This is a genomic window from Parvibaculum sp. (assembly GCF_035325945.1).
Taxonomy (GTDB): Bacteria; Pseudomonadota; Alphaproteobacteria; order Parvibaculales; family Parvibaculaceae; genus Parvibaculum.
Window position 1 is genome coordinate 46,871 of sequence record NZ_DAOKYX010000007.1, and the last position, 57,671, is coordinate 104,541.

Consider the following 57,671-nt stretch of genomic DNA (forward strand, 5'->3'; position numbering starts at 1 on the left):
GGGTGAGGCTCATGGCCGAGCCCACGGAGAGTTGACCGCCCGCGACGACGGGGCGAGCCCCGGTGGCGCCGACGGCCAGGATGGCGACCTCCGGCAGGTTCAGGACCGCCGTGAAATGCTTGATGCCGAACATGCCGAGATTGGAAATCGAGAAGCTGCCGCCCTCGAATTCATTCGGCTTGAGCTTCTTTTCCCGCGCGCGCTCGGCCAGTTCCCGTGCCTCCGCCGAAATTTCGGCGAGGCCTTTCGTTTCCGCCGCGCGGATGATGGGCGTGATGAGCCCGTGTTCGAGCGCCACGGCAATTCCGATATCGGCGTGATGGTGCCGGAGCAGCGCGCTGCCCGCGAAACTCACATTGACATCGGGAACTTTCATCAGCGCGAGAGCGGCGGCGCGGACCACGAAGTCATTCACTGAAAGTTTTATGCCGCCTTCCGACTTCGCGTTCAAATCCTTCCTGATACGGAGCAGCTCGTCGAGCTGACAATCGACGGTGAGGTAGAAATGCGGAATTTCCTGCATCGCCTGAGTTAGACGGCGGGCAATCGTCCGCCGCATGCTGTCGAGCGGGATTTCGTCATAGCTCCCCGTCTCGTAGAATGCGCGAGGATCGATTGCCGGCGCCGGGACGCCGGGCGCTGCCGCGAGCGGTGCTGGACGCGGGGCTGCCATTCCGGGCTTCGCCCCTTCGACATCCGCCTTCACGATGCGCCCGCGCGGGCCGGAGCCTGTGATCGCTGCGAGATCGATACCCTTTTCCTTCGCGATGCGCCGGGCAAGAGGCGAGGCGAAAATGCGGCCCGCCTCGGCGCTCCTTGCAGCCTTCGCTTCTTGTGTCGATGTCGCGAGCGCTGGACTGGCCGGCGGGCTCTTGCTTTCCACCCCGGCAGCCTCCTTGGGACGCGAAGGAGAAGGCGCAACCGGTGGCGCCGCCGCTTCCTTCAGGGCATCCGCCGTCTCGCCCTCGCCGAGCAGCAGGGCGATGGGCTGGTTGACGGGTACGTTCTCCGTTCCTTCTGCCACGAGAAGCTTGCCGATGCGGCCTTCATCGACCGCCTCCACCTCCATCGTCGCCTTGTCCGTTTCAATCTCGGCAATGACGTCGCCGGAATGGACCTCATCGCCCTCCTTCACATGCCACTTCGTGAGCGTGCCCTCCTCCATGGTGGGCGAAAGCGCGGGCATCAGAATGGGTGTCGGCATCCTCCCCTCCTCTAGCGGTAGCAGACGGCTTTCACCGCCTCCACCACCTCGTCCGCGCTGGGCAGCGCCAGCTTTTCGAGATTGGCCGCATAGGGCATGGGCACATCCTTCTGCGTCACGCGCAGGATGGGCGCATCGAGCCAGTCGAAGGCTTCCGCCTGCACGCGCGCGGCGATTTCCGCGCCGATGCCGCAGACAGGCCATGTTTCCTCGACCGTCACCAGCCGGTTCGTCTTCTTCACCGAGAGCAGGATCGTTTCGATGTCGAGCGGGCGCAAGGTCCGCAGGTCGATGATTTCAGCGTCGATGCCGAGCGCGGCGAGCTTCTCGGCCGCCTCGATGCAATAGGTGAGGCCATGGCTGTGCGAAACGATGGTGACGTCGCTCCCCTCCTTCAGCACGCGCGCCTTGCCGATGGGAAGAACAAAATCGTCGAGCTTCGGCACCTCGAAGCTCTTGCCGTAGAGAATTTCGTTTTCGAGAAAGATGACGGGGTTCGGGTCGCGGATCGCCGCCTTGAGGAGCCCCTTCGCATCCGCCGCCGAATAGGGCGCGATGACGATGAGGCCGGGAATATGTGCGTACCAGGAGGAATAATCCTGACTGTGCTGCGCGGCGACGCGCGCCGCGGGCCCGTTCGGTCCGCGAAAGACCATGGGCGTCGCCATCTGTCCGCCGGACATGTAGCGCGTCTTAGCCGCCGAGTTGATGAGATGGTCGATCGCCTGCATGGCGAAGTTGAAGGTCATGAACTCGACGATCGGGCGCAGTCCCGCAAAGGCCGCCCCGACGCCAAGCCCCGCGAACCCATGCTCCGTGATCGGCGTATCGACGACGCGCCGCGCGCCGAACTCCTCGAGCAGGCCCTGCGTGACCTTGTAGGCGCCCTGATATTCGGCGACCTCCTCGCCCATGACGAAGACACTGTCGTCGCGGCGCATTTCCTCGGCCATTGCGTCGCGCAGCGCCTCGCGCACAGTCTGGGTGACGAATTCCGTACCAGCCGGAATTTCCGGTTCGCGCGCCGTTTCGATATGCGGCGCGGCTGCCGCCGCCTTCGGCTTATGACTCGCGGGGCGGGCTTCAGGCGCGGGCGCCGCGGCCTCTGCTTGCGGTGGCTGCGCGGATCCGCTGGCCCCTTCCTCGCCCGCCAATGTGGCGATGACGGCGTTGACCTTCACATTCTCGGTTCCGGCCGGGACGAGGATCTTTTCGATCCTGCCTTCATCGACCGCCTCGACTTCCATCGTCGCCTTGTCGGTTTCGATTTCCGCGATCACGTCGCCCGAGCGAACCTCATCGCCTTCCTTGACGAACCACTTGGTCAGCGTGCCCTCTTCCATCGTCGGCGAAAGCGCGGGCATGAGAATATTCGTCGTCATGGCTCAGGCCCCCACATTCGCGTCAGCCAGCACATCGGTCCAGAGTTCCGAAGGATCGGGCTCCGGGCTGTCCTGTGCGAATTGTGCGGCATCGTTGACGATCGCCCTGATCTCGCGGTCGATCTCCTTCAGCTCGTCCTCGCTCTTGCCGCTTTCAAGGAGCCTGTGGCGCACCTGCTCGATCGCGTCGTGCTCCTGGCGCATCTTGTTCACTTCTTCCTTGGCGCGATACTTCGCCGGGTCCGACATGGAATGCCCGCGATAGCGATAGGTCAGCATTTCGAGAATGTAGGGCCCCTTGCCCGCGCGGCACCATTCGATCGCCTTGATGGCGGCGGCGCGCACCGCGCGCACATCCATTCCGTCGACCTGCTCGCCCGGTATGTTGAAGCTCACGCCGCGCTTGGAGAGATTGGTCTGCGCCGAGCCGCGCGCAAGGCTCGTTCCCATCGCGTATTGATTGTTCTCGATCACATAGACGACCGGAAGCCGCCAGAGCTCGGCCATGTTGAAGCTCTCATAGACCTGGCCCTGATTTGCCGCGCCATCGCCGAAGAAGGTCAGGGATACATTGTCATTGCCGCGATACTTATTGGCGAAGGCAAGCCCCGTTCCGATGGGCACGGGCGCGCCGACGATGCCGTGGCCGCCATAGAAATCCTTCTCGATGCTGAACATGTGCATCGAGCCGCCCTTGCCCTTGGAATATCCGCCCGCGCGGCCGGTCAGTTCGGCCATGACGCCCTTCGCGTCCATTCCGCAGGCGAGCATGTGGCCGTGATCGCGATAGCCGGTGACGACCTGATCGCCCGGCTTCATCGCGCCGAGCACACCGACCACCACGGCCTCCTGACCGATATAGAGGTGGCAGAACCCCCCAATGAGACCCATGCCATACATCTGCCCCGCCTTCTCCTCAAAGCGGCGGATGAGCAGCATCTCCCGGTAGGCCTTCAGTTCCTCCTCTGGCGTCAGCGGCGGCGGGCCATCCGATTTCACGGGCTTTTTCGTCGCCGGCTTTCTGGCCGCCTTGCGCGCGGGCGTCGTCGCTGCGCCGCTCGCCTGCTTGACCTGTTTTGCCGCTTTGGGAGTTTTGGGTGCCATTGATCTTCCGCTTCTCATTGAAAAGGCAGAACCGCCCGCATCGTCACCCGGCGCAGGACCGCAGCCGCGCGGGTCGCAACTATCATGCACTCTAAACACTTGACGTAAATGTTTGATTTCAAAACAAAAAATATAAGTTAACCGATAATCGGTTAATTATCTCGTGATGCCAATGGCTTAGAGACAGGCTGAAAATCGACGGAGCAGCAGTTCCGGGAAAAGATCGATGCCGGGTCAAGCCCGGCATGACAAAAAGAGACGCGGCGCACGCGGCGGAGGAAATGTGCGCGTCAATTGGCGATCAGATGAAAGAAGAAGACGTCGGGAACGCCTCTATACGCCTCTCAGCGGCCCGGCTGCGGCGCGGCATTTCTCGGCGAGGTCGCGGCCGGACGCTCGCGGAAGATGACGATGTCGTTCGGATTGGCAAAGCCGAGGGTCGCGCGCGCGCGCTCGTCGAGAAGGTCGGGGTCGAGGCTTTCAGGGCGCAGCAGCGCCACCTGCCGGTCGAGCTGTTCCCGCGCCGCCCGCACCTCCGCAAGCTGCTGGTCGAGCGTGTCGACGCGGTTCTGGAGGCTCAGCCAGGCGATGAACCCATGCTGGCCGTAAACCGCGTGATAGGCGAAGTAGCTGATGACGATGAGACCGACGAGCGGCACGAGCGCATGGCGCAAGCGCAGCGGTTCCCTGGTACGAATCAAGCCCATATCCCTCATGAACAACAAGGAATCACAGAGGGATTCCCTTCGTCAACCATCCTCGCACGAGACGCGCGGCTTTGCGCGCGTCGCAGGCTCGCCCTCAAACAAAAAGGGGCTGCGCGGCCTCGGCCACGCAGCCCAGTTTAGCGATAAGATCGTGGAGGGAACTTATCGCACGCCCAATTGCCGGATCGAGTTCGGCGTGTAGCGGCTCGGGTCGAGCTCGTCGGCGAAGTAGTTGACCGCCGGCTCCTCGTTCTGCATGGCGAGAGCGAGGTAACGGCCAGCCTGGAGGTCGTAGACGACTTCCGCACCGGCGTTGCAGAGCGGCACGTTGTAGCGCTGGATCTGCTGCATTTCCTGGACGCGCCAGAGCTGGCCACGGCCGTCATAGAGTTCGGCCGCCGAAACCTGCCAGGCGTCTTCGTCATTGTGATAGACGCGGCGGGCATAGACGTGGCGCGTGCTCGGACGGAGCTTCGCCTCGAAGTTCCAGGTACGATGCAGCTCGTAGCGGATCAGATCCTGGTTGAGGTGACCGGGCTTCAGGAAGTCCTTGTACTTCGCAGCTTCCGCCTTGTAGGCGTTGGCGGCGATGAGCTTCGGCGACTTGTCGATGACGGCCCAGTCGTAACGGTCGAGCGCGCCGTTGTAGCCGTCGAACGCGTCAGAGGTCGAAAGACCGTCCGAGTTCGTGCCCGGGTTGTCGTAGGAGATGTTCGGCGCACGGCGCACGCGGCGGGTGCCGGGGCTGTACTGCCATGCCTGACGGCCGCCATTGAGCGTCGCGTTCAGGGCGTCGTAAACGAGGACGACGTTACCCGCTTCGCGGGCCGGCGCGATCGTGTTGGCGAGGTAGTAGAGCGAGATGTTGTTCAGTTCCTCGGCGCGCTTCTTTGCCGGGTCGGACCAGGGGAAGAGCGCTTCGTCCTGCACGATGGTCAGCGTGTAGTCGCCGCTGCGCGTGACAGGAGCGGCCGCGAACTGGCGCGTCACCTTGTAGGAGCGGTAGCGCAGCGTGTGGTTCCACATCATCTCGAAGGCGTTGTTCGCGATCGGGAAGGGGAAGCCCATGATCGCGCCTTCGACGCCCGAACCGCCGCCGACGAGCTCGCCGACCTTCGCGTTGTTCTTCGTCGCCGCATAGACGTTGTCCGGATAGGCGCAGCTACGGCGCGTCTCGTAGACGTTGAGCTTGTAGTCCGGATAGGTCTTCATGAGCGCCTTCTGACCCTCGGTCAGAATGGCGTCATACTGCGCGGCGTTCGCCGAGGTCACCGTGTACTTGATCGGGTCGCTGGCAAACGGGTCCGGCAGGTGGTCGCCGACCTTGTAAGTCACATTGCTCGGAACCGTCGTCAGACCGCCGGTCCAGGCGGGGATATCCCCCTCACCCGCCTTTTCGGCGCCGATCGGCGTCAGATCATTGCCAAGGCGATTGGCCTGGGCGTCCGGCACGGCCGCGCCGGCTCCAACGGGTAGCAGCATGGCGAGCGTACCGATCGCCAGAAATGAGATCCTCATCCCCTTCTCCCTAATTGCATGCCTGTTTGGGTTTTTCAGACATAGTTGTCTTAGACATAAGATGACCAGCATTAGTGTGCCGGTGTCAATCTCCAACATGACGCATGCGCCAATTTTTGAGGAATAGCGTGACGAAGCGCTTAAAGCCGCGCCTCAGATAGCGTCATGAAGTCGCTGAATATGGTCACGAATCGAAGGCGGCGTCGCCGCGCTCGATTCGTGTTCCACAAGTATTTGAATTTTATGAAAAACCCCCCGGGATCCGAGGGGCTTTCATCAGCGCATTCAGCGCTTCAGGACGCTCCTGCCGGCATATTCGGCGGTCGGCCCGAGCAGTTCCTCGATGCGGAGGAGCTGGTTGTATTTCGCCAGCCGGTCGGAACGCGCGAGCGAACCGGTCTTGATCTGGCCGCAATTCGTCGCCACCGCGAGATCGGCGATGGTCGCATCCTCAGTTTCGCCGGAACGATGCGACATGACAGCCGTGTAGCTCGCCTTGTGCGCCAGTTCGACGGCCTCGAGCGTCTCGGTGAGAGTGCCGATCTGGTTCACCTTTACGAGAATCGAGTTCGCCACGCCCTTGGCGATGCCTTCGGCCAGGCGGCGCCTGTTGGTCACGAAGAGATCGTCGCCCACGAGCTGAACCTTGTCGCCGATCGCTTCGGTGAGCGCCTTCCAGCCCTGCCAGTCGTCCTCCGCCATGCCGTCCTCGATCGAGATGATCGGATAGCGGCTGACGAGGTGGCGCCAATACTCAACCATGCCGCCGGCATCGAGCTTCTTGCCCTCGCCTTCGAGATTGTAGACGCCGCCCTTGTAGAACTCGGTCGAGGCGGCATCGAGCGCGAGGTAGATATCCTCGCCCGGCTTGTAGCCGGCCTTCTCGATCGCCTTCATGACGAAGCCGATAGCGTCTTCGGTCGAGGCGAGGTTCGGCGCGAAGCCGCCTTCGTCGCCCACATTGGTGTTGTGCCCGGCCGCCTTCAGCTCCGCCTTGAGCGTGTGGAAGACTTCGGCACCCATGCGCAGCGCGTCGCCGAAGGTTTCGGCGGCGACCGGCATGATCATGAATTCCTGAATGTCGATCGGATTGTCGGCATGCTGACCGCCATTGACGATGTTCATCATCGGCACCGGCAGTATGCGGGCCGCCGGCCCGCCGACATAGCGGAAGAGTGCCTGATCCTGGGAAAGGGCCTGCGCTTTCGCGACGGCCAGCGAAACGCCGAGAATGGCGTTGGCGCCGATTCGCGATTTGTTGGGCGTGCCGTCGAGTTCGCACATGGCCCGGTCGATGGCGATCTGCTCGGCAGCATCCATGCCGCCGATGGCGTCGAATATCTCGCCATTGATCGCGGCGACCGCCGTTCTGACGCCCTTGCCCTTGTAGCGGCTGCCGCCATCGCGCAGTTCCACAGCCTCATGCGCGCCTGTCGACGCGCCGGAGGGCACGGCCGCACGGCCGAGAGCGCCATCTTCGAGCAGAACATCGACCTCGACCGTCGGATTACCGCGGCTATCCAGAATTTCGCGGCCAATGATGTCGATGATTGCAGCCATGTCTTACAGACTCCGATGATTGGAAATCGCCAATGCCCCTCCCGGCGCGCCGGGCGCCGCGGAGGGGTTGCGCGTTTCTATCGGAGAGACGCGCCCCGCGAAAGGGGCCTTGTCGCTCCGCGCCTCAGCCAGGCACCAGTTCGGCGAAGGGCAATTCTTCCGGGGCCTGCCTCAGCAACCAGTCGCGATTGTTGAGGATGTAATTCCGCTCGGCCTCGATCATGGCGCGCCCCATGCCGACGCAGAACGCCTGCCCCGGCGTCGCCGGTCCCTGGCCGGCGGGACCAGCGGCCTCGATATCGTCGAGCGAGGCATAGACCTCATCGAGATCGGCGAGGCGCTCGTCGAGAAGGGTTTTGATCCTTCGTCTTGGCAGATAGGGCGCAAAGCTCAGCAGAAACATGAATTCCGAGCGGAGCCTGTGGCGCGCATTCACCGTCATGAGTGTGTTCAGACAGACGGAACGTCCCGCATCCGTGATCGCATAGACCTTCTTCGCCGGACGGTTTTCCTGCTCCACCCGCTCGTAGGTCACAAGACCTTCGGCCGCAAGCTCGTTGAGCGCGGGGTAGATGTTGCTGATCGTCACATCGACGATCTTCGAGACTTCCTGCTCCAGCACCTTCTTGATGTCGTACCCGGTCGCGGGCCCCGCCATCAAAACGCTGAGCAACAGTTCCTTTGTATTCAATCCGCTTCCCTCCCCGTCAGCAGACCGACTATCCCTCTTGCTAGGGATAGCGTGTTTTATATATAAGATTTTTGCTAGTAGGTTTATTCCACCTATTACACATAACTATAATCGACTGATCAAACCCTCCTCCTCAGTCAAAGGTCAGCATCCCTCACCACCTCGCGGCCGGCTCCCCCCTCGGACCCGGCCGCTCTACTTCGGCGCTGTCGGCTGATGTCGGCGCCGAACTCGAAGCAAGCGGGAGAAACAATCAAAATGAGAGTATCGGCGGGAACGCCCACTGTCACGACCCATCAGATGGGCCGGGGCACCATGAAATCTGCGTTTTTCGGCGCTGCCGCAGCGTTCGCCTTGATGGCGGGCGGAACGGCACAGGCCGAATAGTTCAAATTCGGCGACATCGACGTCTCGATCGACACGACGGTCTCGCTGGGCATGACCATGCGGACCAGCGCGCGCAGCTGCGAGCACGTGTCCCAAGTCAATGGCGGCTGCGCCTCGTCGAGCGGTCGTTGGACGGGTATCAACTCCGACAACGGCAATCTGAACTTCGATCGGGGCGACATCACCGACGCGATCGGCCGCGTCACCGCCGACGTTCACGCCAAGTGGGGCAATTACGGCGCCTTCGTGCGTCCGACCGCCTTCTACAACGCGGTCTATGCCCGGAACGACCTGCGCTTCCGCGACCTGCAGCGCGACGGCAAGGAGCAGCTCGAATACAACGTCAACGTGCTCGACGCCTTCGTTTACGGCAATTGGGACGTTGACGGCCATGCCACGACGCTTCGCGTCGGCAAGCAGGCTCTCAACTGGGGCGAGAGCATCTTCATCTCCGGTGGCGTGAACAACTTCCAGGCCTTCGATGTCACCGCGCTTCGCACGCCGGGTGCGGAACTGAAGGACGGCATGACGCCCATGCCGATGGTCTATGGCTCCTTCGCGGCGACCGATGCGCTGACGATCGAAGCCTTCTGGCAGTTCTCCTACAAGCGCACGGAACTCGATCCGGCCGGTTCGTTCTTCTCGACGGACGACATCGTCGGCCGCGGTTCGCTGCCCGCCTTCTCTGTCGGAATCAACGACAGGATCGGTCTGGCCGCCATCTCGCTTCCCCGCGAGGGCGACCGTGGCGCGAGCGACCGCAACCAGTTCGGCCTCGCCGCGCACTACTACGCGGACAATGTCGGAACGGGCACCGATTTTGGCCTCTACTTCACGCGCTATTCGAGCCGCCTGCCCTATCTGGGCTTCACCAATGGCGGTGAGACCTTCGCCGAGACCTGCGCCAATCCGCTCTATGGCCTCGACTGTTCCACAGCAGCCGGTGTTAACGCGGCCTTCGTCATCGGCTCGAACAACGCCTCCTATTTCTACGACTTCCCGACCATCAACACGATTGGCGCGAGCTTCAGCACGACGGTCGAGGGCACGGCGCTCTCGGGCGAAGTCACCTTCTCGCCCAAGATGGCATTCGGCATCTCCGACGCCGAACTCAACGCCTCGCAGATGGACGGGCTTGGTGCATCGCCCTTCCTCTCCGGTGGCGGTTGCGTACCCCCGGCCTGCCGCTTCAGCAGCCTCCCCTTCGCGCCTGGCGCCGGGCAGTCGACGCTCGCGCATATCGACCTCAATGCCTGGCAGGGGCAGATCGGCACGATCTCGGCTTTCTCGACGACGGACTTCCTGCCGCGCAATCTCGGCGCGGATAGCGGTGCCTTCATCGTCAACGCCGGTTTCGTCTATGTGCCGGATGCGGGCGCCTACCCGCTCAACCGCGCCGGCCCCGAGGGTGGCATCCGCAACCCGTTCGCGGCAGCTCTGCTGACGAGCGGCGCCGGCAACCCGCAATACGCGACGAGCTTCTCGTCGGGCTATCGCGCGCTCGTGGTCGTCGACTATCCGAACGCCTTCGGCACGGCGGTCACCATCTCGCCGAAGATCGTCTGGCGTCATGACGTGCTCGGCTACGCGCCGGGGCCGAACACGGCCGGTTATCTGAAGGGCCTCAAGACGGTCTCGCTCGGCGCGGATGCGAAGTATCAGGCGATCAAGGCCAGCCTGAGCTGGACCTCGAGCTTCGGCGCCGGCTGGTACAACGCTGTCTCCGATCGCGACTTCGCGATGGCCAGCATTTCCTACGCGTTCTGACGCTGACTTGACGGCATCCCTGCCCCCCAGAGATGCCGGCATACACCGCCCCGGGAAGGCCAGTCCTCCCCGGGGCGGCATTTTTTGGGCCGCTTGACGGCGGCGGCCGCCTCCTGTTCAAAAGCCTCGAACCGGAGAAAACCGATGCCAGATCGCAGCAATTCCAAGGCTCTCGTGCTCTTCTCGGGCGGACAGGATTCGACGGTCTGCCTCGCCTGGGCGCTCGAGCGTTATGATGCCGTCGAAACGGTCGGCTTCGACTATGGCCAGAGCCATGCGGTCGAGCTTACCTGCCGGGCGCGGCTGCGCGAGGAAGTCGCCAGCGCCTTTCCGAGCTGGGCGCCGCGGCTCGGCCCCGATCACATGCTCCACCTCACCGAACTCGCGGCCATCAGCGAAACGGCGCTGACCCGCGATGTCGCCATCGAAATGGACGAGAACGGCCTTCCGAACACCTTCGTGCCCGGCCGCAATCTCCTGTTCTTTACCTATGCGGCGGCGCTTGGCTACAGGCGCGGCGCCGGCACGCTTGTCGGCGGTATGTGCGAAACGGACTATTCCGGCTATCCCGACTGCCGGAGCGATACGATCCAGACGCTTGCGAAAGCGCTCTCGCTCGGCATGGCGCGGCATTTCACCATCGAAACACCCTTGATGTGGATCGACAAAGCTGCCACATGGGCGCTGGCGGAAGAACTCGGCGGACCGGCGCTGGTGCACATCATCGTCGAGCATTCGCATAGCTGCTATCGCGGCGACCGCACACATCGCCATGACTGGGGTTATGGATGCGGCACATGCCCGGCCTGCGAATTGCGGGCCAGGGGTTATGCGGCCTATATGGCCGCGAAGGCTTGAGCTCATGTATTCGGTGAAGGAAATCTTTTACACGCTGCAAGGCGAAGGCGCGAATGCGGGGCGGCCGGCCGTTTTCTGCCGGTTCGCGGGCTGCAATCTGTGGACCGGTCGCGAGGAGGATCGCGCACGGGCCGTCTGCACCTTCTGCGACACGGATTTCGTCGGCACGGATGGCCCGGGCGGCGGCAAATTCGCCGATGCGGCCGTCCTTGCCGATGCGGTCGAGCGCGCCTGGGCGGCTGGCACGCACGCGCATCGCTTCGTCGTCTGCACGGGCGGCGAACCGCTGCTGCAACTCGACGCGCCGCTCATCGCCGCCCTTCATGAGCGCGGTTTCGAGATCGCGGTCGAAACCAACGGCACGATCGCCGCGCCCGAAGGCATCGACTGGATCTGCGTGAGCCCCAAGGCCGATGCGGAGCTGAAACAGCTCTCAGGCAGCGAACTCAAGCTCGTCTATCCTCAGGACAAGGCCCGCCCCGAGCGGTTTGAAAGTCTGGATTTCAGCCATTTTCTGCTGCAGCCCATGGATGGACCCCATGTCGCAGAGAACACCAAGGCCGCGACCGACTATTGTCTCGCTCATCCGAAGTGGCGGCTTTCGCTGCAGACACACAAGATGATCGGTATTCCCTGATGCGCATTTACAAGGAATTCCTTTTCGACGCGGCGCATTTTCTGCCCTATGCGGCCGACGGCCATCCCAATCGCCGGATGCATGGCCATTCCTTCCGCGCCGTCGTCTGGCTGGAGGGAAAGCCCGCGGCGGAAACCGGCCTCGTGCGCCATTTCGAGGATGTCGAACGCGAACTCTTGCGCGTGCGCGAAAAGCTCGATCATCGTCTGCTGAACGAGATCGAGGGGCTCGAATTCCCGACACTCGAGCGCATCGCCATGTGGATCTGGGACGAACTCAAGACACCGCTGCCCGAAATCGCACGGATCGAAATTCATCGCGCCTCCTGCAATGAAGGATGCGTCTACGATGGTCCGCAGGCGGAAAAGAACGAAGGAAGGCCCGCATGAGCAAGTCGAAGCTGACGCAGCTTGGCGCGAAGGTGGAGATTCCCGTCTCCCCCGAGACGGCGGAACTCGAGCGCGTGCCGAACCCGCATGCCGATGCGAATTATGTCGCGCGCTTCACCGTGCCCGAATTCACCTCGATCTGCCCGGTGACGGGACAGCCCGATTTCGCGCATCTCGTCATCGACTACGTGCCGGGAAAGTGGCTCGTCGAATCGAAGTCGCTGAAGCTCTATCTGCAATCCTTCCGCAATCACGGCGCGTTCCACGAAGACTGCACGGTGGCCATCGGCAAGCGGCTTGCGAAGACGCTCGCGCCGAAATGGCTCCGCATCGGCGGCTACTGGTATCCGCGCGGCGGCATTCCCATCGATGTCTTCTGGCAGACGGGCAAGCTCCCGGCAGGCGTCTGGGTTCCCGATCAGGGCGTCGCCCCCTATCGCGGGCGTGGCTGAATCCTGAACTGACGAAAGGGCTGGCCCTTTCGCCGCCGATCCTGTCAAACTCTCCGAAAATCAAACGCCGATCAAAACGGCGGACCGGGGAGCGACGACATGCCGAAACTTGAAACTCTGCCTGCCACCGCGACGACGGACGAAATCCTGTCGATCCTCAATCGCGACGGAGCGCTCATCCTGAAGGATGTTCTGAGCGCCGCGCAGGTGCGCGCCGTGCGCGACGAGATCATGCCCTATGTCGAGGCGACGGAGCCGGGCCGCGACGATTTCACGGGCAGGCTCACCACGCGGACGGGCGCGCTTGTCTCCCGTTCGCCGACGTCGCGCGAGATGATCGCCCATCCCAAACTCGTCGAGGCCGCGGCGAACTTCCTCAAGCCCTATTGCGAGCGTATCCAGCTTCATCTCACACAGGTCATCCGCATCAGGCCCGGCCAGCCGAAGCAGCCGATCCATCGCGACCGCTGGGCATGGGGCACATTCCTCAAGGACATCGAGCCGCAATTCAACACGATCTGGGCCGTTACCGAATTCACGCATGAAAATGGCGCAACCCAGGTCGTGCCCGGAAGCACCGGCTGGCCGGACGACCGCCGTCCGACCACGGACGAAATCGGCTATGCAGAAATGTCGCCCGGCTCGGTGCTCGTTTATACCGGCTCGGTCTTTCATGGCGGCGGCGAAAATATATCGAGCGGCGACCGCATCGGCATCAACATCACCTATACGCTCGGCTGGCTCCGGCAGGAGGAGAACCAGTATCTCTCCTGCCCGCCCGAGATCGCGCGAACGCTCTCGCCCGAACTTCAGGCGCTGATCGGCTATGCGCTGGGGAGCTATGCGCTCGGCTACTACACGCCGCCGCTTCCGGCGGGCAAAGGGCCGGAGCTTGTGCCGCCGGACTTCGCGCTCAATGGCAACGCGTCCGGCTCGGCATTCGGATCGGAGGATTTGCTGCAGTCGCTGTCGGAATCGGTCAGCGCCAAGGAACCGGCGCGATAAGCCGGCCGGGCACAGGAGGCGCGGCCATGCGCCTCCTGATCAGGCGCCTCCCGCTCAGGCGGATTTCGCCAGCTCGTCGAATTTCTTGAGGTTGGCGAGCAGCCCCTCAAGCTCGGAAAGCCTGACCATGTTCGGGCCGTCGGAGGGCGCGTTGTCCGGGTCCTGATGCGTTTCGAGGAAGACCGCGCCGACACCGAGCGAAACCGCCGCGCGCGCGATATGGGGCACCATGCGGCGGTCGCCGCCCGAGGCCGTGCCCTGCCCGCCGGGCTGCTGGACCGAATGCGTGGCATCGATCACGATCGGGCATCCGCACTGCTCCTTCATGATCGGAATGGCGCGCATGTCGTTGACGAGCGTGTTGTAGCCGAAGGAAACGCCCCGCTCCGTCGCCAGCACGTTCGGATTGCCGGAATCGACGACCTTCGCCACCACGTTCTTCATGTCCCAAGGCGCGAGGAACTGGCCCTTCTTCACATTGACGACCCGGCCGGTGCGCGCCGCCGCATCGAGGAGATCGGTCTGCCGGCAGAGAAACGCCGGGATCTGAAGCACATCGACGACATGCGCCACTTCCTTGCATTGCTCGCGCTCATGCACGTCCGTCAGCACGGGCACGTCGAGATCGCTGCGCAGATCCTCGAAGATGGGCAATGCGAGGTCGAGGCCGAGCCCGCGCTTGGCATTGCGGCTCGTCCGGTTCGCCTTGTCGAACGAGGTCTTGTAGATGAAGCCGATGCCGAGCTTCGTCGCGATCTCCTTGATCGCGCCGGCCATGTCGAAGGCGTGCTGGCGCGTTTCGAGCTGACACGGCCCCGCGATCAGCGTGAACGGCCTGTCGTTGCCGATTTCGAGATTGCCGACCTTGACGATGGCATTCGCTTGCATGGGACGACCTATACCAGACGGCTTTGCGCGACCGCGGCCTCGATGAAGGACCGGAACAAGGGATGCGGGTCGAAAGGCTTCGACTTCAATTCCGGGTGATACTGGACGCCAATGTACCACGGGTGCGTCGGGATCTCGATGATCTCGGGCAGGAGCCCGTCGGGCGACGTGCCGGAGATGACGACGCCCGCGCCTTCGAGCTTCTCGCGATAGGTCATGTTGACCTCGTAACGGTGGCGATGCCGCTCGCTGATGCGCGTCGTGCCATAAATCTGCGCCACGCGGCTGCCTTCGAGAAGGAGCGCCTCATAGGCGCCGAGCCGCATGGTGCCGCCGAGATTGCCGTCGGCCGCCCGGCGGACCAGCTCGTTCTCACGCATCCATTCGGTCATGAGGCCGACGACGGGCTCGTTCGTGGGGCCGAACTCCGTCGAGCTTGCGCCGCTGAGCCCGGCGAGATTGCGCAGCGCCTCGATCACCGCCATCTGCATGCCGAAGCAGATGCCGAAATAGGGAACGGCGCGCGTGCGCGCGAAATGCGCCGCCGCGATCTTGCCCTCGCTGCCACGCTCGCCGAAGCCGCCTGGAACGAGGATGCCGTTCACGTCTTCAAGGTGATAGGCGGTGTCTTCCGTCTCGAAGATTTCGGATTCGAGCCATTTTATGTTCACGCGGACCTTGTTGGCGATGCCGCCGTGAACGAGCGACTCGTTCAGCGACTTGTAGGCATCCTTTAGGCCCGTGTACTTGCCGACGATGGCGATGGTCACATCGCCTTCCGGCTCCCGGACATTGCGGGTGATGACGTTCCACTTGGAGAGATCGGGCGCAGGCGATCCCTCGATGCCGAAGACGGCCAGCACTTCGCTGTCCAGACCTTCCATGTGATAGGCGTGCGGCACGTTGTAGATCGTGTCCACGTCCATCGCCTGAATGACCGCGCTTTCGCGCACATTGCAGAAGAGCGCGATCTTGCGCCGCTCGTCGGCCGGGATCGGCCGATCGCAACGGCACATGAGAATGTCGGGCTGGATGCCGATGGAGCGCAGCTCCTTCACGGAGTGCTGCGTCGGCTTCGTCTTCATCTCGCCCGCGCTCGGAATGAACGGCAGCAGCGTCAGATGGATGAAGCAGGTCTGCCCGCGCTCAAGCTCGTTGCCGAGCTGGCGGATCGCCTCGAAGAAGGGAAGCCCCTCGATGTCGCCCACCGTGCCGCCGATCTCGCAGAGCACGAAGTCCACGCCGTCATTGGCCGCCAGCACGAATTCCTTGATGGCGTCGGTGACATGGGGAATCACCTGCACCGTGCCGCCCAGATAATCGCCGCGCCGCTCGCGCGCGATGATGTCCTGATAGATGCGGCCGGTGGTGATGTTGTCGCCGCGCGTCGCGGGCACGCCCGTGAAACGCTCGTAATGCCCCAGATCGAGATCGGTCTCCGCTCCGTCATCCGTCACATAGACCTCACCGTGCTGGTAAGGCGACATGGTGCCGGGATCGACGTTCAGGTAGGGGTCGAGCTTGCGAAGCCTGACAGAAAACCCGCGCGCCTGGAGAAGCGCGCCGAGCGCTGCGGAAGCGAGACCCTTGCCAAGAGAGGAGACCACGCCGCCGGTGATGAATATGTACCGCGTCATGGGCCCTTAACGTACACCAACAAAATGATTCGGATCGTCAAACCTTGGCCCACAGGGCGGGTCTGACGCAAATAGCTGTGAATTACGCCCGTTCGTGCCGATCGGGCCGGGTTCTTTTATTGCGCGCGCGGCACGCTGGGTTCCGCCGGGGCCGTCTTTGGCGCCTGGGGCGCCTCGGGGGCCGGAGCCGTCTGCGGCGCGGCGGCGGGCTTTGCGGCCTTGTCGTCGAGGCCGGAGCCAAGCGGCGCCGGAATGACCGGTGCCGGAGCCTGCGTGCCCGCGGGAGCCGGAGCCACCCTGTCGAGCAGCGATCCGCCCGAGCCGCCACGAGCGGCCAGAATGACAAGGCCGAGGCTCGTGGCGAAGAAAATCGTCGCCGCGATGGCCGTTCCGCGGGTGAGCGCGTTGCCGGCGCTCCGCCCCGTCATCAGGCCGCCGCCCCCGCCAATACCGAGAGCCCCGCCTTCGGAGCGCTGCAGGAGCACGAGCACGACGAGCGCGATCGCGACCATCAGGTGGATTATGAGCAGGATGGTGGCCATGTCGCCTCGGAATCCGGTCTGTTCATGCAACGGGGCCGCCCGTCAGGGCAGCAATGCGCCGGGGTTTTAGCGCATGCGGCCCCACGTTTCCAGCCCCACCCCTTCGGGCCTCATCCTTTAACCTTTAATATAGGCTGAGATGATGCCGTAGAAATCCTCGGCCTTGAGGCTCGCGCCGCCGACAAGCGCGCCGTTCACGTTGGGAACGGCCATGAGTTCGGCTGCGTTGGAGGGTTTCACGGACCCTCCATAGAGAATGCGCATGGCGGCCCCTTCCGCGCCATAGCGCTTCACCAGCGCGGCCCGGATGGCGGCATGGACCTTGGCCACGTCGGCCGAGGTCGGCGTCCGGCCGGTTCCGATCGCCCAGACCGGCTCATAGGCGATGACGGTCGTCTTCGCCGTCGCGGCCTTGGGCAGCGAGCCGGAAAGCTGGGAGCGGATGACCTTGAGCGTTTCGCCCGCGTCGCGCTGCGCTTCCGTTTCGCCGATGCAGACAATGGCGACGAGGCCCGCGCGCCAGGCCGCCTCGGCCTTCGCCCGCACCTGCGCGTCCGTTTCTCCGTGGTCGGCGCGGCGCTCGGAGTGGCCGACGATGACGAAGCCCGCCCCGGCATCCTTCAGCATTTCCGCGCTGATATCGCCCGTATGGGCGCCGGAGGCCGCGGCATGGCAGTCCTGCGCGCCGATGGCGATCCGGGTTCCCCTGGCTTCATCCTTCAGCAGCGAAACGAGCGTCGCGGGCGGGCAGACGAGCACATCGCAGGCAGGGCGGCCACCCTTCGCCAGCCGCCGGGCAAGGCCGGCCAGCTCCTTCTTCGAGGCCTTGAGGCCGTTCATCTTCCAGTTGCCCGCGACAAGCGCCTTGATGCGCGGTGCCTTTGCCGTAGCCGCCATAAACTTTAAGTCCCTGCCTTGCGAAGCCCGGTCGGGCTTCCGTGATAGCCGTGTCGATCTATCAGAGAGCCGACGACTCGCCAAACCGTTTTCGCTTGGAAAATCAATCGCGAAGCCGATCCAACCCGCTTGCGGCCTCAGTTGGCCGCACCTATCATGCGGCCTTTCTGAAAGGCTGCGGCGGATTGTCCGGCGGCTACAACCAAACGGCCTGTCCCGCAGCAACGGCCCAACTCAGCGGAAAGACGACGAATGCTCGATAGTCTCAGGAGAGGCGCCAGCGGCTGGCTTGCCAAGATCATGATGGGCCTTCTGGTCGTGAGCTTCGCCGTCTGGGGAATCGCCGACGTCTTCAGCGGCTACTCGACGGACGAGGTGGCGAAGGTCGGCAAGGAGTCGATCACGCTTCCCCAGTTCGAGCGCGAGCTCGACAGCCAGATGAAGCAGTTTTCGCAGCGGCTCGGGCAACCGATCACGCGCGATCAGGCCAAGCAGTACGGCCTTGTCAGCGCCGCCCTCACCCGCCTCATCGCGCTTTCCGCTCTCGATAGCGGTGCGCATCGCATGGGGCTCGCTGTCGGCGACGAGGCCGTCGCGCAGAACATCACTTCCGATCCCTCCCTCAAGGGACCGTTCGGGAAGTTCGACCCGCAGGAATTCCGGCAGGCGCTCGCCCAGGCGGGCGTCAGCGAAAGCGCCTTCATCGCCGACCGGCGGAACTTCATGGTGCGCCAGCAGATCAACGATGTGATGGGCCTCGGCGTCGGCGTGCCCACCGCGCTGCTCGATGCGTTTTCGACCTATCAGCAGGAAACGCGCGTCGCCTCCTACATGATCCTGCCGCCGGAAGCCGTGGGCACCATCGCCGAACCCGACGAGAAGACCCTCGCCGCCTATCACCAGAAGGCGGCCATCCACTTTACAGTGCCGGAAACGCGCGACTTCAGCCTCATGGTGCTGGAGCCCAAGGACCTCATGTCCACGATCGCCATTTCCGACGCCGATCTCCAGAAGACCTATGAGCAGCGCCGGGCCGAATTCGACGTGGCCGAAAAGCGCATGGTCGAGCAGATCCCCTTCGCCACGGACGATGCGGCCAAGGCCGCGCTCGAGCTGCTGCGCAAGGGACATCCGCTCGACGAGATCCTGGAAGGGCTGGGCCTCGACAAGAGCGATGTTTCGCTCGGCCTCGTCACCCGCGCCCAGATGATCTCGCCCGCCGTGGCCGACGCCGCCTTCGCGCTCAAGCCCAACGAATATAGCGAGCCGGTGAAGGGACCGCTCGGCCCCGTCATCCTGCATGTCACCGAAATCCAGCCCGGCAAGGTCAGCACATTTGAAGAGGCGAAGGACAAGCTTCGCAAGATGCTCGCCGACGAGCAGGCGCGCTCGGCCATCTACGATGTCCAGAACAGCATCGAGGACGCGCGCGCGGGCGGCGCTTCGCTGGAGGAAATCGCCGAGAAGAACCACCTCAAGGTCGTGCGGTTCTCAGGCGTCTCCATCAAGGGCCTGACACTCGACGGCAAGAAGCCCGAAGGCCTGCCGGAGTACAAGAACCTCATCGAAACCGTGTTCAGGAGCGAGGCCGGCGACCAGATCCCTCCGGGGGACACGGGCGAAGGCGGCTATTACTGGCTGCGCGTGGACGATGTGAAGCCGCAGCAGCTCGAGCCCCTCGACAAGGTGCGCGACAAGGTCGTGAAGCTCTGGAAGAGCGAGAAGCGCAAGGCCGATCTCGAGGTGATGGCGCAGAAGCTCGTCGAGCGCGGCGACAAGGGCGAGAGCTTCGACAAGCTCGCCGGCGAACTCGGTCGCACGGTCCTCATCTCGCCCGAGATCAAGCGCTATTCGCAGAGCGACACCTTCTCGCGGGTGGCCGTGACGCGCCTCTTCGCGGCGCCCAAGGGCGGCTTCACCTATGGGCCCGTCGGCTTCGGCGAAAGCCTCATCATCATGCAGGTGAAGACGATCAACGATCCCAAGCCCGATCCCAAATCGGCCGAATACAAGAAGCTCCACGACGACATGCTGGACTCGCTCCAGACCGACATGATCACCACGACGGTCGGCGACCTCGAACAGCGGCTCGGCGTGAAGCTCAATCTCGCTCTTCTCCAGCGCGTGACGAGCACGGACTACAATCAGTAACCCTCGGCACGAGTTCACGATGATTCAACCCGGCTATTCGGATTTCGAGCACGCCTATAATTCCGGCACGGCGCAGGTCGTGTGGACGCGGCTCGTGGCCGACCTCGAAACGCCGGTCTCGGCGATGCTCAAGATCGCCGACGGGAAGCCCAACAGCTTCCTGCTCGAATCCGTCGAGGGCGGAGATACGCGCGGGCGCTATTCGATCATCGGGTTGAAGCCCGACATCATCTGGCGCACCAATGGCGACAAGGCCGAGATCAACCGGCAGGCGCGCTTCGACGCGGAAACCTTCGAGCCGTGTGAGGGCGGCGCGCTCGCCTCGCTCCGCGCGCTCATCGAGGAGTCGCGGATCGCGCTTCCCGAGGAACTGCCGCCCATGGCGGCCGGCGTCTTCGGCTATATGGGCTATGACATGGTGCGGCTGATGGAGCATCTGCCGAACCAGCCCAAGGACGCGCTCGGCCTGCCTGACGGGCTCTTCGTGCGCCCGACCATCATCGCGGTCTTCGATTCGGTGAAGGACGAAGTCACCATCGTGACGCCTGTGCGGCCCGAGCCCGGCATCAGCGCGCGCGCCGCCTATGCGCGCGCGGGCGAAAGGCTCACCGATGTCGTGAACGATTTCAGCCGATCGCTCCCCCACGTCGATCAGATCGAAAACGTGCCCGACATGCCGGAGCCCGTGTCGAACACGCCGCGCGACGTCTATTTCGACATGGTGCGGAAGGCGAAGGACTACATCGCGGCGGGAGACATATTCCAGGTCGTGCTCTCCCAGCGCTTCGAGGCGCCCTTCACCCTACCCCCCTTTGCGCTCTATCGCGCGCTGAGGCGGATCAATCCGTCGCCCTATCTCTATTTCCTCAATTTCGAGAAATTCTCCATCGTCGGCTCGAGCCCGGAGATTCTCGTCCGTGTGCGGAACGGAAGGGTGACGATCCGTCCCATCGCGGGCACGCGCCACCGCGGCAAGAGCACGGCGGAGGACGTCGCCATCGGCGAGGAGCTTCTTTCCGATCCGAAGGAACGCGCCGAGCATCTGATGCTGCTCGATCTCGGCCGCAACGATGTCGGCCGCGTCTCCAGGATCGGCACGGTCGAGGTGACGGAGAAGTTCGCGCTGCAGCTCACCTCGCATCTCATCCACATCGTCTCGAACGTGGAAGGCGATCTCGATCCCCATTACGACGCCATTGCGGCGCTCATCGCCGGCTTCCCAGCGGGCACCGTTTCCGGTGCGCCCAAGGTGCGCGCCATGGAGATCATCGACGAGCTGGAGCTCGAAAAGCGCGGCATCTATGCCGGATGCGTCGGCTATTTCTCGGCCGCCGGCGATATGGACACCTGCATCGTGCTCCGCACCGCGCTGGTGAAGGACGGCAGGATGTATGTACAGGCGGGAGGCGGCGTCGTCGCCGACTCGACGCCCGAAGGCGAAAATCAGGAAAGCATCAACAAGGCCAAGGCGCTCTTCCGCGCGGCCGAGGAAGCGGTTCGCTACGCCTCGCGGAGCGGGCGGCGGCAATAAGCCCCTCGCATCCTCAGCTCGCTTCGTGGCGGCGCAGGATCGCCGTCAGCGGCACAATGCTTATGCCTCTCGCCTCCGCTTCCGGTATCCATTTTTCGAGAATTTGCAGCGTCTCGGGATGAGGATGACCGATCGCGATGGCATAGCCGCGCTCGCGCGCCATTTTTTCCAGCTTGCCGAGTTCGGCGGTGACCTCCGCCCCTTCCTCGTCGTGATCGAGGAAAATATTGCGCGTCAAAGCTGGGACGCCGACCGCGCGGGCCGCATTGCCACCTTCCGAACCGCCGATGGTGCGTGAATCGAGAAACATGAGGCCGCGCGGCTTCAGCTCCTCCATGACGATGCGCATGCCCTCGGCATTCGCGGTGAACCGGCTTCCCATGTGATTGTTGATGCCGACATAGCCCTCGAACTGCTTGAGGTTCCATTCGAGATTGGCGCGGATCTCCTCGGGCGACTGGGCGCGCCGTAGCGCGTGGGGGCCGGGATCGGCGGAGCCCACGGGCTCCATCGGAACATGGACGAGAATTTCATGGCCCTTGTCGCGCGCCGCCCTGACAAGCTCCGCGACGTTCGGCGCATAAGGCAGGAAGGCGAAGGTGACAGTTGCCGGGAGCTTCATCGCCCGCTCGGTGCCCTTGCGGTTCGGCCCCATATCGTCGAGCACGATGGCGACCATGGGCTCGCGCGGCGTCGTTTCGGGGATCGCGGCATAGCGCCGCCAGGCCGGAAGGCCGCCTTCCTTGACGGCGGGCTCTTCCGCTTTCGGCGCCTCGGGCAGGTGGGCCGCTTCGGGCGCCTCCGCCGGGGCAGTTTCATTGGCGTGGGGCGGCTCTGCCGGCTCGGACGTCACCGACCCGGACACCTGTTCGCTGGCGCTAGGCACGGGCGGCCCTGCCGGCAGCTCGGGCTTCTTCTCGCCAATCCAGTAGCTCGCAAGCGCCAGCCCGAGGGCGAGCGACACGGCGCCCAGCAGGAGGTCGCGGCGAAACTGCGGTTTCGCCGCCAGGGCCTTGAAGTAGCTGACAAAATCGAACTGCCGCATGAAATTCCACGACTCACTGACCACGGATTGCCGACGCGGCGCGATACGAGCATGCCGGACCCCGAAAGGCAAAGCCGCGCAAGGGCTTCCAATTCTTGCCCCGGCCCCGTTCCCGAGCCTATAAGATGCTCATGAAGGCGGGCCCGGACCCGCCGACCAAAGGCCGAACCATGCTGCTTCTGATCGATAATTATGACAGCTTCACCTACAACCTCGTCCATTTTTTGGGCGAGCTTGGGGCGGATGCCGAGGTGCATCGCAACGACAAGCTGTCGGTCGGACAGGCCATGTCCAAGCGCCCGGAGGCGATCGTCATTTCGCCCGGCCCTTGCGACCCGGACAAGGCGGGCATCTGCCTCGATCTCATCAAGGCGGCGGCCGATGCGCGCGTGCCCCTTCTCGGCGTCTGCCTCGGCCATCAGGCCATCGGCCAGGCCTTTGGCGGGCGCATCATCCGCGCGCCGGAGCTGATGCATGGCAAGGTCGACGCGGTGCTTCACACGGGCAAGGGCGTCTTCAGGCATCTGCCGAGCCCCCTCCAGGCGACGCGCTATCACTCGCTGACCATCGATCCTGAAACCTTCCCCTCCGTGCTCGAGATCACCGCGCATTCGCCGGACGGCACGATCATGGGGCTGCAGCACCGGGAACTGCCCATTCACGGCGTTCAGTTTCACCCGGAGAGTATCGCCACCGAGCATGGCCACGACCTGCTGCGCAACTTCCTCGAAATCGCGGGCGTGAAAACGCATGCGGTTGTGTGAGGTAATCGAGGACCCATGCCGGATTTCAAGACACTGATCGCCAAGGCCGCGGACGGCCTGCCACTCTCCGCTGCCGATGCGGAAAGCGCTTTCGAGGCCATCATGTCGGGCGCGGCGACGCCCGCCCAGATGGGCGCTTTTCTGATGGCGCTGCGCGTTCGCGGCGAGAGCGTCGATGAACTGACGGCGGGCGCCCAGATCATGCGGGCGAAGGCGCTGCGGGTGACCGCACCCTCCGATGCCATCGACATCGTCGGCACGGGCGGCGACGGCGCGCAGACCTACAATATTTCGACTGCGACCTCTCTCGTCGTCGCGGCGCTCGGCGTGCCCGTGGCAAAGCATGGAAACCGCGCCGCCTCCTCCAAATCGGGCACGGCGGACGCGCTCACCGCGCTTGGCGTCAAGCTCGACATTTCGCCGGAGGAGATCGGCCGCTGCATCGCTGAAGCCGGGATCGGCTTCATGTTCGCGCCTGCGCACCACTCGGCGATGAAGCATGTGGCGCCGGTTCGCACGGAACTCGGCACACGGACGATCTTCAACCTGCTCGGCCCGCTTTCAAATCCTGCGGGCGTGAAGCGGCATGTGATCGGCGTTTATGCGGCGCGCTGGGTCGAGCCCTTCGCGGAGACGCTGCGAAACCTCGGTTCGGAGCGCGCGCTGGTCGTTCATGGAGGCGGGCTCGACGAGTTCACGACGGCGGGCACGTCCTATGTCGCGGAACTCAAGGACGGCAAGATCCGCACATTCGAGACGACGCCTGAGGAAGTCGGCCTCGCGCGAGCGACGCTCGCCGAACTGCGCGGCGGGGAACCGGCGGAGAATGCGGAGGCGATCAGGCAATTGCTCGACGGAACGAAGGGCCCCTATCGGGACATCGTTCTTCTGAATGCCGCCGCGGGGCTCGTCGTGGCGGGAAAGGCGGAAACACTGAAAGAAGGCGTGGGCCTCGCGGCCGGGGCCATTGACAGCGGCGCTGCGAAGAAAGCTCTTCAGCGGCTCGTCGCCGTTTCCAATGGCCAGCTTTCGGGCGTAGAGGCGGCGCATGACTGACATTCTCGAACGAATCCGAACCTACAAGCTCGAGGAAATTGCGGCGGCGAAGCAGGCCGTCTCCTTCGGCGATGTGGAGCGCGAAGCGCGCGCCGCGCCCGCCGTGCGCGGATTTGCGGCCGCGCTCTCGCGCAAGGTCGAGGCGAAGCAATATGCACTGATCGCCGAGATCAAGAAGGCAAGTCCCTCCAAGGGCCTCATCCGCGCCGATTTCGACCCGGCCGCTCTTGCGCGCGCCTATGAGCGCGGCGGCGCCGCCTGCCTCTCCGTTCTCACCGACACGCCTTCCTTTCAGGGCAGCGCCGACTATTTGCGGCAGGCGCGCGCGGCGGTTTCGCTTCCCGTCATCCGCAAGGATTTCATGTACGACCCCTATCAGGTCGCTGAAGCGCGCGCGATGGGCGCCGATTGCATTCTCATCATCATGGCGTCGGTTTCGGACGCGCAGGCGCGCGAGCTTGAAGCCACCGCTTTCGACTGGGGCATGGATGCGGTCATCGAAGTGCATGACGAAAGCGAGCTTGAGCGCGCGCTGGCGCTGAAGAGCCCGCTCATCGGCATCAACAACCGCAACCTCAAGACCTTCGAGACGACGCTGGCGACGACCGAACGGCTCGCCCCGCTCGTGCCGAAGGGACGGCTCGTCATCGGCGAGAGTGGCATTTTCACGCCTGCCGATCTCGCGCGTCTGGCAAGGTCCGGCGTGCTTGCCTTCCTCGTCGGCGAAAGCCTGATGCGGCAGCAGGATGTGGAAGCAGCGACGCGCACGCTTCTTTCCTGATCCTTGCAGGGCTCTGCCCTGCCCCGCACGATGCAATGCAGCTTCGCCCCCTCACACGGCCGGTGGACGGCGGATATGAATGTGCTGCATGCTTCCATGGTCGGCATGACCCGCAAAGCCGGTCTTCATGCGGAATGAATTGAGGCAGGGCCCGTGGCGAAGAAATCACTCACCCATCTCGACGAGCGCGGCGCCGCCAGCATGGTGGACGTATCCGCCAAGCCCGTAACGGCGCGGGAGGCGACGGCGAAGGGCCGCGTCGTCATGGACGCCGAAACGCTGAAGCTCGTCACCGGCGGCGGACTTGCCAAGGGAAACGCGCTTGAGATCGCGCGCCTCGCCGGCATCATGGCCGCGAAGAAGACCGCCGATCTCATCCCGCTTTGCCATCCGCTCGCGATTTCAAAAGTGTCGGTGGACCTGACGCCGGACACGGAGGCGGGCTGCATCGACATCGAGGCGACGGTGAAGGTGGCTGGACAGACCGGCGTCGAGATGGAGGCGCTGACGGCGGTGAGCGTCGCCTGCCTCACGCTCTACGATATGGCGAAGGCAGTCGATCGTTCGATGCGGATCACCGACATTCGGCTCACGCACAAGTCCGGGGGAAAATCCGGCACCTATGAGGCGAAGTGACAATGACGCGAGAGCCGCTCATTCCGGTGGCGGAGGCGCGCGGGCGTATTCTCGCGGCCATTGAGCCGACCGCGCCCGAGCGGGTCGCGCTCGCCGAGGCGCATGGCCGCATTCTCGCCGAGGACGTTATCGCGCAGCGCACACAACCGCCCGCCGATCTCTCAGCCATGGATGGCTATGCGGTGCGCGCCGAGGATGTGGCGAGCGTTCCCGCGCGTCTCCGCGTCATCGGCGAAGCGCCGGCGGGGCGCGCCTTTGGCAGCGCGGTGGGCAGTGGCGAGGCAGTGCGGATCTTCACCGGAGCGCCGCTCCCCGAAGGCGCCGACACCATCGTCATTCAGGAAAACACGGAGCGATATGGCGACTTCGTCATCATCCGCCAGGGCGCGGCGGCGGGCCGCCATGTGAGGCGCGCGGGCCTCGACTTCACGGAAGGCACGACGGGCCTCGGCCGCGGCCGCAGGCTTTCGCCCGCCGATATTGCGCTGGCGGCCGCCATGAACGTGCCAGTCGTCAGCGTCCATCGCGCGCCGCGCATCGCTTTCTTCTCGACCGGCGACGAGCTTGTGCGCCCGGGCGAACCCGTCGGACCCGGACAGATCGTTTCCGCCAACAATGACGGGCTTGCCGCGCTCATCGCGGAGGCGGGCGGCGTCCCTCTCGATCTCGGCATCGTGCCCGACCGGCGCGACGCCATCCGCATCGCCGCTCATCGCGCCGCCGAAGCCGACATGCTGGTGACGCTCGGCGGCGCGTCCGTCGGCGAGCACGATCTCGTGCAGGCGGCGCTCGCTGAAGACGGGCTCTCAATCGACTTCTGGCGTATCGCCATGCGCCCCGGCAAGCCGCTGATGTTCGGCCGCTACCGCGACATTCCGATGCTCGGCCTGCCGGGCAACCCGGTTTCCGCGCTGGTCTGCGCTCTCATCTTCCTCGTGCCGGCCATCACGAAGCTCGAGGGCGGCGGCGATACTTCGCCCCGCACAGCGCTTGCACGGCTCGGCGCCGGGCTCGCCGAAAACGATCAGCGTGAAGACTATCTGAGAGCGCGGCTCGAACTTCGGCCCGACGAACTGCCCCTCGTCATCCCTTTCGAGACGCAGGACAGCTCCATGCTGTCGGTGCTCTCGTCGGCAGATTGCCTCGTTATCCGGCCGCCGCACACGCCAGCGGCCGAAGCAGGCGAGATCGTGCGGGTGATGCCGTTGCGAGCCTGAGGGTGACGCGGCCTGCCATGTTGCCCCTGCCCCTGCTCAGGGGGGTGGGCAATGAGCGCCGGGCAGCCGCCTCGCCGTGAACACTGTTATGGGCGTCGCCCTCGGACGCTATGGGCATGGCACCAAAGCCCTGGCGCCCGCTCTCGAATTTCCAAATTATCCACAGAAGTGCTTGACGTCAGACGTGAACCAAACTAGAACCTGTGGCGAGGTTTATGGTTTGTTCCATATTTGGGGCCGGAAAGCATGCTCACGCGGAAACAGCACGAACTCCTGATGTTCATTCATGAGCGTATCAAGGAGGGAGGCGTTTCTCCGAGCTTCGACGAGATGAAGGAAGCTCTCGACCTGCGGTCGAAGTCGGGCATCCATCGCCTCATCACCGCGCTCGAGGAGCGGGGCTTCATCCGCCGTCTCCCCCACCGGGCCCGCGCACTCGAAATCCTCAAGCTGCCCGAATCGGCCTCCCCCAGCCTTGCCGTTTCGCGCGCCAAGGGTTTCTCGCCGAGCGTCATCGAGGGCAGCCGCGGCAAGGCGCTCAGCCGCGACCTTCAGCCTGCCAATCAGCCCGAAAATACGATCACCCTTTCCGTCATGGGCCGCATCGCGGCCGGCACGCCCATCGAGGCGCTGCAGGAGGAGAGCCATCAGGTCAGCGTGCCGATCTCGCTTCTCGGCACGGGCGAGCATTATGCGCTCGAGGTCAAGGGCGACTCGATGATCGACGCCGGTATTCTCGATGGCGATACGGTGCTCATCCAGCGTTGCGACACCGCCAATAGCGGCGACATCGTCGTGGCGCTCGTCGACAATATCGAGGCGACGCTGAAGCGGTTGCGCCGCAAGGGCGACTCGATCGCGCTCGAAGCCGCGAACCCTGCATATGAAACGCGCATCTTCGGCCCCGACCGGGTCAAGGTGCAGGGCAAGCTCGTCGGCCTGCTGCGCCGCTACTGATCCCTCGCCTCGCCGGCGGGTTTGGGCTGGCGCTGAACCCAAGGGCGCGCGCCCCTGCTCTCGCGCGCGGTCTCGATCCGCACTGCCCCATCATTCCCGTAGTAAAGCGCGATGGCGCCGCCTCGCCAGAGATCGAAGCGGTCGATGAGCGTCGGCGCGCGGCACTGCTTCCTCAAGCGCCAGGGAACTCCGAAGCGGGCGATGACGATCTGCGCCGTCTCGCAATCCTCCGTAAGCGCATCATGGGTGGCTGGTAGCGCGATGACCGGCCTTCCCTCCTCCCGCCACAGACATCCCAGCGCATCGCAGCGAAGAAAGTCCGCTTTCGCCTCGGCAGGTTTGCGCGGATCGCCATCGCGGCGCAGCCACTGCCCGGCGGCGTAGGACGCCCGCGCGGAGGTGAGCGCGAGGCGGCCATCCGCCATGCGAATGGCGGCAAGCGCGCCCTCGCGGTCGATCAGCACGTCAGGTCGCGCGCCGCTCGTCCACATGGCGAGGCTCAGGAGAACCGGCGCCACGCCGAGATAGCGCCAGCGGCCGCACCAGAGGGCGAGCCACAAACCGCCAAAGGTCAACAATCCCAGCGAGGCCATGGGCGCGGCAGCGACGAGACGGTCCGCCCCTTCCCAACCGGCAACCTGATGGGCGACCCAAAGCATCGCATCGATGCCCTGGCCCATGAGCCAGAGAGCCGGGCCGTCGAGCCCCAGAGGCATGAGAATGAGGGCGACGAGCGCCATGGGCATGACGATGGCGCTCACTATCGGCAGCGCGCCCATATTGCCCGCCATGCCGTAAAGGGCGATCCGGTCGAAATGAAATGCCGCATAGGCCCCGGTCGCAAATCCGGCAACCGTCGTCGTGAGCAGGATGCCGGCGACATGGTTCGCGGCGAAGCGGAAGAAGGTGGCGACCACACCCTCCGGTCCCTCGCGCATCGCCGCGAGAAGACGCTGGGCAAACGGAGTTTCGTAGAACGCGATGAGGGCGACGACGGCGGAAAACGACATCTGGAAACTCGCACCGAGAAGGCTTTCCGGCCGCCAGACGAGCACGATGAGCGCCGCCAGCGCGACGTTTCGCATGCTGAGCGCCGGGCGATCGAAGAGGATCGCCAGGAACATCAGTGAAATCATGATCCAGGAGCGCTGCGTCGCGACCTCTGCGCCTGAAATCATGAGATAGGCGGTCGAACCGAGGAGAGCTGCCGCAGCGCCCCACTTCTTGATTGGAAAGCGCAGCGCGATTGCCGGCACCGCCGCGAAACAGGCGCGCACGAGCCAGAAGAGCGAGCCGCCGAAAAGCGCCATGTGCAGGCCCGAGATCGAGAGCACATGGGCGAGGCCAGCATTGCGGAGATCTTCGGCCGCCCATTTCGGAATGGCGCGCTGCTCGCCGGTGATGAGGGCGGCGGCAACCGGGCCCGCCGCGCCACCGATCGCGGTTTGCACGCGCATGGTGATGCGGTGCCGCAAGCGGGCGAGCGCCGTCGCCGCATCGTTCGGCGCGGGCGCGATCCGCTCCGGCTTGGTGAAGGCGAAGCCGACGCCGCCAATTCTCTCGAACCACACCTGCCGCGCATAGTCGAAGCCGCCCGGCTGAACGGGCTCGGGTGGCGGCAGCAGCCTTGCGCGGAGGCGTATCGTTTCGCCGGGTTCGATGGCGTCGCTTTTCATGCGGAGCTGGATGCGGATGCGGGCTGGAAGCGAGGCCGGCGCGAGCCGCTCCATGAAGACCGGGGCAACGAGCAGCGAGAGAGCGCCCCTGTCCGTCCGTTGCGATTCGACCACGCGGCCTTCGAGCGCGCCGCTCCATGCGCGCTCGAGCACGGGGGCCGCCACGCTCCAGCTCCGCAGGCAGGCGAATGTGAAGCCGAGCGCGATGCAAAGAACCGCCGCCGCCGGGATGGCGAGGGCGGCGCGGCGGAAGGTGGCGATAAAGACGGCCGAGGCAAGCACCAGCGCCGCGAAGGCGAGCCAGAGCGGCGGCTCGGCGGGGAGCGCGAAATAGAGCGCGATGCCGAGCCCCATGAGGACAGGGGTCCACAGGAACCAGCGGTCGCTTTCGGCCGCGAAGGAGCGGGAGAGGCCATGCCAGGCCGCGCGGGCGGCGTCGACGTCCGGTGGCCCCCCGGCCGCCCGGGCATCGGCGCCCGCCGCAGCCCCGCCCGTCGCAATCGCCAAACCTTGCCCCTCCACCCCGAAAAAGGCCCCGAACAGGCCGTGAACGGCAGCACAATCCCGCGCGTTTCAGGGCTTACCCTGCGTTGCCGCGATGTGCTAGAAAGCCCCTGCCCTGCTGTGATCCGAGCGCGTCGCTATGCGCTGCCGGATATGAGCTTGCCAACAATTATTCGCCTTGCCTACCTGATTGGGCCTGCCTGTCCGGGCAAAGCACATGGGTGGGACGATGGAAGATCATGACGGAACCGAAGAAAGTCGTAACCCGCTTTGCCCCCTCGCCGACGGGCTTTCTGCACATTGGCGGCGGGCGCACCGCGCTGTTCAACTGGCTCTTCGCGCGCCGGCACGGTGGAACGTTTCTGCTCCGGATCGAGGATACCGACCGGGAGCGCTCCACCGACGCCGCCATCGAGGCGATTTTCGAGGGCTTGCGCTGGCTCGGCCTCGACTGGGATGGCGACGTCACCCACCAGTTCGCGCGCCAGGCGCGCCACCGCGAGGTCGCGGAAGAATTGATGAGGCGCGGCAAGGCCTATTACTGCTACGCCTCCCCGCAGGAACTCGAGGAAATGCGCGAGAAGGCGAAGGCCGAGGGCCGCCCTATCCGCTATGACGGCCGCTGGCGCGACCGCGATCCCTCCGAAGCGCCTGCCGGCGTCAAGCCCGTCATCCGCTTCAAGTCGCCCAATGAGGGCGAGACGATCGTGCGCGATCACGTCATGGGCGATGTGCGCTTCGCCAATGAGCAGCTCGACGACCTCATCATCGTCCGCAGCGATGGCACGCCGACCTACAATCTCTCCGTCGTCGTCGACGATCACGACATGGGCGTGACCCATATCATCCGTGGCGACGATCACCTGACCAATGCCGGGCGCCAGAGCCAGATTTACGAGGCGATGGGCTGGGACGTGCCGGAATTCGCGCATGTGCCGCTCATTCACGGACCGGACGGGGCAAAGCTTTCCAAGCGTCATGGCGCTCTCGGCGTCGATGCCTATCGCGACATGGGCTATCTGCCAGAGGCGATGCGCAACTATCTCGCCCGGCTCGGCTGGAGCCATGGCGACGACGAGATCTTCTCGACCGAGCAGGCCATCGAATGGTTCGACCTCGAACATATCGGCCGCTCGCCCTCGCGCTTCGATTTCGCGAAGCTCGAAAATCTCAACGGACACTATATCCGCCAGGCGGACGACACGCGGCTTGCGGAGCTGACCATCGAGCTGATGCAGCGTGTCGGCGGCTGGGCATCAGACGGCGACAATGCGGAGCCAGCCTTCCGCGCGCAGTTCATCGCGGCCATGCCGGGGCTCAAGGAGCGCGCGAAGACGCTGATCGAGATCGGCAAGGGAGCCGAGTTCCTGCGTGCCGCGAGGCCCATTCCGCTCGACGACAATGCGCGCAAGCTCCTCAATGACGAGGCGCGCGCGCTGCTCAAGCGGCTCCATGCGCTGCTCGAAGCGAGGCAGGACTGGAGCGCCGAGAGCATCGAGGCCGACGTGCGCGCCTTCGCCGACACCGAGAACCTCAAGCTCGGCAAAGTGGCACAGCCCCTACGCGCCGCATTGACGGGAAGCTCGGTTTCACCCCCTATCTTCGACGTGCTGACGACGCTCGGCCGCGAAGAGTCGCTCGGACGTATCAAGGATCAAGCGGTGTAGCCCTCGCCCGAGGCGAGATCGCCCTATAGAATGTTCAACAATCGCCGGATCGGATCGCAAACAAAAGAGCGATCCGGCAAACCAGCAAAGGACACAGGCAGGGAAGCATGACAAAAGTTGGAACCCAAGCTGGCGCGAAGTCCACCGCAACGCTTTCCGTCGATGCAAAGAACTTCGACCTTCCCCTTTTTGAAGGCTCGATCGGCCCGAGCGTGATCGACATCTCGAAGCTCTACGGGCAGACGGGGCACTTCACCTACGACCCGGGCTTCACCTCGACCGCAAGCTGCGAGTCGAAAATCACCTATATCGACGGCGAGGAAGGCGTTCTCCTTTATCGCGGCTATCCGATCGAGCAGCTCGCCGAGCACGGCAACTTCCTCGAGACCTGCTATCTGCTGCTCAACGGCGAACTGCCGAAGCCGGACGAATTCAAGGAGTTCGACCGCGCCATCACGAACCACACCATGGTTCATGAGCAGATGCAGTTCTTCCTGCGCGGCTTCCGTCGCGACGCGCATCCCATGGCGGTCATGTGCGGCATGGTCGGCGCCCTGTCGGCCTTCTATCACGACTCGACCGACATCAACGATCCGATGCAGCGCATGATCGCGAGCCGCCGCCTGATCGCGAAGATCCCGACGCTCGCCGCCATGGCCTACAAATATTCGCTGGGCCAGCCCGTCGTCTATCCGCGCAACAGCCTCGGCTATGCCGAAAACTTCCTCCACATGTGCTTCTCGGTTCCGGCCGAGGAATACAAGGTCGATCCGATCCTCGCCCGCGCCATGGACCGCATCTTCATTCTCCATGCCGATCACGAGCAGAACGCCTCGACCTCGACGGTCCGCCTCGCCGGCTCTTCGGGCGCCAACCCCTTCGCCTGTATCGCGGCCGGTATCGCCTGCCTCTGGGGCCCGGCACATGGCGGCGCCAACGAAGCGGCGCTCAACATGCTCTCCGAGATCGGCACGGTTGATCGCATCCCGGAATTCATCGCCCGCGCCAAGGACAAGAACGATCCGTTCCGTCTGATGGGCTTCGGCCATCGCGTCTACAAGAATTACGATCCGCGCGCCCGCGTGATGCAGAAGACCTGCCACGAGGTGTTGCAGGTTCTCGGCATCAAGGACGACCCGCTGCTCGATGTCGCCATCGAACTGGAGCGGATCGCGCTCAATGACGAGTACTTCATCGAAAAGAAGCTCTATCCGAATATCGACTTCTATTCCGGCATCACGCTGAAGGCGATGGGCTTCCCGACGACGATGTTCACCGTTCTCTTCGCGCTCGCCCGCACGGTCGGCTGGGTCGCGCAGTGGAACGAGATGATCGAGGACCCGGATCAGCGCATCGGCCGTCCGCGCCAGCTCTATACGGGCGCGCCGCGTCGCGACTATGTCGCGCTCGACAAGCGCAAGTAAGACCGGGAACTTTCGAGACAAGAAAGAGGCGCCTTGCGGCGCCTCTTTTATTTTTGCGGGGGAAGCATCTCGAGTACGGCGCGCGCTGCGCGCAGGCTCGGCCTGTCGCCACCCACGCCCATGACATGGCGGAGATCCTCGAGATCCGCGAGCGCGCGCGCTCTTTGCGGCGTGTCTTGCAGCAAGGGGCGCAAGGTGTCGGCAAGCGCCTTGGGCTTCGCTGCGAATTGCAGAAACTCGCGCACGGCCGGACGATCGAGAATGAGGTTCACGATGACGACCGAGGGCACCTGAAGGAGCCCCGAAACGGCCCAGGCCGCGACCGGATCGATCTTGTAGGCAACGACCATCGGCACGCGGGCGAGCCCCAGTTCGAGCGACACGGTGCCCGAGGCGGCGAGCGCCGCCGTCGCCGCATCGAATGCCGCGCGCTTCTCCGCCTCTCCTTCGACGAGTTCGACCGGAACTCTCCAGCCCTTCACGGCCTCCTCGACGAGGTGGCGCACATGCGGCACCGTGGGGAGAACGAGCTTGAGGCCCGGAATTTCGGCGGCGAGCAAGGCGGCCGTCTCGCCGAACACGCTGACGAGGCGCTTCACTTCATTGGTGCGGCTGCCGGGCAGGAGCAGAAGCAGAGGCGCATCCGGCGCGATGCCGCGCTTCTTGCGGAATTCGAGGCCGGAGCCCGGCTCCGGCAGGCGCTCGATCGCGGGATGCCCGACATAGACGCAATCGAGATTGGCTTCCGCGCGGAAGAAGTCCGGCTCGAAGGGCAGAAGCGCGAGCACGCGCTTGATATAGCGAGCCATGGCCCGCGCACGGCCGCGCCGCCAGGCCCAGACGCTCGGCGCCACATAATTCGCAATCGGAATATCGGGCGCGCGCTTCGCCACGCGCTTCGCCACCATATGCGTGAAATCGGGGCTGTCGATGATGACGAGCACGTCGGGCCGCTCCCGCACGGCGAAGTCCGCCGTCTCGCGCATGCGCTGCAAGATGAGTGGCAGGCGTGGAATGACTTCGCGCGGGCCCATCACCGATGTGTCAGACATGGGAAATATGGATGAAAGGCCTTGGGCGATCATGTTCGGTCCGCCCGCGCCGGTGATGCGAACACGGCCTCCGGTAAGCTCCTTCAGCGCCTCCATCAGCTCGCCGCCAAGCGCATCGCCCGAGGGCTCGCCGGCCACCAGCATGATGTGAGGGACGCGCGTCTCGCCACTCACGATTTCGGCCCAATCGTGCGGCTATGCGGAAAGCCCAGAACGAAAAGTCCAAGTTCGTTGGCGCGGCGCACGACGTCGTCCGCATCGTTGACGATCGCGCCATCGGCCTCGACGGCGATCCCGGCAAGACCGGCGGCGGCAGCGTTTTCGACCGTCCGTATACCGATGGTTGGCCTGTCCACCCTGCGCTCCTGTTCGGGCTTCGGCAGTTTCACGAGCACGCCGTCGCGCTCCAGATCGCCAGGCGCACGCACGGCGGCAAGCTGAGCCAGCATGACGTCGGTTCCTCTCACATCTTCGAGCGCGATGATTTCGCCCTTGCGCGCGACCGCGCCCTGGCCGGCATCGCGCGCGCCGAGATCGCGGGCGGCGGCGATCGCAATGTCTATGTCCTTCTCCTGCGAGGCGCTGGGGGCGCGGATGGTGAGCAGCCCTTCCCGCGCGAGAAGCTGCGGCAGAAACGTCTCCACGCCTACGACCTTGAGGCCATTTTCCTCGAGAAATTCCACGACGCCGCGCAGCAGCGCATCGTCGCCGGTCTTGAGCCGCCGGATGAAGCGCGGAAGGAGAAGCAATCCCCTGAAGTCCGGAACGATATCAGCGAGCCGCGGCCTGTTCATCGGGCCGATGATGACGATGTCCTCGCAGCCCGCCTGCTTGAAAAGCTTGAGAAAGCGTCCCATGGCCCCGACACGGACCCAGCCATGCGGATAGCGCGCGATGTCCGGTCCCGCGGCGCCCCTGACTCCGACGATGAAGACATCGCGGCCCGCGGCCCGCGCCGCATCGGCCACCGCGAGAGGCAGCGGTCCGCCGCCTGCGGCGATGCCGAGCTTGCGGGGTCTGGAGGCGGATGAACTCATGCGACGTGCCTCGGCTCGCCCGTGGCTAGCGCGGCAGGCAAAGCGGCCTGTCGGACCCGGCCTGGATGAAGTTCACGATCTCCATCACCTCGGCATTGCCCTCGAAGCGTTCCTTGACGGCCGCGACACGATCGCGAAGCGCGCCTTCGGGCGCAAAGATCTGGCCATAGGCATCGCGCAGCGAGCTGATCTGCTCGCGCGTAAAGCCGCGCCGTTTCAGGCCGACGAGATTGAGCCCCATGAGATGTGCGCGATTGCCGACGACGAGGCCGAAAGGAATGATGTCGCTCTCGACCGCGCTCGCGCCGCCGACAAAGGCATGCCGCCCGATGCGAACGAACTGATGAACGGCGGAGCCGCCGCCGAAGATCACGAAGTCCTCGACGTGGCAATGTCCGGCGAGCAGAGTCGCATTGGAAAAGATGACATGGTCGCCGATCTGACAGTCATGCCCTACATGCGCGCTCGCTAGGAAGGTGCAATGGCTGCCGACGCGGGTCACCATGCCGCCGCCTTCCGTGCCCATGTTCATGGTCACATATTCGCGGATGAGATTGTCGCTGCCGATTTCGAGCGTGCTCGGCTCGCCGCGATATTTGAGGTCCTGCGGCGGCTGGCCGATCGACGCGAAGGGATAGACCTCGTTGCGCGGCCCCATCGTCGTCCGCCCCGCGATCACGACATGGGAATGCAGCGTGACATTGTCGCCAAGCTTCACATCCGGCCCCACGATGCTGTAGGGGCCGATCTTCACGCCCGAGCCGAGTTCCGCCTTCGGATCGACGATGGCTGTCGGATGAATATCCGTCATGCCTTGTCCGCCTGGTCGACGATCATCGCGCTGAAATCGGCTTCGGCCGCAAGCAGGCCATCGACCTTCGCCTCGCCATTGAACTTCCAGACCGGGCCCCGGTTGTGAATCCGCGTGACATGAACCTTCAGCACGTCGCCCGGCAGGACCGGCTTGCGGAACCGCGCCCGGTCGATCGTCATGAAATAGACGATCTTGCCCGCCGCCTTGTCGCCAAGGCTGCTCAGCACGAGCGCGCCCGCCGTCTGCGCCATCGCCTCGACGATGAGCACGCCGGGCATCACCGGATGCCCCGGGAAGTGCCCCTGAAAGAACGGTTCGTTGACGGACACATTCTTGATGCCGATAGCCGACTCGCTCCCGCGCATCTCGACGATCCGGTCGATCATCAGCATCGGGTAGCGATGCGGGAGAAGCTCCATCACCCGCTTGATGTCCGCGCTGCCAAGCTTTTCCGCCGCTTCAGCCTCATTCATCCTGTAGCCCTCTCTCGTGCGGCCGCCGCCGCATGTCTCCCTCTCGCCTCACTCGGAGGCCGGACCCTCGCCCGGCTTCCGCCGCTTCCCGAGGTTCTTCACCGCGGCAAGCTCGCGCTGCCATTCGCGCACCGGCCGCGCAGGCACGCCGCCATATTTCTGGCCCGGCGGCACATCGTGAATGACGGCGCTCCGTGCTGCAATCTGGGCGCCGGAATTGATGGTCAGGTGTCCGGTCACGCCAACCTGCGCCGCAAGCACGACGAAATCGCCGAGTTTCGCGCTGCCGGACACGCCGGTCTGGGCCACCACTATGCATCCCCGGCCCGTGGAAACGTTGTGGCCGATCTGAACGAGATTATCAATCTTGGTTCCCTCGCCGATCACCGTGTCGGGCCCTGCCCCGCGATCGACGGTCGAATTGGCGCCGATCTCGACATCGTCCTGAATGATCACACGGCCGAGCTGCGGGACCTTTTCGTGGCGTGGGAGTCCCATGGCAAAACCGAAGCCGTCCTGCCCGATCGCCACCCCGGGGTGCAGGATCACGCGATCCCCGAGATGGGCATGGCTGATCGTGACATTCGGCCCGATGAAGCAGTTGCGGCCTATCGTGCAGCCTTTCCCGATGGCGGCATTGGCGCCGATGACGCTTCCCGCCCCCACTTCCGCCTCTGCGCCGATCACCGCGCCGGGCTCGACCGTGACGCCCGCGCCGAGCTTCGCCGTCGGATGCACGACGGAGCGGGGATGGATCGTCCCCGGCTCTCCGAAGGTGTCGCTGCCGCGCGCCTCATCCGGATAGAAAAGCTGGCTTGCGCGCGCATAGGCGCGATAGGGCTCATTCGCGAGGAGAAGCGCGACGCCCGCAGGCGCGCGCGCCGCAAACCGCGGATGGACGAGGCAGGCCCCGGCCGCTGTGGCGGCGAAGGCTTCCGCATATTTGGGATTATCGAGAAAGCTCAGATGGCCGGGTCCGGCACTGTCTAGCGGCGCCACGTCGTCGAGACGAAGCGACGCATCGGCGCCATCGGCAATCTCGGCTCCCACGCGCTCGGCTATTTCACCGAGCGTGAAGGGGCCCTGATTATTGAAGAAGCGAGAGTCCGCCATTGTCGCCGCCGCGTGCCGGCCACGCGCGCGACCGGCCCGCCTCTCCTTTCCTCACTGAGCGCCCTTTTGCCCCTTTGCCACCTCGGAGAGCGGCACAGGCTTCACGCTGATGGTGGTCAGCTTCGCATCGAGTTCCTTCAGCACTTCGGCCGTCACGTCGAGATCGACACCGCCGGCGAGCACGACCGACTGATCGAGAAGAATGGTCGCGTTATTCTTCTTCATGATCTCGGCGAAGATGGGGCGGATCGCCGCCTCGATCTCGGAGCGGGCCTTGTTCGCGCCGAGCTGAAGCTCCTGCCCCTTCTGGCGCATCTTGCGCTGATGGTCGGCTTCCTTCTTCTGCAGCGCCTCATACTTCTTCTGCAGATCCTCGGGCTTCAGCAGGGCGCGCTGCTCGGTCAGCTTCTTCGCTTCCGCCTCGATCGCATCCTGGCCCTTCTTGTCCTCGGCCTGGAGCTTCTTGGCGAGGTCCTGCAACTGCTCGCGAACGCTCACGCCGACCTTGGCCTGCGCGAAGACCTGCTCCGTGTTGACGATGAGGATCACCGCCGGAGTTGCCGCCTTGGCGGCGGGAGCCGCAGCCAGAGAAATGAAGGAGGCGAATGCGAGTGCCGCGATGGTACGCGCGACGTAACGATAGGACTTCATGACAGGGCTATCCTTTTCAAGCTCAGAACTGTGTGCCGGCGCTGAAGCGGAAGAGCTCGCGCTGGTCGTAGGGTTCGTCGACGAGAACTTTCGCGAAATCGAGACGAACGGGACCGAAAGGCGATTTCCAGTTGACGCTCAGGCCGGCCGATACGCGCGGCGCGAACTTGTCCTGGATCGTCGGAACGGCGGGCTCGTCCGCCATGCCGATATAGCCGAAGTCCGAGAACAGGCTCGTCGTGATGCCGAGCGCTTCGGGCAGGCCGTTCGGGAAGCTCACCTCCGCCGTACCGAAGGCATAGGCTTCGGCGCCCACAGCGTCATTGTTGGACGTGCCCGTATCGCGCGGACCGATGCCGCCCGACTTGAAGCCGCGGAAGTCGGCGCCACCCTTGAAGAAGCGGTCGTTCAGCTTCACGCGCTCGCCGAGCCCCTTGATGTAGCCGAGATCGGCGCGCAGGGTGAGCGTGTAGCCCTCTGCCAGATTGTAATAGTTGTGGGCGAGGATCTGGCTCGACAGATAGTGAACCGTGCCGCCAAGCCCGGCGAAATCCTGGCTGAACAGGAAGTCCCAGCCGGATTTGGGCGTCACCGGGTCGTCGCGATAGTCGATGTAGTAGTCATAGCCCACGACGGAGCGCGTCTGCTCGCCCAGCGCGGCCTTGATCGCCGCCGACACGTTGGGGTCGGAGACATTGACGTTGAAGATTTCCTCGCGCCGGAGCTGGTAGCGCGTCAGCAACCGGCTCTTGTCGGTGAGCGGGAAGCCGAAGCGAAGACCGAAGCCGCGGGTGCGGGCGTCGAACGACGCCTGATCCTGGTAGTTCGTCTCGCTTCCGAAGAGGTCGAAGCCACCCACCAGATCGCGATCGAGGAAATAGGGGTCCGTATAGTGGAACTCGATGAGCTGCTGACGCTTCGACACCGAAAGGCTCGTGCCGAGCTGAAGCCCGCGGCCGAGGAAGTTCCGCTCGCTGAGCCCGATACCCGCAATCGCGCTGTCGAGCGAGGAGAAGCCGAAGCTCAGGGAGAGCGAGCCGGTGGACTGCTCCTGCACCGCGACGTTGACCACCGTCTTGTCGGGCGCGCTGCCCGGCTCCTGCGTCACGTCCACCTTGGCGAAATACTGCAGCCCACGAATATTCTTCTCGGACTTGTCCAGCAGAACCTTGTTGAAGGCATCGCCCTCGACAAGCTTCATCTGCCGGCGAATGACCCGGTCGAGGGTGCGCACGTTGCCGCTGATATTGATGCGTTCCACATAGACGCGCGGCCCCTCGGTGATCGCATAGGTGATGTCGACGAGCCGCTTCTTGCGGTCGCGATGAACGCGCGGGCGCACTTCGGCGAAGGCGTAACCGCGCGAGCCGGCCGCGAAGGTCAGCGCGTCGACCGACTTGTCGATCAGGGTCGCGTTGTATGTGTCGCCGGGCTTGGTCTGGAGCAGTTCCTGCAGCTCGTCCTTGTTGAGCTTTTCCAGATTGGTCTTGATGTCGACCTTGCCGATTGTATAGACCTCGCCCTCTTCAACCGTGAAGGTGATGTGGAAGGCGGCGTCATCGCGCGTCAGGTCGGCGACCGCGGACACGACGCGGAAGTCGGCATATCCCTTGGAGAGATAGAAGCGGCGCAGCAACTCGCGGTCATAGGTCAGGCGATCGGGGTCGTAACTGTCCGAGGACGACAGGAACTTCCACCAGGCCGATTCACTCGTCGAGATGACCTCGCGCAGCTCGCCATCGCTGAAACTCTTGTTACCGAGGAAGTCGATGGAGGCGATCTTCGTCTTCGGGCCCTCATTGATCTCGAAGACGAGATCGACGCGGTTCTGCGGCAGGCGAATGACCTTGGGCTCGACGGTTGCCGCGAAGCGGCCGCCGCGGCGATAGAGTTCGACGATGCGGCTGACATCCGCCTGCACCTTGGCGCGCGTGTAGATGGTACGCGGCTTCAGCTGAACTTCGTTGTTGAGGTCTTCTTCCTTGACCGCATGGATGCCTTCATAGGCCACGCGATTGATGATCGGGTTCTCGACAACGGAAACGATCAGCCTGTCGCCTTCGCGGCGCATGCTGACATCGGCAAAGAGGCCGGTCTTGAAGAGGCTCTTCAGCGAGGCGTCCACCACGGCCGGATCGTAAGCCTGCCCCTCGCGGAAGGACATGTAGGAGAGCACGGTCTCGCGCTCGATGCGCTGATTGCCCTCGACCACGATCTCGCGAATGACCGGTCCCTGCGCGGCCTGCTCGGCCGCCGCGGCGCTGCTCACGCTCCATGCACCGCCGTCTGCGGGCGCCTGCAATGTCAGAACGCAAAATCCAAGGAACAGCGCGGCAATGCCATTAAACCCCGCCCCTCTGGTCATCTTACCGGCCAGTCGCCCCATCCCCTACCTACCTCGATCGCGCGAGCCCTGACCGGGTCCCGCATTGTGTTTTCGTCTTACCCTTCCGCGCTTGGCAGGCAGGGATCAGCTGAACAGATGAACCAAGTCGTTCCAGGTCGCAAAAACCATCAACATCATCACGAGCGCCAGACCGATGCGGAAGCCGTATTCCTGTGCCTGGTCGCCCATCGGGCGGCCCCTCACCGCCTCGACCGCATAATATAGCAGGTGCCCGCCATCAAGCATCGGAACCGGAAACAGGTTCAGAAGGCCGATACTGACGGAGAGAACCGCCGTCAGGCTGATGAGCGCACCAAATCCGATGGCAGCAACTTGCCCTGAAACCTGGGCGATCCGCAATGGGCCGCCCAACTGTCCCGCATCCTCGCGGCCGGCAAAAATGCCGCCGATATAGTCCATCGTGCGGGCGACGATGAACCATGTTTCCTTGGCGCCGAGCCAGACACTGGTCAGCGGATCGGACTTCACGACCCGGAAGTTGCCTTCCTTCACATCGCGCTGGATGCCGAGAAGGCCGATGCGGTGCACATTGCCGAAGCGGTCCTTCATTTCCTCGAGGCGCGGCGTCGCATTGAGGGAGCGGGTTTCGCCATCGGCGCGCTTGACGAGGAAAGTCAGCGCCTGGCCGGCGCTCGCACTGACGATGCGCTGCATCTCCTCGAAGCTCTCGATTTCGGTTCCGTCGATCGCCAGCACGAGATCGCCGGGCTTGAAGCCGGCCTCGGCGGCGGCGCTGTCGGGCTGCACGCCATCGACGACGGGCGTTGCGACCGTCTGGCCCGCGAAGGTGAAGAGGCCCGCGAACAGCAGGATGGCCAGAACGAAATTGGCGAACGGCCCCGCCGCCACCACGGCGGCGCGCTGATGCAGCGGCTTGAAGTGGAACAGGCCGCCGCGCTCCTCCGGCGGGATTTCGGCGAGGCGGCGGCGGTCGGGGGTGCTGGCGGCCGATTCATCACCGACGAATTTCACGTAACCGCCAAGCGGTATCCAGCTCACCTTCCAGCGCGTGCCGTGACGGTCGTTCCAGCCGACGATCTCGCGCCCGAACCCGATGGAGAAGGTTTCAACCTTCACGCCGCAGAGCCGCGCCACCAGAAAGTGGCCAAGCTCATGAAAGAAGACCACGATGGTGAGGACGAACAGGAACGGTATCAGGTAGCCGCCGAGCGACTCGCCGAAATTGCCGATCCCTGCCAATAGGTGCATTACGCTCAAATTCCGCTCTCAAACCATGCAGGTCCGGGTTCGACCTGTTGCCGAACGATCACCGGCTTCCGCAAAACGCTTCCCCCTCGCGTGACCTGCAAACGGCCCGCGTATGTGCCAAAGACTACGTCAGCGGGCAACTAAATGCACCACTTCCTCAGCCTGAATCCTGGCCAATCGGTCGATTTCGTAAATATCGTCGAGGCTCGCCGGTCCGGCCGTCCGCGCCGCAAGCCCGGACGTTACCTTTTCCACGGTCGCGGCAATGTCGAGGAAGCCGATATGCCCGGCGAGGAAGGCGGCGACCGCGATCTCGTTGGCGGCATTGAGAATCGTCGGGGCGGCCCCCCCTGCCCGTAGCGCCTCGCGGGCAAGCCGCAATGCCGGAAACCGCTCGGGGTCCGGGGCCTCGAAGCTCAATTTACCAATTTCGGCGAAGTCGAGCCTTGGCGCCGGCGTCACCATGCGGTGGGGCCAGGCCAGCGTATAGGAGATGGGCGTGCGCATGTCGGGCATGCCGAGCTGCGCCAGCACCGAGCCGTCCATATAGGCGACCATGCTGTGGACGATCGATTCCGGGTGGATGACGATCTCCAGCCGCTCCTCACCGACGGGGAAGAGATAATGGGCCTCGATGAGTTCGAGGCCCTTGTTCATCAGCGTGGCGGAATCGACCGAGATCTTGGCGCCCATGCTCCAGCGCGGATGGGCAACCGCCTGCTCCCGCGTCGCGCCCGCCATTTCCTCGCGCGTCCACGTGCGGAAGGGCCCGCCCGAAGCCGTGAGGATGATCCTGTCGACGGCGTGGAGCCGGTCGGCCTCAAGCACCTGAAAGATCGCATTGTGCTCAGAATCGACCGGCAGCAGCGTTGCGCCCGATTTCGCGACCTCGGTAAGGAAGATCGCTCCGGCCGAAACGAGGCATTCCTTGTTTGCCAGCGCGACCGCCGCGCCGCGGCGGACGGCGGCGAGCGTCGGCGCTAGGCCAGCGGCGCCGACAATGCCCGCCATCACCCAGTCGGCCGGGCGGAGCGCCGCCTCGATGACTGCGTCGCGGCCCGCGCCCGCCTCGATGCCCGTCCCTTCGAGCCCGGCCTTGAGGTCCGGATAGAGGGTCGCATCGCCGATCACCGCAAATTGCGGATGCAGACGGCGCGCCTGTTCGATCAGTGCACCGACATTCCTGTTCGCAACGAGCGCGACGAGATCGAAGCGCTCCCGCTCCCTCTCGATCAGGTCGAGCGTCGAGCAGCCGATGGAGCCAGTCGATCCGAGCACGGTGACGCTGCGTCGCGCTTCGCCCGCGTTGCGGCCGGCCTTGCGAAGTTCCGCCGTCAGAACCAAATCAGTACTCCCGCGCCCGCACTTGTGCCGCCATGAAGGAGCGACAGCAGGGCAGCCCCCGTGGCCACCGCGACCAGGCCGTCGACCCGGTCGAGAATGCCTCCATGCCCGGGGATGAGCTTACCCGAATCCTTCACGCCCGCGCGCCGTTTCAGTGCGGATTCGCCAAAATCTCCTGCCTGTTCGATCGCCGCGAAGGGCAGACCGAGCAGCGCCAGCACAATGGCCGTGCCTGTGCCGAGGTCGAGCAGATAGGCGCTCGCCGCGCCCACCATGGCGGCGCCCACCATGCCGCCGATGAGCCCCGCCCAGGTCTTCTTGGGCGACAGGCGCGGCCAGATCTTCGGCCCGCCAATGGTCCTGCCCGTGAAATAGGCAAATGTGTCGATCGCCCAGACCGTGCCCAGAAGCCAGAAGATCACCCCCCGCCCGAGGTTCGGGTCCGAGCGGAGCCAGACAATGGAGATGACGGGGATGACCAGATAGGGATAGGCGAGGAAGGCGGCCCAAAGCGGCTCGCCGCGCCATAGCCTGATCGCAAGCGAGAGACAAAGCCCGGCCGCGCCCACGATCAGGGCGACGCCAGCGAGGTCGGCGGCGGTCAGAGCAACGGCGGCAACCGCGCAGATGGCGAGGCAGATGCTCTCGCGGCGCTGGCCACCCGGCAGGAGCCAGGACAATTCGACCGCCATGGCGATGCTCGCCGCGCCGATCAGCGCCGCGAAGGGCCAGCCTCCGATCCAGGCGATGGCAAGGGCCAGCGGCGCGAGAACGATGGCGGAGAGGACCCTCGTTCCGAGGTCGCTCGATTTTGCCTGAGATGCGGGCTCGGCCATGACTACGACCCGGCGCTTCCGACAGCGCCGAAGCGGCGCTCCCGGAGATTGAATTCCATCACCGCTTCCCTCAGCCGATCCGGCGTGAAGTCGGGCCAGAACACATCGGTAAAGACGAGTTCCGAATAGGCGCTCTGCCAGATGAGGAAGTTCGAGAGGCGCTTTTCGCCGCTCGTGCGGATGACGAGATCGGGGTCGGGCACGCCCGCCGTGTCGAGATGGGCAGAGATCGTCTCCTGCGTGATCGTCGCGGGGTCGATATGGCCGGCCTTCACCTCACCCGCGATCCGGCGCATCGCCGCCACGATCTCGTTTTGCCCGCCATAGTTAAACGCGATTATGAGGTTCAGCCTGTCATTATCGCGCGTAAGCGCTTCAGCCTCCTCGATAAGCGCGACGATATCCGGCTCCAGATGATCGCGCTCGCCGATGATGCGGACATGAACCCCGTTCTGATGAAGCTCCGCCAAGTCCCTGCGGATAAAGAGGCGAAGGAGGCCCATGAGGTCGCTGACCTCCTCGGCCGGGCGCTTCCAGTTCTCGGAGCTGAAGCCATAAAGGGTCAGGTATTCGATGCCCATCTCACCGGCGGCGCGCACGATGACGCGAACCGCCTCGACGCCCTGCCGGTGCCCGATCTTGCGCGGAAGATGGCGCTGCGCCGCCCATCGACCATTGCCGTCCATGATGATGGCGACATGCCGAGGCACTTCCATGGCCTTCATTTCGCTTGCCGGCTGGTCGGAAGTTCGTTTCACCTGGTCAGGCTTTCCAACGACATTTCATATGGTTAGCGACGCCTGTTCATGCACTGAGAAAGCTCTGCCTCACACCTGCATGATTTCGGCTTCTTTGTGGGCCAGCGCCGCGTCGACCTCGGCGATGATCTTGTCCGTCAGCTTCTGGACCTTGTCCGTGCCGGCCTTGTGATCGTCCTGCCCCATATGGCCGTCCTTCTCCAGACGCTTCAGCTCGTCCATGGCGTCGCGGCGGACGTTGCGGATGGCGACACGCGCCTGCTCGGTATATTTGGCGGCGATCTTGGCAAGCTCGGTCCGGCGCTCCTGATTGAGCTCCGGGATCGGGAGGCGGATGAGCGTGCCATCCACGACCGGGTTGAGGCCGAGGCCGGAATTCCTGATCGCCTTGTCCACCGCCGAGACCATGCCCTTGTCCCAGACCTGGATGGTGAGCATGCGGGGCTCGGGGACGCCGACGGTGCCGACCTGCGTCAGAGGCATCGTCTGGCCGTAGGCCTCGACCGTGATGGGATCGAGAAGCCCGGCCGAGGCGCGGCCGGTGCGCAGGCCAGAAAATTCCTGCTTCAGGGACTGGAGCGCGCCACGCATGCGCCGCTCAACATCGGCAATATCGAGAGTCTTCTGTTCAGCCATCTTATCCTTCCGGGCTTTTGTTGATGTTCCGGTTCAAGCTGCGTCGCCGATGATAGTGCAGCGGCCCGCGCCTGTCAGAACGTTCACGAAACCGCCATCGTCGTGGATCGAGAAGACGATGATGGGGATGTCGTTTTCTCGCGCCAGCGCGACGGCGGAGGTATCCATCACCTGCAAGTCCTTGGTGAGGACATCCATGTAAGTGAGCCTTTCATAACGCTCGGCATCCTTCACCTTGTGCGGATCGGCGGAATAGACGCCATCGACCTGCGTCCCCTTCAGAAGGGCGTTGCACCCCATCTCGGTGGCGCGGAGCGCGGCGGCCGTGTCCGTCGTGAAGAAGGGGTTCCCCGTCCCCGCGGCGAAGATGACCACCCGCCCCTTTTCCATGTGTCGCACGGCACGGCGGCGAATATATGGCTCGCAGACGGTCATCATCGGAATGGCGGAGAGAACCCGCGTCGGCACGCCGAGGCGCTCCAGCGAATTCTGCATGGCGAGCGCGTTCATGACGGTGGCGAGCATGCCCATATAGTCGGCGCTGGCGCGCTCCATGCCCTTAGCCGCGCCCGAAAGCCCGCGAAAGATGTTGCCCCCGCCGATCACGAGGCAGACCTCGGCGCCTATGTCCGTCGCCTGCTTGATCTCGCGGGCGATGCGATCGACCGTCTCGACGTCGATGCCGTATTGCTGCCCGCCCATGAGGGCCTCGCCCGAGACCTTGAGGAGAACGCGCTTGTAGACTGGCTTTCGGGACATGCAGGGGCGCTTCCGATGGACAGGTGGGACATGCGGGGCTGTTACCCCCGTGACCGGCCCCGATGCCCCGGCGGGCGAATCCAGACCGGCCTCCATGACAATAGCGCCCCCAGCGCCGTTCGGCGAAGGGGGCGCATGTCAGATTCCGGAAAGATCAGCCGCGAGCCGCTGCGGCCACTTCGGCGGCGAAGTCCGTCTCGGCCTTCTCGATGCCCTCGCCAAGGGCGAAGCGGACGAAGCCGACAACCTGGATCGGCGCGCCGACACCGGCTTCGGCATTCTTGACGGCCTTTTCGACGGTGTTGTCTGGATCGACCACGAAGACCTGGGAGAGAAGAACGACTTCCTCGTAGAACTTGCGGATGCGGCCCTCGACCATCTTCTCGATGATGTTGTCGGGGCGGCCCGATTCCTTCGCCTCGGCGATGAGAACGTTGCGCTCGCGCTCGACCACGGCCGGGTCAAGCTCCTCGCGGCGGGTGGCAAGCGGGCTCGTCGCGGCGATGTGCATGGCGATCTGCCTGCCGAGCTCGGCGAGCTTCGCCTTGTCGCCGGCGGATTCGAGACCGACCAGCACGCCGATCTTGCCGAGGCCCGGCACGACCTGATTGTGCATATAGGCGGCGACGACGCCCTGCGAGACGCTCATGGAGGCGACGCGGCGGACATTCATGTTCTCGCCGATGGTGCCGACCTGCTCGGTGACGTAATCCTTCACCGATTTCGAGGCGCCCGGATAGGTCGTGGCGAGCAGCTTGTCGAGATCGCCATCCACGCCAAGCGCGACCTGAGCGATGTCGGAGACCATCTTCTGGAACTGATCGTTGCGGGCGACGAAGTCCGTCTCGGAATTGACCTCGACCAGCGCGCCGCGCGTACCGTCGGCGACGACGCCCACGAGTCCCTCGGCCGCCACACGGCCCGACTTCTTGGCGGCCTTGGCCAGACCCTTGGTCCGCAGCCAGTCGATCGCGGCTTCCATGTCGCCCTTCGTCTCATTCAGGGCCGACTTGCAATCCATCATGCCCGCGCCGGTCTTCTCGCGGAGCTCCTTCACCATGCCTGCGGTGATCTCAGCCATTCCCTTATCCTCTCAAGCTTAAAATGCGTACGCTCCGGCAACGCCCGAGGGTGCTGCCGGAGCCGAAATCGTCACGCAGGCGACCGGGCCGTTCAGCCCGCCGCCACTTCGCCTTCGGCCGGGATGTCGGCAGCCGGTTCGACTTCCGCACCAAGGTCCATGCCCGAGGCGATATGGCTCTGCGAGATGCCGTCGATGACCGCGCGGGAGACGAGGTCGCAATAAAGCGCGATCGCGCGGGCGGCGTCGTCATTGCCCGGCACCGGATAGGCGATGCCATCGGGGTTCGAGTTCGAGTCGAGGATGGCTATGACCGGGATGCCGAGCTTGCGCGCTTCCTCGATCGCGATCGTTTCCTTGTTGGTGTCGATCACGAACATGATGTCCGGCAGGCCGCCCATGTCCTTGATACCGCCAATCGCGCGCTCGAGCTTCTCGCGCTCGCGGCTGAGGTTCAGGAGTTCCTTCTTGGTGAGGCCGCGCGTCTCGCCCGCCAGCATCTCGTCGAGCTGACGAAGGCGGCGGATCGAGTTCGAGATCGTCTTCCAGTTGGTCAGCGTGCCGCCGAGCCAGCGATGGTTGATATAGTACTGGGCGCACTGGCGGGCAGCGGTGGCCACGGGCTCGGAGGCCTGGCGCTTCGTGCCGACGAAGAGGACGCGGCCGCCGGCGGCGATCACGTCGCGCACGGCGACGAGAGCCTGATGAAGCAGCGGCACGGTCTGCGCCAGGTCGATGATGTGGATGTTGTTACGGTCGCCGAAGAGGAACGGGGCCATCTTCGGGTTCCAGCGGTGGGTCTGGTGGCCGAAGTGAACGCCGGCTTCCAGCAACTGACGCATAGAGAATTCAGGGAGTGCCATGACACTCTTGCTCCTTTTCCGGTTGGACCTCCGCGGGGGAAAGAACGGCCGGAAACCGGCCGCACCGGACCGACGAACCCTATGTTGCCCTCGAAACACGCCCCTTGAGGGGCAGCACCGAGCGGCGTGGGATCGCCGAACCCCGCGTGTGGAATGGCGCGGGTATAGGGGGAATCGATGAAATTGGCAAGGGTCGCAGGGTCTTAGGCGCCGAAAAACGTGCCTCGCAAGGGAGGCCGCCTAGATATCCTGCACCTCGATGACCCCCGTCACCGACTTGATCGCGCCCCGGATCTGCGGCGTGACCTTGTAGCCGCCGGGGAGCTTCAGTTCGACCTCGCGCCCGCCCTCGCCCATGAGCACCAGCGAGACGAGGCCCCGGCCCCTTTCGGAAAGGCGGGATTTCAGCGCCGCCAGGGGCTCCTCCGCATCGACGAAGATCTTCATGCCAGCCGCCGCGTTCGCCACCACCTCGTCGACCGAACGGATGGACTGGGCGCGCAGCTTCACCTCGTCGTTCGAGCGGTCGATCTCGACCGAGACGACGACCGATCTGCCGGACTCCATCAGGTCGCGCGACTGGCCGAGCACTTCCGAGAAGACGACGATCTCGAACTGGCCGCTCGGGTCCGAGAGGCTGAGGAAGGCGAAGGGATTGCCCTTCTTCGACTTGCGCTCCTGCTTCGCGGTGACCGTGCCCGCCACAAGCTCGGCCTGGTTGCCGCGCGCGATCAGCTCCGCATAGGTAACGACATTCGAACGGCGCAGCGCCGTCTGGTAGTCGTCGAGCGGGTGGCCGGAAAGGTAGAAGCCGATTGCGTTGAACTCCTCGTTGAGGCGCTCGATCGGCGTCCAGGCATCGACATTGGGAAGCGCGGGATTTGCGACCCTGGCCCCTGTCGCCTCGCCGAAAAGATTGTTCTGCCGGGACTCGCGCTCCTCCGCCGCCGCGCTCGCCGTTCCGAGCACGAGATCGACGGCCGCCAGCACTTGCGCGCGATTGGGGTTCAGGCAATCGAAGGCCCCTGCCCGCGCGAGGTTTTCATAGGCGCGCTTGTTGATGAAACGGGGATTGATGCGGCGGGCAAAATCGAAGAGGTCGCGGAAAGGCCCGCCCTCCTCACGCACCTCGACGAGATGGTCCATCGCCTGCCGGCCGACATTCTTGATGGCGGAGAGCGCATAGATGATGTCGCCATCCTTCACCGCGAAGACGCTTTCGGACTCGTTCACGCTTGGCGGCCTGATCCTGATGCCGAGCCGCTGCGCGTCCTGCTTGAAGATGTTGAGCTTGTCGGTATTGCCGAGATCGAGGCTCATCGAGGCGGCGAGGAACTCGACCGGATGGTTCGCCTTGAGCCATGCCGTCTGATAGGCGACGAGCGCATAGGCGGCGGCGTGCGACTTGTTGAACCCGTAGCCCGCGAACTTGTCCACCAGCTCGAAGATGTTGGAGGCCTGCGTCTTGTCGATTCCCTTGGCGACGGCGCCGGTAACGAAGCGCTCTTTCTGCGCGTCCATTTCCGACTTGATCTTCTTGCCCATGGCGCGGCGCAGAAGATCGGCTTCGCCGAGCGAATAGCCGGAGAGGATCTGCGCGATCTGCATCACCTGCTCCTGGTAGATGATGACGCCGTTCGTCTCCTTCAGCACGGGCTCCAGCAGCGGGTGGAGATAGTCCGGCGCCTCGCGCCCCTGCTTGCAGTTGATGTATTTCGGGATGTTGTCCATCGGGCCGGGGCGATAGAGCGCCACGAGCGCGATGATGTCCTCGAAGCGGTCTGCATTGAGCTTGCGGAGCACGTCGCGCATGCCCGAGCTTTCAAGCTGGAACACGCCGACCGTCTCGCCGCGCCCGAGCATCTCGTAGGTCTTCTGATCATCGAGCGGCAGGTGGAGCAGATCGATCCCGATCCCGCGCCGCGCGACGAGCTTCACCGCCTGATCGAGCACGGTGAGCGTCTTGAGTCCGAGAAAGTCGAATTTGACGAGGCCGGCGGGCTCCACCCACTTCATGTTGAATTGCGTGACCGGCATGTCGGAACGCGGATCGCGATAGAGCGGCACAAGCTCGTCGAGCGGCCGGTCGCCGATGACCACGCCCGCCGCATGGGTCGAGGCATGGCGATAGAGCCCTTCGAGGCTCTGGCCGATCTCGAGCAGCTTCGCCACCGCTTCTTCGGCCCTCTGCGCCTCCTGCAGACGCGGCTCACCCCTGATCGCTTCGGCCAGCGTCACCGGGTTTGCGGGATTGTTCGGCACCAGCTTGCAGAGCCGGTCGACCTGCCCGTAGGGAAGCTGCAATACGCGCCCCACATCGCGCAGCACGGCGCGCGCCTGCAGCTTTCCGAAGGTGATGATCTGCGCCACCTGATCGTAGCCATAGCGCGCCTGGACATAGCGGATCACCTCGTCGCGCCGGTCCTGGCAGAAGTCGATGTCGAAGTCCGGCATCGAGACGCGCTCGGGATTGAGAAAGCGCTCGAACAGCAGACCGAAGCGCAGAGGGTCGAGATCGGTGATGGTCAGCGCCCAGGCGACCACGGAGCCCGCGCCCGAGCCACGGCCCGGCCCGACGGGAATGCCATGCGCCTTCGCCCATTTGATGAAGTCGGCAACGATGAGGAAGTAGCCCGGAAAGTCCATCTTGATGATGACGTCGAGCTCGAAACGCAACCGCGCGCGATATTCCTCCTCCGGGCAAACGGCCGCGACCTGCGCCAGCCGCGCGGTCAGCCCCTCCTCCGCCTGCCGCCGCAATTCTTCCGCCTCACCGTGGTCGACGCCGAATTTCGGCAGAATGGGCTTGCGCGTGCGCGGGCGGTAGGCACAGCGCCGCGCGATCTCGATCGTGTTCGCGATCGCCTCCGGCAGATCGTCGAACAGATCCGCCATCTCGGCCTGTGTCTTGAACCGGTGCTCGGGCGTCAGGCGCCGGCGGTTTCCCTGCGTGACATAGGCGCCCTCGGCGATGCAGATCATCGCGTCATGGGCCTCGAACTCGTCTTCCCGCGCGAAATAAGGCTCGTTCGTCGCCACCAGCGGCAGCTCATGGGCATAGGCCATGTCGATGAGGGCCGGCTCCGTCTGGCGCTCGACATCGAGATTGTGGCGCTGCAACTCGACATAGAGCCTGTCGCCGAAAATCGACTTCAGCCGGAGCAGAAGGTCTTCCGCGGCCGGCCGCTGCCCGGCCGCGAGCTTCCGGTTGACGATGCCCGCAGGGCCGCCCGTCAAACAGATCAGGCCCTCGTGATGCGCGGCCAGAAGATCGAGCGATATGTGAGGCGGTTCCCCCGCCTCGGGCCCCAGAAAGGCCCGGCTCGAAAGCCTCATCAGATTGCGATAGCCGGTCTCGTCCTTGGCAAGGAGTGCGAGCGTACCGGATATGTCGCGCCGCGGCCCCCTGCCCGGCTCGTCCTCATCCTCGATGATGAGGGGCAGCGTGCATCCGACGATGGGCTGGATGCCCGCTCCGGCCATCGTTTCGGAAAACTCCAGCGCGCCGAAAAGATTGCCCGTGTCGGTCAGGGCGACGGCCGGCATGCCGTCGGCCTTGCAGAGCTTGGCGATATCCTTGACGCGGATCGCGCCCTCCAGCAGCGAAAAGGCCGAATGGAGGCGCAGATGGACGAAACGGAGCATTGAGTCGGACATGCGTGACATTGTCTGGCCCCGCTTGCCCCCTGTCACCTGCCGCGATCAGGGAAGCGCCGAATAGTTGTGGACAAGGCCACGGCTCCGCATCGGCCGTGCGCCTCAGCTCTGGAGCAGCGACCGGGCGATCTCGGCCCAGGTTCCTGCGACCCAGACGAAAGCGCCGATCGACGCCAGCGCCGCCACATCCTTCAGCCAGGGATTTCTCCGCGCATCGGCTGCCTTCGCGACCAGTTCACTCATGACCCTCTCCGTTCATGGAATGTTCTGATCCGGATTGTTCCTGTTATGTTCCGATCTGTCAAGGGGGTCAGGATCGCGCGCGTCCGCTTCCAGCGGGCCGTCCGCAGCAGGCCAGCAGGGCTTCGGCAGCCTTGCTGAGTCGCCTTTCGCGGTGGCGCAGGGCGAGAAAGGGCCGCGCCGGCATGTCCACGTCGAGGCGGCGAAGCGTCCCCGCCTCGAGGCCGGGCGCCGCCACCAGATCGGAAAGTCCGGCAACGCCCGCCCCCGCCTCGACCGCCGCGCGGACGGCCTCGTTCGACGGCAATTCGAGCGCGATTTCCCGCGCATGGACGGGGAGCTTCATGGCCGTGAGCGCTGCCTCGACCTCCGAGCGTGTGCCGGAACCAGCCTCGCGCACGACCCAGGCCGCCCCGGCAAGCTCGGCAAGACTGACCCGCTTGCGCCGGGCGAGCGGATGCGCCGCGCCGACCACGAGCACGAGCCGGTCGGCGCCGACCTCGACGGAGGCGAGCGCGGGAATTTTCACCGCCCCCTCGACGAAGCCCAGATCGGCGCTGCCCTCGAGCACCGCGCGGGCGACCGTTTCCGTGTTTGCGGCAGCAAGGCGAACCTCGATGCGCGGATACGCCTCGCGAAAGCGCACGAGCTGCGCCGGAAGCCAGTAGCTCGCTATCGTCTGGCTCGCATGAACATTGAGCGTGCCGCGTCCGAGCGAGCCAAGCTCGCTCAGCATCAGCTCGGCTGCATGGGCCCGCGCCAGCACGCCGCGCGCTTCATCGAGAAAAAGCCGCCCTGCCGCCGTCAACTCGATATGCCGCCCCACGCGGTCGAAGAGTCTTGTGTCGTGCCGCGCCTCAAGCGCGGCGATCGCCGAACTCACTGCCGACTGGGTCAGGCCGAGCGCCCTCGCCGCGCGCGTCACATGCTCACGCTCCGCGACAGCGATGAAAATGCGCAACTGGTCAAGGGTCACGGCGGCGCTGGTCCTTGCGACGGGGATGGCGGGCAAGCATTACATGGCGACAGCCGCCATCGCCAGACCGAAGCCGGTAATGAAGAGCCAGGATGAAGCCCCGAGCGCCAGCGGCCTCATGCCCTTGGCCCTGAGCTTTGCGATGTCCGTCTCGAGCCCCATCGCCGCAAGCGCCATGGCGAGCATAAAAGTGGTGATCCCGGCGGCATCGGCCCGGACGGCCTCCGGAAGCGGCATCACGCTGTTGAGGCCGACCATCAGGAGAAAGCCGAGAGCGAACCAGGGCGCCGTCACTCGCCCGCTGCCCGGGACCTGCGCTCCGCCACGCCGCCAGAGCCAGGCGAGAAGGATCACCACGGGCGCAAGCATCAGAACGCGTGTGAGCTTGACCACGGTGCCGAAATGGCCGGCTGCCTCCCCCTCCGCGAATGCCGCCGCGACGACCTGCGCGATCTCGTGGATGGAGGCGCCCGCCCAGAGGCCATAGGCATGAGGTGCGAGATGCAGCCACGCATTGAGAAGCGGGAAAAGCAGCATCGACAGCGAGCCGAAGATCGTCACGCTCGCCACCGCATAGGCAACGTCCTCGTCTTCTGCATCGACCACGGCATTGGCGGCGACCACGGCCGAGGCCCCGCAGATCGAGGTGCCGGCGGCGATGAGCGCCGTCAGCGGCCGCGCGACGCCGAGGCGCCGGCCCGCCCATGTCGTGAAGACGAATGTCGCGCCGAGCGTCAGCGCCGTCAGCAATATGCCGGCAAGACCGACGCTCGCGATCTGGCTCGCCGTCAGTTGCAGGCCGAGCAGCACGATGGCAGCGCGCAGAACGCGCCGCAGCGCGAAGCCGACGCCCGGCTTCGCCGCCACAGGCGTGCCGATGAAATTATGGATGGCCGCGCCGAGCAGGATCGACAGGATGAGCGGGCTTAGGCCACCAAGCCCCGCGAAGCGGTGAAGTGCCATGGCGACGGCGGCAATCGCGGCCGTCAGCAGCAGGCCGGGGAGCATGCGCGCGCCCGAGACGCGGATGCCGGGCCGCGCTTCCGCCGCGCAGGCCGATCCCGTTTCATCCGCCGCTGGCGCGGCCGCATCGCTCGCAGGCATGACGATCTCCCTCGATCACCGATGGCGAGGAAGATGCGAGGACGACGACGCCGCGTCCAACGCATTGCGGCACTCGTTTCATTCGAGGGAATCGATCAATCGCGCGGCGCGAGACGTCAGTAGTGAGCGGCAACGTCCGCGCCTTCGAGGAGGCGCCCTTCATGCAGCAGCACGGCGCGGTCCATATGCGTGGCGAGATCGAGATTATGCGTCGCGATGAGAGCGGCGACGCCCTGCGTGCGGCAGACTTCCAGCAGCTCGTTGAACACCATGCGCGCGGTCCGCGGATCGAGATTGCCGGTCGGCTCGTCCGCAAGCAGAAGCCGCGGCCGGTTGGCGAGCGCGCGCGCAATCGCCACGCGCTGCTGTTCGCCACCCGAAAGCTCCGCGGGCCGGTGCGTCGCGCGGGCCGCAAGTCCCATCCGGTCAAGGAGATAAAGGGCGAACTCATCGGCCGCCTTGCGCGGCACGCCCGCGATCATCTGCGGCAGCACGACGTTTTCGAGCGCCGAGAACTCGGGCAGAAGATTGTGGAACTGATAGACGAAGCCCAGTTCGCGGCGGCGGACAGCGGTGCGCAGATTGTCTCTCAGCGGAATGCAATCCCGCCCAGAGATGAAGACCTGCCCCGCATCCGGCGCTTCGAGCAGCCCCGCAATGTGCAGCAGCGACGACTTGCCTGAGCCCGAAGGGCCGACCAGCGCCACGATCTCGCCCGCCCAGATGTCGAGCGCCGCATCCTCGAAGATGCGAAGCTCCTCATCGCCCTGCCGATAGATGCGCGTGATCCCGCGCAGGCTCAGCACCGGATATTCGCTCGCGCCGTCGCTCGCCATCACTCGTACCTCAACGCTTCGACGGGATCGAGCGACGCGCCGCGCCATGCCGGATAGAGCGTCGCGGCGAATGAGAGGAAGAGCGCCATGCCGACCACGGCGGCGACCTCGCCCGCCTGAATTTCAGCCGGCATGTGGCTCAGGAAATAGATCTCTGGCGAGAAAAGCTCGGTGCCCGAAAGCTCCGACAGCCACTTTCGCAGCGTCTCGATGTTGAGGCAGAAGAGCGTGCCGAGCAGGAAGCCCGCAATGGTGCCGACGACGCCGATCGAGGCGCCGGAGATGAAGAACACGCGCATGATCGCGCCGCGCGTCGAGCCCATGGTGCGCAGCACGGCGATGTCCCGGCCCTTGTCCTTCACCAGCATGATGAGGCCCGAGACGATGTTGAGCGCCGCGACAATGAGGATGAGCGTGAGGATGAGGAACATCACATTGCGCTCCACCTGCAAGGCGCTGAAGAAGGTCCTGTTCGTTTCTTCCCAGGTGATGACGTCGCAGCAGGGGCCGACCGTGTCGGCAACGGGCTTCACGAGCGCCTTCACGCGGTCGGGATTCTGCACCTTGATTTCGAGCGCGGTGACGCCGTCGCCCGTGCGGAAATATTGCTGCGCCTCCTCAAGCGGCATGAAGATGAAGCTCGCGTCGTATTCCGACATCCCGATCTCGAAGATCGCGGCGACGTTATAGGCCTTCACGCGGGGCGCGGTGCCGAAGGGCGTGATGGCGCCGCGCGGCGAGAGCAGCGTGACGCTGTCGCCGACCGAGAGGCCGAGATTCCTTGCGAGGCGTGCTCCTATGGCGACGCCCTCGCCTTTGTCGAAGCCGTCGAGCGAGCCGAGCAGAATGTGATCCGAGACGACCTTCAGCCGCCGCAGGTCCTTTTCGTGCAGGCCGCGCACCAGCGCGCCTTGTGCATTGCTGCGGCTCGAGGCCATGGCCTGCCCTTCGACCATCGGCGTCGCGCTGACGATGCCGTTGATCTTTTCGAGCCTGCTCGCGACGGCATCGAAATCCGTCACATAGCTCGTCACGCCGCGCACGAACATGTGCCCGTTGAGGCCGAGTATCTTGCCGAGAAGCTCGATGCGGAAACCGTTCATCACCGACATGACGATGATGAGCGTCGCAACGCCGAGCATGATGCCGGCGAAGGAGAAGCCGGCGATGACGGAGATGAAGCCCTCGCGGCGGCGCGCCCGCAGATAGCGCATGGCAAGGAGCCATTCAAAGGCCCCGAAGGGCAGGCTCCTGCCCCGGCCTCTGGGGGTGGTGTGAACGAAGCCTTGAGCTTCCATGTCCTCTTCCCGTCGTGCGCCCCGCCCGACTCGTTCTGCCCGCTCAGCCTATCAGCTTGTTGAGCGCCGCCTCAGGCGAAAGTTCGACGCGCTCGCCCGTCGCCCGGTTCTTGAGTTCGACGACGCCGTTCTTCAGACCGCGCGGCCCCACCACGAGCTGCCAGGGCAGGCCGATCAGATCCATGTTGGAGAACTTGGCGCCCGCGCGCTCTTCCGTGTCGTCATAGAGAACGCTGACGCCCGCCGCTTCGAGCTTGCCGTAGAGATCTTCACAAGCGGCATCCGCCTCGGCGTCGCCCTGCTTCAGATTGACGAGGCCGACGCGGAAGGGCGCCACGCTCTCCGGCCAGATGATGCCGCTTTCATCGTGGCTCGCCTCGATGATGCCGCCGACGAGGCGCGACACGCCAACGCCGTAGGAGCCGCCATGGACCGGCCGCTCGACGCCGTCGGGGCCGGACACGACGGCCTTCATCGCCTCCGAATATTTGGTGCCGAAATAGAAGATCTGCCCGACCTCGATGCCGCGCGTATTGACCCGCTTGTCGGCGCTGACCTCGCGCTCGAAGCGCTCGGGGTCGTGCACGTCCTCGGTCGCGGCATAAAGCTCCGTCCACTGCCGGATGATGGGCGTCAGGTCGCCGTCATAGTCCACATCCGCGCCCGGAATGGGAAGATCGAGCACATCCTTGTTGCAGAAGACGCCCGACTCTCCCGTTTCCGCGAGAATGATGAATTCATGGCTCAGATCGCCGCCGATGGGTCCCGTCTCGGCGCGCATCGGGATCGCCTTCAACCCCATGCGCGCGAAGATGCGCAGATAGGCGACGAACATGCGGTTATAGGAGAGCCGCGCGCCCGCTTCGTCGAGATCGAAGGAATAGGCATCCTTCATCAGGAATTCGCGGCCGCGCATCACGCCGAAGCGCGGACGCTGCTCGTCGCGGAACTTCCATTGCGTGTGATAGAGGTTGAGCGGCAGGCTGCGATAGGAGCGCACATAGGCACGGAAGATTTCGGTGATCATTTCCTCATTGGTCGGGCCGTAGAGCAGCTCGCGCTCGTGCCGATCCTTGATGCGCAGCATTTCCGGCCCGTAGGCGTCGTAGCGGCCGCTTTCGCGCCACAGATCGGCAAGCTGGAGCGTCGGCATGAGAAGCTCGACGGCGCCCGCCCTGTCCATCTCCTCCCGCACGATCTGCTCGATATTGCGAAGCACGCGATGGCCGAGCGGCAGCCAGGCATAGATGCCGGCTGCCTCCTGCCGGATCATGCCGGCGCGCAGCATCAGCCGGTGCGAGACGATCTGGGCCTCAGCGGGGTTTTCCTTGAGGGTGGGCAGAAAATATCTGGAAAGGCGCATGATTACCGTGGCCTCGAAGGCCGTCCTGGGGGCGAATTGGGGCTCAAGTATTAGGGGGTCGCGCGGGGCTTGGCAATGTAGCCGACCGCACCTCTATGGGGTACGCCCCGAGCCTGCCGCAATCTTGCCT

52 protein-coding genes (1 of these 52 cut by a window edge) are annotated in these 57,671 nt (G+C 64.6%); 16 read left to right on the top strand and 36 right to left on the bottom strand.

Translation table 11 applies throughout. From position 1 onward, the window contains the following. The 7 genes from PKA57_RS05785 to PKA57_RS05815 all read right to left on the bottom strand — a co-directional run. On the bottom strand, positions 1-1,204 hold a 1,204-nt coding region (locus PKA57_RS05785), incomplete at its 3' end, for a pyruvate dehydrogenase complex dihydrolipoamide acetyltransferase (protein ID WP_324298433.1). Between the two features lie 11 nt (positions 1,205-1,215). After that, positions 1,216-2,586, bottom strand: coding sequence for a pyruvate dehydrogenase complex E1 component subunit beta (locus PKA57_RS05790; RefSeq protein WP_324298435.1), 1,371 nt, complete (start codon positions 2,584-2,586; stop codon positions 1,216-1,218). Positions 2,587-2,589: 3 nt separating this feature from the next. Continuing rightward, positions 2,590-3,690: a pyruvate dehydrogenase (acetyl-transferring) E1 component subunit alpha gene (gene pdhA, locus PKA57_RS05795; protein WP_324298437.1), complete on the bottom strand. Its 1,101-nt coding sequence runs from the start codon at positions 3,688-3,690 to the stop codon at positions 2,590-2,592. A 344-nt stretch (positions 3,691-4,034) separates the two neighbouring features. Next, positions 4,035-4,391 carry a septum formation initiator family protein gene (locus PKA57_RS05800; RefSeq protein ID WP_324298439.1) on the bottom strand — a complete coding sequence of 119 codons (357 nt, stop codon included), beginning with the start codon at positions 4,389-4,391 and terminating at the stop codon, positions 4,035-4,037. Between the two features lie 168 nt (positions 4,392-4,559). Next, positions 4,560-5,915, bottom strand: coding sequence for a DUF1329 domain-containing protein (locus tag PKA57_RS05805; RefSeq protein WP_324298441.1), 1,356 nt, complete (start codon positions 5,913-5,915; stop codon positions 4,560-4,562). 285 nt (positions 5,916-6,200) lie between these two features. After that, positions 6,201-7,475, bottom strand: coding sequence for a phosphopyruvate hydratase (gene eno / locus PKA57_RS05810; protein WP_324298443.1), 1,275 nt, complete (start codon positions 7,473-7,475; stop codon positions 6,201-6,203). Positions 7,476-7,599: 124 nt separating this feature from the next. Beyond that, positions 7,600-8,148, bottom strand: coding sequence for a PadR family transcriptional regulator (locus tag PKA57_RS05815; RefSeq protein ID WP_324298444.1), 549 nt, complete (start codon positions 8,146-8,148; stop codon positions 7,600-7,602). Positions 8,149-8,568: 420 nt separating this feature from the next. On the opposite strand from PKA57_RS05815, the gene PKA57_RS05820 reads away from it, so the two are divergent. From PKA57_RS05820 to PKA57_RS05845, 6 genes are all read left to right on the top strand, one after another. Beyond that, entirely contained in the window at positions 8,569-10,320 is a 1,752-nt protein-coding gene (locus tag PKA57_RS05820) for a DUF1302 domain-containing protein (RefSeq protein ID WP_324298571.1), read from the top strand. A 144-nt stretch (positions 10,321-10,464) separates the two neighbouring features. Beyond that, positions 10,465-11,178, top strand: a complete 714-nt coding sequence (gene queC, locus PKA57_RS05825) for a 7-cyano-7-deazaguanine synthase QueC (protein ID WP_324298446.1) — start codon at positions 10,465-10,467, stop codon at positions 11,176-11,178. 4 nt (positions 11,179-11,182) lie between these two features. Beyond that, on the top strand, positions 11,183-11,815 hold the full coding sequence (queE, locus tag PKA57_RS05830) for a 7-carboxy-7-deazaguanine synthase (RefSeq protein ID WP_324298448.1): 633 nt from the start codon (positions 11,183-11,185) through the stop codon (positions 11,813-11,815). Further along, on the top strand, positions 11,815-12,204 hold the full coding sequence (locus tag PKA57_RS05835) for a 6-carboxytetrahydropterin synthase (RefSeq protein ID WP_324298450.1): 390 nt from the start codon (positions 11,815-11,817) through the stop codon (positions 12,202-12,204). Before queE ends, PKA57_RS05835 begins: the two co-directional genes overlap by 1 nt. Further along, a complete protein-coding gene (gene queF / locus PKA57_RS05840; RefSeq protein ID WP_324298452.1) occupies positions 12,201-12,656 on the top strand; it encodes a preQ(1) synthase in 456 nt (151 codons plus the stop codon). The genes PKA57_RS05835 and queF overlap by 4 nt, the downstream gene beginning before the upstream one ends. Positions 12,657-12,755: 99 nt before the next feature. Then, positions 12,756-13,661, top strand: coding sequence for a phytanoyl-CoA dioxygenase family protein (locus PKA57_RS05845; RefSeq protein ID WP_324298454.1), 906 nt, complete (start codon positions 12,756-12,758; stop codon positions 13,659-13,661). A gap of 54 nt (positions 13,662-13,715) precedes the next feature. Here the strand turns inward: PKA57_RS05845 and kdsA are convergent, their stop codons facing one another. The 4 genes from kdsA to tpiA form a co-directional block, all read right to left on the bottom strand. Further along, on the bottom strand, positions 13,716-14,549 hold the full coding sequence (kdsA, locus tag PKA57_RS05850; RefSeq protein WP_324298456.1) for a 3-deoxy-8-phosphooctulonate synthase: 834 nt from the start codon (positions 14,547-14,549) through the stop codon (positions 13,716-13,718). 8 nt (positions 14,550-14,557) lie between these two features. Next, positions 14,558-16,186: a CTP synthase gene (locus PKA57_RS05855; RefSeq protein ID WP_324298458.1), complete on the bottom strand. Its 1,629-nt coding sequence runs from the start codon at positions 16,184-16,186 to the stop codon at positions 14,558-14,560. A 116-nt stretch (positions 16,187-16,302) separates the two neighbouring features. Next, complete coding sequence (gene secG / locus PKA57_RS05860; RefSeq protein ID WP_324298460.1) at positions 16,303-16,728, bottom strand: preprotein translocase subunit SecG; 426 nt, start codon at positions 16,726-16,728, stop codon at positions 16,303-16,305. 117 nt (positions 16,729-16,845) lie between these two features. Beyond that, complete coding sequence (tpiA, locus tag PKA57_RS05865; RefSeq protein WP_324298462.1) at positions 16,846-17,625, bottom strand: triose-phosphate isomerase; 780 nt, start codon at positions 17,623-17,625, stop codon at positions 16,846-16,848. A gap of 252 nt (positions 17,626-17,877) precedes the next feature. Here tpiA and PKA57_RS05870 point away from each other — a divergent pair, with 252 nt between their 5' ends. Both PKA57_RS05870 and trpE read left to right on the top strand, forming a co-directional pair. Then, positions 17,878-19,776 carry a SurA N-terminal domain-containing protein gene (locus PKA57_RS05870; protein WP_324298464.1) on the top strand — a complete coding sequence of 633 codons (1,899 nt, stop codon included), beginning with the start codon at positions 17,878-17,880 and terminating at the stop codon, positions 19,774-19,776. 19 nt (positions 19,777-19,795) lie between these two features. Then, complete coding sequence (gene trpE / locus PKA57_RS05875) at positions 19,796-21,307, top strand: anthranilate synthase component I (RefSeq protein ID WP_324298466.1); 1,512 nt, start codon at positions 19,796-19,798, stop codon at positions 21,305-21,307. A gap of 13 nt (positions 21,308-21,320) precedes the next feature. Here the strand turns inward: trpE and PKA57_RS05880 are convergent, their stop codons facing one another. Next, positions 21,321-22,352 (bottom strand): divergent polysaccharide deacetylase family protein, encoded by a 1,032-nt coding sequence (locus PKA57_RS05880; RefSeq protein WP_324298468.1) that lies wholly within the window; start codon positions 22,350-22,352, stop codon positions 21,321-21,323. Between the two features lie 170 nt (positions 22,353-22,522). Between PKA57_RS05880 and PKA57_RS05885 the strand changes: the two genes are divergently transcribed. From PKA57_RS05885 to lexA, 6 genes are all read left to right on the top strand, one after another. Continuing rightward, positions 22,523-23,116, top strand: a complete 594-nt coding sequence (locus PKA57_RS05885) for an aminodeoxychorismate/anthranilate synthase component II (RefSeq protein ID WP_324298470.1) — start codon at positions 22,523-22,525, stop codon at positions 23,114-23,116. A gap of 15 nt (positions 23,117-23,131) precedes the next feature. After that, a complete protein-coding gene (trpD, locus tag PKA57_RS05890; RefSeq protein ID WP_324298472.1) occupies positions 23,132-24,172 on the top strand; it encodes an anthranilate phosphoribosyltransferase in 1,041 nt (346 codons plus the stop codon). Then, positions 24,165-24,953, top strand: a complete 789-nt coding sequence (gene trpC, locus PKA57_RS05895) for an indole-3-glycerol phosphate synthase TrpC (protein ID WP_324298474.1) — start codon at positions 24,165-24,167, stop codon at positions 24,951-24,953. The genes trpD and trpC overlap by 8 nt, the downstream gene beginning before the upstream one ends. Positions 24,954-25,106: 153 nt before the next feature. Further along, positions 25,107-25,589 (top strand): cyclic pyranopterin monophosphate synthase MoaC, encoded by a 483-nt coding sequence (moaC, locus tag PKA57_RS05900; RefSeq protein ID WP_324298477.1) that lies wholly within the window; start codon positions 25,107-25,109, stop codon positions 25,587-25,589. A 2-nt stretch (positions 25,590-25,591) separates the two neighbouring features. Continuing rightward, positions 25,592-26,806 carry a gephyrin-like molybdotransferase Glp gene (gene glp, locus PKA57_RS05905; protein WP_324298479.1) on the top strand — a complete coding sequence of 405 codons (1,215 nt, stop codon included), beginning with the start codon at positions 25,592-25,594 and terminating at the stop codon, positions 26,804-26,806. A 246-nt stretch (positions 26,807-27,052) separates the two neighbouring features. Further along, the gene (gene lexA, locus PKA57_RS05910; RefSeq protein ID WP_324298481.1) at positions 27,053-27,763 is read left to right on the top strand and encodes a transcriptional repressor LexA; all 711 of its coding nucleotides are present in this window, start codon (positions 27,053-27,055) and stop codon (positions 27,761-27,763) included. Here lexA and PKA57_RS05915 read toward each other — a convergent pair. After that, positions 27,757-29,946 carry a ComEC/Rec2 family competence protein gene (locus PKA57_RS05915; RefSeq protein ID WP_324298483.1) on the bottom strand — a complete coding sequence of 730 codons (2,190 nt, stop codon included), beginning with the start codon at positions 29,944-29,946 and terminating at the stop codon, positions 27,757-27,759. The genes lexA and PKA57_RS05915 overlap by 7 nt on opposite strands. A 236-nt stretch (positions 29,947-30,182) precedes the next feature. Between PKA57_RS05915 and gltX the strand changes: the two genes are divergently transcribed. Together gltX and gltA are read left to right on the top strand one after the other, a co-directional pair. Continuing rightward, positions 30,183-31,610: a glutamate--tRNA ligase gene (gene gltX / locus PKA57_RS05920; protein WP_324298485.1), complete on the top strand. Its 1,428-nt coding sequence runs from the start codon at positions 30,183-30,185 to the stop codon at positions 31,608-31,610. Positions 31,611-31,717: 107 nt separating this feature from the next. Next, the gene (gltA, locus tag PKA57_RS05925) at positions 31,718-33,034 is read left to right on the top strand and encodes a citrate synthase (protein WP_324298487.1); all 1,317 of its coding nucleotides are present in this window, start codon (positions 31,718-31,720) and stop codon (positions 33,032-33,034) included. 47 nt (positions 33,035-33,081) lie between these two features. Here gltA and lpxB read toward each other — a convergent pair whose 3' ends face one another. The 23 genes from lpxB to PKA57_RS06040 form a co-directional block, all read right to left on the bottom strand. Then, positions 33,082-34,260: a lipid-A-disaccharide synthase gene (gene lpxB / locus PKA57_RS05930; protein ID WP_324298489.1), complete on the bottom strand. Its 1,179-nt coding sequence runs from the start codon at positions 34,258-34,260 to the stop codon at positions 33,082-33,084. Continuing rightward, positions 34,257-35,123 carry a UDP-2,3-diacylglucosamine diphosphatase LpxI gene (lpxI, locus tag PKA57_RS05935; RefSeq protein ID WP_324298491.1) on the bottom strand — a complete coding sequence of 289 codons (867 nt, stop codon included), beginning with the start codon at positions 35,121-35,123 and terminating at the stop codon, positions 34,257-34,259. The genes lpxB and lpxI overlap by 4 nt, the downstream gene beginning before the upstream one ends. 25 nt (positions 35,124-35,148) lie before the next feature. Beyond that, positions 35,149-35,934 (bottom strand): acyl-ACP--UDP-N-acetylglucosamine O-acyltransferase, encoded by a 786-nt coding sequence (gene lpxA / locus PKA57_RS05940; protein WP_324298493.1) that lies wholly within the window; start codon positions 35,932-35,934, stop codon positions 35,149-35,151. Further along, positions 35,931-36,410 carry a 3-hydroxyacyl-ACP dehydratase FabZ gene (gene fabZ, locus PKA57_RS05945; protein WP_324298495.1) on the bottom strand — a complete coding sequence of 160 codons (480 nt, stop codon included), beginning with the start codon at positions 36,408-36,410 and terminating at the stop codon, positions 35,931-35,933. The genes lpxA and fabZ overlap by 4 nt, the downstream gene beginning before the upstream one ends. 48 nt (positions 36,411-36,458) lie before the next feature. Then, a complete protein-coding gene (gene lpxD, locus PKA57_RS05950; protein WP_324298497.1) occupies positions 36,459-37,523 on the bottom strand; it encodes a UDP-3-O-(3-hydroxymyristoyl)glucosamine N-acyltransferase in 1,065 nt (354 codons plus the stop codon). 51 nt (positions 37,524-37,574) lie between these two features. Beyond that, positions 37,575-38,174 (bottom strand): OmpH family outer membrane protein, encoded by a 600-nt coding sequence (locus PKA57_RS05955; RefSeq protein WP_324298499.1) that lies wholly within the window; start codon positions 38,172-38,174, stop codon positions 37,575-37,577. Positions 38,175-38,196: 22 nt separating this feature from the next. Then, positions 38,197-40,443: an outer membrane protein assembly factor BamA gene (bamA, locus tag PKA57_RS05960; RefSeq protein ID WP_324298501.1), complete on the bottom strand. Its 2,247-nt coding sequence runs from the start codon at positions 40,441-40,443 to the stop codon at positions 38,197-38,199. A 201-nt stretch (positions 40,444-40,644) separates the two neighbouring features. Further along, positions 40,645-41,790: an RIP metalloprotease RseP gene (rseP, locus tag PKA57_RS05965; protein WP_324298503.1), complete on the bottom strand. Its 1,146-nt coding sequence runs from the start codon at positions 41,788-41,790 to the stop codon at positions 40,645-40,647. A 129-nt stretch (positions 41,791-41,919) separates the two neighbouring features. Continuing rightward, positions 41,920-43,134, bottom strand: coding sequence for a 1-deoxy-D-xylulose-5-phosphate reductoisomerase (locus PKA57_RS05970; RefSeq protein WP_324298505.1), 1,215 nt, complete (start codon positions 43,132-43,134; stop codon positions 41,920-41,922). Next, entirely contained in the window at positions 43,125-43,970 is an 846-nt protein-coding gene (locus tag PKA57_RS05975; RefSeq protein ID WP_324298507.1) for a phosphatidate cytidylyltransferase, read from the bottom strand. Before PKA57_RS05975 ends, PKA57_RS05970 begins: the two co-directional genes overlap by 10 nt. 2 nt (positions 43,971-43,972) lie before the next feature. Further along, positions 43,973-44,728 carry an isoprenyl transferase gene (locus PKA57_RS05980; protein WP_324298509.1) on the bottom strand — a complete coding sequence of 252 codons (756 nt, stop codon included), beginning with the start codon at positions 44,726-44,728 and terminating at the stop codon, positions 43,973-43,975. Positions 44,729-44,797: 69 nt separating this feature from the next. Then, the gene (frr, locus tag PKA57_RS05985; RefSeq protein WP_324298511.1) at positions 44,798-45,364 is read right to left on the bottom strand and encodes a ribosome recycling factor; all 567 of its coding nucleotides are present in this window, start codon (positions 45,362-45,364) and stop codon (positions 44,798-44,800) included. A 33-nt stretch (positions 45,365-45,397) separates the two neighbouring features. After that, on the bottom strand, positions 45,398-46,123 hold the full coding sequence (pyrH, locus tag PKA57_RS05990) for a UMP kinase (RefSeq protein WP_324298513.1): 726 nt from the start codon (positions 46,121-46,123) through the stop codon (positions 45,398-45,400). A gap of 154 nt (positions 46,124-46,277) precedes the next feature. Next, entirely contained in the window at positions 46,278-47,204 is a 927-nt protein-coding gene (gene tsf / locus PKA57_RS05995; protein WP_324298515.1) for a translation elongation factor Ts, read from the bottom strand. Positions 47,205-47,296: 92 nt separating this feature from the next. After that, the gene (rpsB, locus tag PKA57_RS06000; protein ID WP_324298517.1) at positions 47,297-48,067 is read right to left on the bottom strand and encodes a 30S ribosomal protein S2; all 771 of its coding nucleotides are present in this window, start codon (positions 48,065-48,067) and stop codon (positions 47,297-47,299) included. A gap of 240 nt (positions 48,068-48,307) precedes the next feature. Then, complete coding sequence (gene dnaE, locus PKA57_RS06005; protein ID WP_324298519.1) at positions 48,308-51,724, bottom strand: DNA polymerase III subunit alpha; 3,417 nt, start codon at positions 51,722-51,724, stop codon at positions 48,308-48,310. Positions 51,725-51,826: 102 nt separating this feature from the next. Further along, on the bottom strand, positions 51,827-51,967 hold the full coding sequence (locus PKA57_RS06010) for a hypothetical protein (protein WP_324298521.1): 141 nt from the start codon (positions 51,965-51,967) through the stop codon (positions 51,827-51,829). 67 nt (positions 51,968-52,034) lie between these two features. Beyond that, positions 52,035-52,940 (bottom strand): LysR family transcriptional regulator, encoded by a 906-nt coding sequence (locus tag PKA57_RS06015; RefSeq protein ID WP_324298523.1) that lies wholly within the window; start codon positions 52,938-52,940, stop codon positions 52,035-52,037. Positions 52,941-52,979: 39 nt separating this feature from the next. Next, the gene (locus PKA57_RS06020) at positions 52,980-53,948 is read right to left on the bottom strand and encodes a putative sulfate exporter family transporter (RefSeq protein ID WP_324298573.1); all 969 of its coding nucleotides are present in this window, start codon (positions 53,946-53,948) and stop codon (positions 52,980-52,982) included. Positions 53,949-54,160: 212 nt separating this feature from the next. Next, the gene (locus tag PKA57_RS06025) at positions 54,161-54,880 is read right to left on the bottom strand and encodes an ABC transporter ATP-binding protein (protein ID WP_324298525.1); all 720 of its coding nucleotides are present in this window, start codon (positions 54,878-54,880) and stop codon (positions 54,161-54,163) included. Then, on the bottom strand, positions 54,880-56,178 hold the full coding sequence (locus PKA57_RS06030; RefSeq protein WP_324298527.1) for a lipoprotein-releasing ABC transporter permease subunit: 1,299 nt from the start codon (positions 56,176-56,178) through the stop codon (positions 54,880-54,882). Before PKA57_RS06030 ends, PKA57_RS06025 begins: the two co-directional genes overlap by 1 nt. Before the next feature lie 43 nt (positions 56,179-56,221). Next, a complete protein-coding gene (gene proS, locus PKA57_RS06035) occupies positions 56,222-57,541 on the bottom strand; it encodes a proline--tRNA ligase (protein WP_324298529.1) in 1,320 nt (439 codons plus the stop codon). Between the two features lie 129 nt (positions 57,542-57,670). Then, position 57,671, bottom strand: a 1-nt sliver of a protein-coding gene (locus PKA57_RS06040; protein ID WP_324298531.1) for a hypothetical protein. Its footprint extends 1,580 nt past the window's final position; only 1 of the gene's 1,581 nt is visible here; its start codon lies beyond the right edge, outside the window; only part of the stop codon is in view: it crosses the right edge, with 1 base visible at position 57,671.

Bases quoted from the DNA above. Each gene is read 5' to 3' on its own strand.
- PKA57_RS05790 (WP_324298435.1), bottom strand. From the start codon at position 2,586: ATGACGACGAATATTCTCATGCCCGCGCTTTCGCCGACGATGGAAGAG.
- pdhA (WP_324298437.1), bottom strand. From the start codon at position 3,690: ATGGCACCCAAAACTCCCAAAGCGGCAAAACAGGTCAAGCAGGCGAGC.
- PKA57_RS05805 (WP_324298441.1), bottom strand. From the start codon at position 5,915: ATGAGGATCTCATTTCTGGCGATCGGTACGCTCGCCATGCTGCTACCC.
- eno (WP_324298443.1), bottom strand. From the start codon at position 7,475: ATGGCTGCAATCATCGACATCATTGGCCGCGAAATTCTGGATAGCCGC.
- queC (WP_324298446.1), top strand. From the start codon at position 10,465: ATGCCAGATCGCAGCAATTCCAAGGCTCTCGTGCTCTTCTCGGGCGGA.
- queE (WP_324298448.1), top strand. From the start codon at position 11,183: ATGTATTCGGTGAAGGAAATCTTTTACACGCTGCAAGGCGAAGGCGCG.
- PKA57_RS05835 (WP_324298450.1), top strand. From the start codon at position 11,815: ATGCGCATTTACAAGGAATTCCTTTTCGACGCGGCGCATTTTCTGCCC.
- queF (WP_324298452.1), top strand. From the start codon at position 12,201: ATGAGCAAGTCGAAGCTGACGCAGCTTGGCGCGAAGGTGGAGATTCCC.
- PKA57_RS05845 (WP_324298454.1), top strand. From the start codon at position 12,756: ATGCCGAAACTTGAAACTCTGCCTGCCACCGCGACGACGGACGAAATC.
- kdsA (WP_324298456.1), bottom strand. From the start codon at position 14,549: ATGCAAGCGAATGCCATCGTCAAGGTCGGCAATCTCGAAATCGGCAAC.
- PKA57_RS05855 (WP_324298458.1), bottom strand. From the start codon at position 16,186: ATGACGCGGTACATATTCATCACCGGCGGCGTGGTCTCCTCTCTTGGC.
- secG (WP_324298460.1), bottom strand. From the start codon at position 16,728: ATGGCCACCATCCTGCTCATAATCCACCTGATGGTCGCGATCGCGCTC.
- tpiA (WP_324298462.1), bottom strand. From the start codon at position 17,625: ATGGCGGCTACGGCAAAGGCACCGCGCATCAAGGCGCTTGTCGCGGGC.
- PKA57_RS05870 (WP_324298464.1), top strand. From the start codon at position 17,878: ATGCTCGATAGTCTCAGGAGAGGCGCCAGCGGCTGGCTTGCCAAGATC.
- trpE (WP_324298466.1), top strand. From the start codon at position 19,796: ATGATTCAACCCGGCTATTCGGATTTCGAGCACGCCTATAATTCCGGC.
- PKA57_RS05880 (WP_324298468.1), bottom strand. From the start codon at position 22,352: ATGCGGCAGTTCGATTTTGTCAGCTACTTCAAGGCCCTGGCGGCGAAA.
- PKA57_RS05885 (WP_324298470.1), top strand. From the start codon at position 22,523: ATGCTGCTTCTGATCGATAATTATGACAGCTTCACCTACAACCTCGTC.
- trpD (WP_324298472.1), top strand. From the start codon at position 23,132: ATGCCGGATTTCAAGACACTGATCGCCAAGGCCGCGGACGGCCTGCCA.
- trpC (WP_324298474.1), top strand. From the start codon at position 24,165: ATGACTGACATTCTCGAACGAATCCGAACCTACAAGCTCGAGGAAATT.
- glp (WP_324298479.1), top strand. From the start codon at position 25,592: ATGACGCGAGAGCCGCTCATTCCGGTGGCGGAGGCGCGCGGGCGTATT.
- lexA (WP_324298481.1), top strand. From the start codon at position 27,053: ATGCTCACGCGGAAACAGCACGAACTCCTGATGTTCATTCATGAGCGT.
- gltX (WP_324298485.1), top strand. From the start codon at position 30,183: ATGACGGAACCGAAGAAAGTCGTAACCCGCTTTGCCCCCTCGCCGACG.
- gltA (WP_324298487.1), top strand. From the start codon at position 31,718: ATGACAAAAGTTGGAACCCAAGCTGGCGCGAAGTCCACCGCAACGCTT.
- lpxI (WP_324298491.1), bottom strand. From the start codon at position 35,123: ATGAGTTCATCCGCCTCCAGACCCCGCAAGCTCGGCATCGCCGCAGGC.
- lpxA (WP_324298493.1), bottom strand. From the start codon at position 35,934: ATGACGGATATTCATCCGACAGCCATCGTCGATCCGAAGGCGGAACTC.
- fabZ (WP_324298495.1), bottom strand. From the start codon at position 36,410: ATGAATGAGGCTGAAGCGGCGGAAAAGCTTGGCAGCGCGGACATCAAG.
- lpxD (WP_324298497.1), bottom strand. From the start codon at position 37,523: ATGGCGGACTCTCGCTTCTTCAATAATCAGGGCCCCTTCACGCTCGGT.
- PKA57_RS05955 (WP_324298499.1), bottom strand. From the start codon at position 38,174: ATGAAGTCCTATCGTTACGTCGCGCGTACCATCGCGGCACTCGCATTC.
- rseP (WP_324298503.1), bottom strand. From the start codon at position 41,790: ATGCACCTATTGGCAGGGATCGGCAATTTCGGCGAGTCGCTCGGCGGC.
- PKA57_RS05975 (WP_324298507.1), bottom strand. From the start codon at position 43,970: ATGGCCGAGCCCGCATCTCAGGCAAAATCGAGCGACCTCGGAACGAGG.
- frr (WP_324298511.1), bottom strand. From the start codon at position 45,364: ATGGCTGAACAGAAGACTCTCGATATTGCCGATGTTGAGCGGCGCATG.
- pyrH (WP_324298513.1), bottom strand. From the start codon at position 46,123: ATGTCCCGAAAGCCAGTCTACAAGCGCGTTCTCCTCAAGGTCTCGGGC.
- tsf (WP_324298515.1), bottom strand. From the start codon at position 47,204: ATGGCTGAGATCACCGCAGGCATGGTGAAGGAGCTCCGCGAGAAGACC.
- rpsB (WP_324298517.1), bottom strand. From the start codon at position 48,067: ATGGCACTCCCTGAATTCTCTATGCGTCAGTTGCTGGAAGCCGGCGTT.
- dnaE (WP_324298519.1), bottom strand. From the start codon at position 51,724: ATGTCCGACTCAATGCTCCGTTTCGTCCATCTGCGCCTCCATTCGGCC.
- PKA57_RS06010 (WP_324298521.1), bottom strand. From the start codon at position 51,967: ATGAGTGAACTGGTCGCGAAGGCAGCCGATGCGCGGAGAAATCCCTGG.
- PKA57_RS06020 (WP_324298573.1), bottom strand. From the start codon at position 53,948: ATGCTCCCCGGCCTGCTGCTGACGGCCGCGATTGCCGCCGTCGCCATG.
- PKA57_RS06025 (WP_324298525.1), bottom strand. From the start codon at position 54,880: ATGGCGAGCGACGGCGCGAGCGAATATCCGGTGCTGAGCCTGCGCGGG.
- PKA57_RS06030 (WP_324298527.1), bottom strand. From the start codon at position 56,178: ATGGAAGCTCAAGGCTTCGTTCACACCACCCCCAGAGGCCGGGGCAGG.
- proS (WP_324298529.1), bottom strand. From the start codon at position 57,541: ATGCGCCTTTCCAGATATTTTCTGCCCACCCTCAAGGAAAACCCCGCT.